The following is a 56,117-nucleotide window of genomic DNA, read 5'->3' as shown; positions in this document are numbered from 1 at the left end:
CAGGCCTCGCTATTCGCCGCCCTCACGCGTGGACCGGGGGCTGGAAGGCCAGGTCGCGCTTGGCGCCCTCTTCGGTGACGCCTTCGTTGGCATCGACGAGACTCTGGGCCGGCTGCGGGACCGGAGTGACAGCATGCTCGAGCGCATCGTCGCACGTGACCCCCACCGCCGATGGTTCACCGGCCTCGCCAGGCCAAGAGCACTGGTCCGTGTCGTGCTCCTCACGGCCGGGTTGGCCATCCTTCTGGCCGTCGCCGACGCGCGCTTGCGCCCGCGACCGCTGCCCGGTACGGATCTGGGCACCCTCGCGGGGTACGTCGTCGACGGCGTGCGAGATCTGCCTGGCGTCGATCTCACCCTCCTGCCCGCCGCGGTCGGCCGCGACCAGTCGCTGGTCGCTCAGTGCCTGTTCGCCTGCGTCCTGGCACTTGCTCTGGCCAGGAGCCTGAAGCAGGCCTGGGACCTCATGGTTGCGTACCGTGTCACCCGTGCCGACCGCATCGGCTTCGTCACGACCTGCGCCAGGCTGGAACGAGCACTGGTTCGTGTCGTGCTCCTCACGGCCGGGTTGGCCATCCTTCTGGCCGTCGCCGACGCGCGCTTGCGCCCGCGACCGCTGCCTGGGACGGACTTGGGCACCCTCACGGGGTACGTCGTCGACGGCGTGCGAGATCTGCCTGGTGTCGATCTCACCCTTCTATCCGCCGCGGTCGGCCGCGACCAGCTGCTGGTCGTTCAGTGCCTGCTCGCCTGCGTGCTTGCCGCCGTCCTGATCAGAGCGCTGGTGTACGCCTGCGAGCTGTGCGTGGCCCTCGTCATCGCCGGCGCGCTCACCCTGGTGTACCTCGCCCTCTTCGCTGTCGCCGTCGCCGTGTCGACCCCCGTGGTTCTAGTGGTGGCCGCCGTTCGGATGGTCGCCTATCGTCGGTGGGTCGTGCCCGTGGAGCGGTTCGGCGTCACCCTGGAACGCATGCCGGGACACCTGGTGGCGGTCGCGGCGGCGCTGTTGCCCGGCCCGTACCGGGAGCGCTACGCCGAGGAGTTCAGCGTCGAACTGCACGACCTGGCCCACGAAGGTGCCCGCTGGCGGCACCTGCTCTCCTACTCCCTGCGCATCCTCATCCGCGCCGGACGCCTGCACGCCGAACTGCGTTCCTCCAGCCGCGAGAAGGCCAGCTCATGACCAAGACCAAGACGGCAGGCGGACTGGCGGTCATCGCCACACTGGCTATGGTCAGCAGCTCAGTCCTGGCCGTCCTCCTCCTCACCGCGGTGGTGGCGATCGTCGCCCTGTGCTGGATCGTCGCCGATCGCCACCGCTCCTCCCACCTGGCCATGCTCATCCGCTCTCTGCGCATGTTCCGCAGCTAAGGGCTGTTTCTTGGGCGCGCCGGGCGGGACACTTGCTGGCAGTGTGGTGAGGATGAATCCGCGCGGTGGTGGTGTTGAACTGCGCAACATCATCGGTAGGCAACGATGGGATGGCCGTGATGCCTCTTGAGGGCGAGTACGTGCCGAGTCCGGCGCAGTGGGTGCGCGAACAGGTCGAGCTGTACGAGAGCTCGGACGGGACGCAGGGGGCGACGCTCTGGGACACGGGACTGCCCGTCGTCATTCTCACGACGCGCGGCGCGAAGAGCGGCAAGCTCCGCAAGATCCCGCTGATGCGCGTGGAGCACGAAGGACGGTACGCCGCCGTGGCCTCGAAGGGCGGCTTCCCGAGCCACCCGGTCTGGTACTTCAACCTCAAGGCTGACCCGCACGTGGAACTCCAGGACGGGTCCGTACGTCAGGACATGACGGTCCGTGAGATCACCGGGGACGAGAAGGCCGAGTGGTGGAAGCGCGCGGTCGCCGCGTATCCGCCGTACGCCGAATACCAGGAGAAGACCGATCGGGTGATCCCCGTCTTCGTGCTGGAGGCGGCGGCCGGGAACTGATCGGCTGAGAGGACGGGACCCAGCCGTACCTGTACCAGTGGGTGCATAACGGCGCCGAGGGTGCGGTGGAGTGCCGTATTAGGATCGACGGCCAGGTGGTGCGGGAGGCGAAGAGCAGCAGCCCGTACGCCGGCCGCGTGCCAGGTGACGGCCGACAAGCCCTGAGCAGCGCTGACCCACTGGGCGCAACCGGCGGGCAGAGCCCCGCCACGCCGATGGCGGCCCCCCGCCTAGCAAACCGTGAACCCGCGAGGGCCTTTAAGATCAGATGTCGAACTCGCCGTGAGCCGCTCCGTGCAGGAACGCCGCCCACTCATCACGCGTGAAGATCAAGGCAGGCCCGGTGGGGTTCTTGCTGTCGCGCACCGCTACGACGTTGGGCAGATTGGTTGCCACTTCAACGCATTGGCCGTTGTCACCGCTGGCGGTCGCCTTGCGCCACTCCGCCTTGCCAAGGTTCAGTTCGCCCATTTCTTTATCGCATCCTCTATGGCCTGTTGCGACACTGTATGTGGAAGTGCGTCCGCTCTGATGTTGTCATATCTCACCTTGAGCTGCGCGACTGCATCGTGATCGCCGGTGACTTGGCCAGACAGGACCGAGTCGGCTGAGACAACCTCAGAGCCGTCGCGTAGACGCGCCAGCGCGAACGCGCTCATCGTCCCAGCCACGCAGCCAGCAGTGGTAGGCACTAGCTGGACAGTAATTCGTGGATGCCGGGAGAGCTCTTGCAGATGGCGAAGCTGGTTCAAGAGGATCTCTGGCCCTCCGATCGGACGATGCAGCACGCTGTCTTCGATCAATGCCAGGAAGACTGGCGGGGTTGGACTGTCGAAGATCTGCATGCGTCGCGTACGAGCCTGAACCCGTTCCTCCGCCCGGTCGGGAGGGGACGTCGTGGAGAAGATCGCTCGCGCGTACTCCGGGGTCTGGAGTAGTCCGGGTACAAGGAGCGGATCCCATGACTGAAGGATGACCGCCTGCGGCTCTATCTCCTCCACCCAGCGTGCAAACCAACCGAGAGTGGGTGAATGGGTTATTTGCCTATAAAGCTTTGCGAAATGCCCGTCAAGGTCGAAAGCCTGATCGGCCGCTTCGGCGAACCCCAGTGTCGGCGTCCGGCGCCCTCGTTCGACATGGCTGATAAGAGAGGTATGACATCGCATCCGGACGCTTAGTGATATTTGAGAAAGCTTCGCCTTCTTCCGGTAGCGCTCCAGGTCGGAAGCGAAGCGCGCCCGCGGTGACATCTGATCGCTGTTGTCGGTATCCACCCTGCCCTCCGATCATCATGCCAGTCGCCCATGGAATATCCCGGGCTGCAGTAATAGAACGACAGGTGCGTGACAGATAATACAGGCTTTGCGCCTCCTTTTGTCATCCAGTTTCGTGAGGTGGAGGCTCTGCTGTTCGCCGATATTGCTCATGCTTGGGTTCCACGCAGCAACGAAAGACGGGGCTTCCGTCGCGTGCGGTGAACGGATTTCCAGTCCCATGCGGAGGTGGTCGGCGAGATGGACGCGCACTGCTCGGCTCGTAGAGAGGCCGCCAGGCTCGTACATCCGGAGCTTGATCGGCAGGCAGAAGGCGGTGCGGGCCATGAACGGGACATGCAGGTATCGCTGGCCTCAGCGAGTGCGGATTCGGTCGGCCGTCTTCGAGGACACGATATGAACAGGGAAGCAAAGAAGGGGGCGAATCTACACGACTGCATTGAGCTACCAGCTTTTCCGGTATCTGTGTCGATCGCGCGCAGGTATGTCGCGCTGGTGCTGGAGAGGTGGGGGTGCGAGAAGCTGATCGACGATGCCAGGCTCGTCGGCAGTGAGCTGGTGACCAATGGCATAAAAGCGGTCGAGCTAAGCGAAGTAGCTCGTGAAGCAGAAATCGAGATGTTCGGGATACTCGCCGGATGTGATCGACACGTGTGGATCGCCCTCCACCGCACAGCCGATGACGTGGTCATAGAGGTGTGGGATCCCAGTCTTAAGCCGCCGAGAATCGGCCATCCCAGCGCCTCGGAGGTGGGCGGACGAGGGCTGCAGGTGGTCGACAAGACAGCCGCGGAGTGGGGCTATCGATGGCTGAGCACGGGCGGGAAGATCGTCTGGGCCCGGCTGAAGATCAGGCAACAGCCTGGAGCGCTGGATGAGGTGCGTTGAGGCCATGACGGACGCGAAGCGAGCGGCTGGCGTCCTGGCCCCACCCACAGGGCTGGTGACGAAGGCATGGCCGTGCCCTGGACTTGCTCCGCACCCACCCCACCGGACAGACGGTCCGAAGACCCTTCTGGAGTGGACCACGGACAACCCGTCCCGCTGCCGGATCCTCGAATACACCTGCTCATGCAGCACCGTCGTTTACGAGCTCCTGGCTTGCGGCGGCAACTATCGAATCCGTCGTAAGGACCAGGGATCGTCTCCTCGCGAGTCATACGCCGGCCCGTGGCGCCGCCAGGTGGCCGAACGCATGTGGGCGTTGATCCTCTCGGGCGAGGCCAGCTTATGTTCGTGTCTCACCTCGGCCGCGACTGTTGAGCTCGTCGCAGGGGGATCATGACGGAGAGATCCGACGGTTTCGATCGCAGGCTGAGCACGTGTTATGAGTCAGTACAAATTGCGGTGGTACCTCAGATATTGCGGATCGATGTCGTGCCCGAGAGCGGTGCGCAACAGGCCCCTCGACTCGCCGGTGATCCGGTTGATCACCGTGAGGTCGTCCTTGACGATGATTGCGCCCTGGTCGAAGAGCACGTGGTCGTTGGGGCAGAGGCAGAGGAGATTGCCTGTCACGTCGTAGCCGTCGTGCGGACTGCCGAGCGGGCGGATATGCGCTCCCTCGGCGTATGGGCCGTTAGGGAGCAGCAGCCGGACTCCGCACATCTGGCAGGCGTGATCGTGCAGGGTCTTGATCAGCAGTGAGAGCGCGCTGTCCCGGACGATCCGCTTGACCGTGGTCGGGCGGCGTTCAGGTGCATGGACGTCGTCGTGCGGCGGGAGTGGCTCATTGTCGAGATCGCTCAGACCGACGCGTACGAGCAGCGCGTTCTGATCCTCGTCTGGGAAGTACGTGCTCAAGAGGTACGCGCTTGCTTGAGACCGTACCGCCTGGTCCTCCGTCACCAGGTCGTACACCCACTCGCGTAGACCGGAGACCGGCTGGTTTCGGCTCATCCACCCTAGAGGTGGGCTGCCGCTGGGGCGAGGCGGCTCCGGGTGGTCGGGCAGTGTCCATAGCCCGAAGTGCGTGAGCTTTAGGACCGGGTATTCAGGGGTGGGCCGGTCGCCCGGCAGGCCGAACTCTCTGATGAGTGCGCTGATCTCGGCTCGTGTGGCATTCCATGGAACAAGGCGTTCCGCTCGGTGTGCGGCGCGGCCGAGGGCCCACAGCAAGGTGAGCGGCTGGTGCCGTTTGGGGCGGCCGTTCGAGACGGCGGTGTCGAGGTTTCTCAGCTTTTCGAGGAATGCAGCGGCAGGCGACGCGTCTTGGCGCGAAGTGATGAGGAATCCGAGGTGGCCAAGGACCCTGCCGACCGTTGCGGCCCCTCCGGAGAACTCCGAAGCGCGAAGCGGATGCCCGTCGACATCGCGGTGTGCCACGCCGGCGATGGCCTTGGAGTCGTAGCGGCGGCCGTTGTGGATGATGAAGTAGTCGCGTGCTGCTCGGTAGCCGTACCGCTCCAGGAAGGCGTCGCGGCCTAGTTGGTCGTACTCCTCGATGGCCGCCAGGACCATCTCGCGATCGAGATCGGATAAAGCCATCGGATCACGATATGTCCGGGGGCCGACAGCCGTGTGGATGCTGGGCCTCCCTCTGGCCCTGGAGCACGGGCTGGACTGGCGGCCTACCTATTCGATGCGACATGCCCGTTCACTCCGGGTCGGAGTGATTCGGCAGGACGGGAGGCACTCGTTAACAGCCCATATGAGCCCTTGCGATCATCCGGTCACCTTGGTGTCCCAGTCGATCCGGTAGTCGAAGATCCAGGTCATCTTCTCGGGCTTGCCCAGTTTGCCGAAGATCCGGATCGCGTACGCGTTGACGACGCGACCGATCGGCCCCGCCGCCTTGCTGGCGTTCTTGCGGGCCGTCTCCTTGATGACCCGCTCGACCCGGGGACGGCGCTCGGCCTCATAGGCGGCGAACGCCTCGGCATAGGGGAGGTCGCGTAGGCAGCGGGCGAGCTGGATCGCGCTCTCGATCGACAGGGACGCGCCCTGCCCCGAACTGGACGACGGCGCGTGCACCGCGTCGCCGACCAGCACGATTCGGCCCCGGCTCCACGTGACGGTTGTGGGTAACATGTTCTCCATCGGGCCGACGATCACCACGTCCGACGGATCGGTCCGCTCGATCAGGTCCCGCGCCGGGGTGCCGTCGGCGGCGAACTTCTCCGCCAGGATCGGCAGCCACTTGGCGGCCGGGGCCGCCTGGACCTCGGCGGCGGTCATCGGCTCGGGGTGCGGGAGGTTCGCGAACCAGACGGCGTCGTCCGCGCCGAAGACCTGGTAGCCGAAGAACGCCTTCTTGCCGAAGGTCATCGGCATCTTGCCTCCGGTCGAGGGGATCCCCGGTGCCCGGACGCGGGCGCCGAAGCTGATCAGACCTGCGTACTGCGGTCCCGGTGCGGCCGGGTCGATGAGGGAGCGGACGGTCGAGCGGATGCCGTCGCAGCCGATGAGGATGTCGGCGGTGGCCTGGGTGCCGTCCGCGAAGTGCGCGGTCACCCCGTCGGCGGTCTCCTCGGCCCGGACGAGGCGCTTGCCGTGCTCGGTTCTGACACCGCGCCGCGCGGCCTCGTCGTGCAGCACCCGATAGAGCTCGTCGCGCCAGACGAACTGCATCGGCCGGATCCCGGGCGGGTTGCCGAACTCGGCGAGCGGACGACCCTTCCAGTCCTGGAGCACGATGCCGGTCATCGGCGCGCCGAGCGGGCGGATCAGGTCGGCGCAGTCGATCGCGTCCAGCGCGTCGACTCCGTTGGGGGCGAGGCTCATGCCACCACCGACCCCGTCGGCGGTCTTCTCGTACGCCTCGTAGACGGCGGCGTCGATGCCCGCCTTCTGCAGGGCCATCGCGGTGACCGGCCCGGCGATCCCGCCGCCGATGACGAGTGCTGTCTTCACGGTGTTCTGCTGCATGATTGCGATAGTTGCATTGAAACTAGTAGCACGTCAACTAGTAGTTTTCGGAGTAGTGTCGGTGACATGGGTACTGCGTTCCGAGGTTCGCCGCTGGCTCTCACCGTCCTGGCGCTGCTGCACTACAAGCCCCTGCATCCGTACGGGATCCAGCGGCTGATCAAGGACTGGGGGAAGGATCTGGTCGTCAACGTCGAGCAGCGGACGAGCCTCTACCGGACGATCGACCGGCTCGCGGAGGCCGGCCTGGTGGCGGTGCTGGACACCGAGCGGGACCACGCCTACCCCGAGCGGACCGTCTATGAGGTCACTGACGCCGGCCGTGAGGCTGCCCGTGAATGGCTGGTGGACCTGCTCACGGTTCCGAAGCGGGAGTTCCCGCAGTTTCCGGCGGCGCTGTCCCACCTGCTGCTGCTTTCGCCCGAGGAGATCCCCGACCTACTGGAGCGCCGGCGTACGGCCGTCACGGCGTCGGTGGCGGAACTGCAGACCGCGCTGACCGGTCAGGCCGAGGGGGGTCTGCACCGGGCCGGCCTGCTCGAACTCGAATATCTGCATGCGGTGGCCGTCGCCGAGGAGCGCTGGCTGGCCGGCCTGATCGACGACCTCCGCTCCGGCCGGCTGACCTGGTCCCCGGCCGACTTCGCCGATCCGCAAGCCGACCCGGAAGGACAGCGGTGAGCGGTAAAGGTCGAACAGTAGGGCCTGTGCCCAGCGGTTGGCTGTACCGGCCCACATGCCGGGGCCCGGCTCAGCTTCGGGTCGCGCCAGGTTGTTGATGTCGCACCGGAACGCGCTTGCCGGGTCGCCGCCCAGACGACGGCACAACTCGTTGCCGCCCATTCCCTCCGCCCACAACAGGTGGAAGCCCGAATACTCCTCGCTGTCGACTCCGAAGGAGACCAGCAGATCGTACAGGTCGGTCGGGTGAGCCATGAGGGCCTTTCGATGAACCGCGGAACAGATGCCCGGCACGGCCAGGTACTACATTCACCTCTATCCGGAAAGCACAACTCCGGCAGCGCGATCTGGATAGCGGAATGCCATGGGTAAACCTACTCTCATTCCTGAGATGGGCGGGCCTCTGCGCGATGATCACGGACTTTCGAACCTGTGCATCAGTGGCCAGCGCTTCCACAGTGGTACAACTTTATCCCTGAACCGAACCGATCAGCGAACCGCGTTCAGGAAGTCGATCAGACCAAGGAGGTAGAATGAACCGAAATGTTCGGACATTGCTCGCGAGTGCAGCGGTAATGGCGTCCATCGGACTGACGCCGGCAGCTGCGAGCGCCCAGGCGACCACAACCGGCGAGGCGTCGTTGGCAAATAGCGCTCAAGACACTCCGTGCGGCGAACACTGGAACCTCGACCAGTTGTATTACAACCACTGCGGAGAGACTAATGTCGTCATCCGCGTCGATCGGTGGAATATAGGCGGAATCAAAGACTACGATAAGTGTGTCGGCCCGGGGGATCATTATCTCGGCTGGTACCCCGACTACCTCGGAGCATGGTACACAGGCAGACTCTGCTAATTTCGGATGAGCAGTAGTGTCTGCTGCGCCGCCCTCTGTCGGCCGAGCTCTCGGCGGACAGAGGGCGGTTTCAGCGACAATAGAAACAATCGTCGCCTGGTACTACATTCAGAGATCTTGAGATTCGGGCCTGTAACGCCGTGTAGCTGGTCGATTGTCATGGGGTGACCTGTTTGCAAAATGGCCGCCTGTTCGATGCGGCATGCCCGTTCACTCCGGGTCGGGCCCGGCGCCCCGCCCCTCCGCCGTCGGGCGTCCGAGCAGCTTGTCGATGCTGCGGCGTTCGCGTTTGGTGGGACGGCCTGCGCCACGAGCCCGTACGGCCACTGTCACGGTCTCCTCGCGCGGCGGAGGCGGAGGGCTCTTGTCGACGTAGCACTCGGCGGCGACGGTGGCGCCGACGCGTTTGGTGATGATTCGGGAGACGACCGCGATGCGTTCGTGCCCATCGTGCCGGAGTCGGACCTCGTCACCGACCCGGACGGCGTGCGAGGGCTTGACCCGCACCCCGTTGACCCGGACGTGTCCGCCCCGGCAGGCGTCCGACGCGATCGAACGAGTTCTGGTCAGCCGCACCGACCAGATCCAGCTGTCCACCCGAGCGCTCAGCTGCTCACCTGCCACTCCCACACTGTACTGAGACCGTCGCGTCGCCGGCATCCAAGGGCTGACCTGTCGGCTGGCACGGGGTCGGGCACCGATCAGTGCAGGCCTGGCAGCCGGGTTGATGCGGTGCCGTTGGAAAACGACATAGGCGCCGGGTCAGGTGGTGCGGCGGGAGCGGGCCAGAGCCAGCCCACCGAGGACCATGGCGATCGGCCCGACCACCAGGTCCACGTAGCCCCCGACTATTCCGTAGCCGGTGCCGGGACCACCGTCGGCGGCGCCCACGACCAGCCCGCCGATGACCACGCCGGCCAGCCCCACAGCCAAGGCCACGATGGCTCCCCTCCTCCTGCCATTGCCGACACGACGGACGGAGCGGGCCAGAGCCAGCCCGCCGATGACGATGCCGGCCAGCCCCAGCAACGCGCCCACCACGGACCAAAGACGCCCGGTGGTCAGGGTGTAAGCACCGACGGGCTGGACCAGAACATGCGCGGCTGACGGTGTGGCGTGCCCCAAAATTCCCAGTAGGACGGCTTGCAGGTGAGGGACGGACATGAGGTTCCTTTCGGTCGGATGATGGGCGTCGGCAGCGTGTCCAGCGCGGTGGATCGCCTATGCCGGTCGAGGGGCCGGTGACGAGCGGGAGCGCCTGGGGGCGACGGAATCGATCAGCGCCGTCGATGCGACAGCGCGGATGGCAGCAGGACGGTCAAGCGGCAAGGCGCGGTGATGCCCGTTCAGTCGTGCGTGCCGGAAATGAAGGCCGAGTCGATGCTGCCATCGGTCAGCAGTTGTCGCAGCGCGCGCTGCATGGTTTCGGACTCGTTGAGGTGCGGGAACGGCTCGCCGGCGGGAGCGTCGACGCCCAGGAACCGGCACAGCGGCTCCCAGCCCTCGCGGACGTCGAACACCAGGAGGCGATCCGCGGGCAGGCTCTCCTGGACAACGGCCAGGTGACGGTGGAACGCCGCTACCGCGATCTCCTCATCGGGCATGCCCCGCTGCAAGTCCCAGGTGTCGCCGAAGGTGGACTCTCCGATGAGATCGAGAACCGGGCGGAGCCTCTCCATCGTCCTGAGTATCGCGGCCCCCGCTTCGGGCAGATCCGGCGGCACGTCCCGGCGGGTGGCGATCAGAGTCTGCATGCTGAGGTACCAGCGATGCGGATCGCGGACGGTCAGGATGACCTTGGCATCCGGGTAGACCTCCGCCTGCTCGCGCCAGAAGAAGCTGGCCGGCCAGTCCTGGGTGGATCGGTAGCCGTTGAGCACGCTGTCCCAGTCCAGCGGCAGACCGGAGGCGGCGGGCAGCCAGCGGTCGACGTGGCCGGGATTGCCCCCGATTTCGGCCATGTGGTAGCAGGGACCGAATCCGAGCCTTTCCAGCGCCGCCTTCATCGATCTGGTTCCGGTACGCGGGAATCCCGCGCCGATCACGTGTAACACGTCAGCCTCCTGCTGTAGCAGCTGCGGCGTTCACCTTTCGGCAGACGTTGACCGCGGCCATGGCGTAGGTGCCGGATTGGTAGGGCAGGGTGGGGGTCATCCCGTACGTACGTACAGGCGAACAGAAGCGGATCGAGCGTCTCGATCGCGGGCTTGTAATCGCTGGGGTCAGTCGCTCAGCTCGGGTTGGCGGGAGCGGGTCAGCGCCAGCCTGCCGAGGACCGCACCGGCCAGCCCCAGCACCAGGGCCACGGCCGCCCCGAACACTCCGTTGCCGGTGCCGAGACCGCCGTCGGCGACAGCCAGCTTCACCGCGCCGTTGAGCCCGCCGGTCAGCCCCACCACCAGGGCCACGATGGCTCCCCTCCTCCCGCCGTTGCCGGTAGGACGGACGGAGCGCAGCGCCAGCCAGCCGATGACCACGCCGCCCAGCGCCACCAGTGCGGCCACACTGGCCCAGATTCGCGCAGGGGTTCCGATGAAAGTATCCACACCCTGGGCCGCGCATTCTGCCTGCGTCGTACACACTGGCGAGGTCGCCTGTGCGGCAAGCACCAGCAGGACGGACATTGAGGTTCCTTTCGGTCGGATGACGGGCGCTCGCAGCGTGCGCAGCGCGGTGCCTCGGCCTTTGCCGGTCGACGTGCTGGTGACGAGCGCCTGGGAGGGGTGTCACGGACTCGATCGTCGCGCCGTCGAGGCAGGCGCGGCCTCCGCCGGCGGATGGCAGCCTCTACGCAGTTCTGCGTAGACGACTCGTGCCTCGGTACGCCCGTCGCCGTAGGCGGTCGCGCGTCTGGGCGGAGTGTTCTCGCAGGCGGGAACCGTAGGATCGCGGCATGGGACACCGCGTGGTGACGTTGCGCCTGCCGCCGTGGGCGCAGGACGTGTTACTCGCGCTCTTCATCACCGTGATGCAGGTTCAGGGCACGATAGTCCGCAACGCCGGCGAGGTGGTACAGCGTCCCCTCACCGACTTCGGAAACCTGGGATATGTCCTGCTGGTCGCCAGTGGTGTGGTCGTCGCCGTCCGCCGCCGGTGGCCGGTGCCGGTGTTCGTCACCGCCGCGCTCGCCAGCCTGGTGTACTACGGCCTCGACTTCCCGGACGGGCCCGGTTGGCTCGGGCTCTTCGTCGCCCTGTACACCGTCGCCGCCTACGGTGACGGTCGCCGGTCGCTGGTGATCGCCGGCGTGGGCACCTCGGTGCTGGCCATCGGCTGGCTGGTCGCCGCGGCCGACATCGAGCCACGCGCCGCCGTCGGCTGGGTGTACTTCCGGATCGGCGCGTCGGTCATGAGCGCGGCCCTCGGCGAGTCCGTCCGGTCCCGGCAGGTCATCGCGGCCGAAGCTCAGCAGCGCGCTGAGCTGGCCGAACGGACTCGTGAGGAGGAAGCGCGGGCGCGTGTGGACGCCGAACGGCTCCGGATCGCGCGCGAGGTCCACGACACCGTCGCGCACGCCATAGCGATCATCAACGTCCAGTCCGGCGTCACCGCGCACGTGCTCGACAAGAGGCCGGAAGTGGCGCGCGAGGCGCTGCGAGCCATCGAGCAGACCAGTTCTCGGGCGCTGCAGGAGATGCGGGCCATCCTCGGGGTACTGCGTGATGACGACGGTGACGACGACGGGCGGGTGCCGTACCCCGGGCTGGGGCAGATCGGCGAACTGGCCGCCAAGGCACGTGAGGCGGGACTCGATATCAAGTTCGAAGAGACCTCGCCCATGGCACCATTGCCCAGCGCGGTGGGAAGCGCCGCCTACCGAATCATTCAGGAATCGATCACCAACGTGGTCCGCCACGTCGGTCCGACTCGCGTGACGGTAGTGCTGAACCCCGGTATCGAGACCTTGGAGATCCGCGTGACCGACGAGGGCCACCGCGCCGCCCCAGGTCGTGACTCCGCGGACCCGCACCTACCGGCCCGGCATCCGAGCGGCACGGGCGGCTCGGCCGAGCCCGGCCGCGGGATCGTCGGCATGCGCGAGCGCTGCCGGCTGCTGGGCGGAGAACTCGACGCCGGGCCGCTTCCGGGCGGCGGGTTCGAAGTCAGGGCACGGCTGCCCCTCGCGCCGTCCGGGTCGCGCCTATGAACGCGGCGGCCGCCTCAGCGTCGACCAACACTCCGGTCAGGGTGCTGCTGGCCGATGACGAGGGTCTCGTACGATCCGGGTTCAAGGTCCTGCTCGACCTCGAGGACGACATCACGGTGGTGGGAGAGGCCACCAACGGCGCCGAAGCCGTCGAACGGGCCCGCGCCACCCGCCCCGACGTCGTCCTCATGGACATCCGCATGCCGAAGCTGGACGGGATTCAAGCCACCGCCCAGATCACCCGGATACACGGGTTGGAGCAGGTCCGCGTCCTCATCCTCACCACCTACGACACCGACGAGTACGTCTTCGACGCCCTGCAGGCCGGCGCCAGCGGCTTCCTGCTCAAAGACGCCGGACCGGCCGAGCTCCTGCATGCCATCCGGGTGATCGCGGCCGGAGACGCGTTGCTCGCGCCGCGGATCACCCGACGCCTCATCGGCCAGTTCACCGCGCGACGAACAGCTGTGCAGGCTGCGGAGGATCGGCTCGCGGTGCTGACCGAGCGCGAGCGCGAAGTGCTGGCCCTGGTGGGACAGGGCCTGAGCAACAACGAGATCGGTGCCGAGTTGTTTCTGAGCCCGGCCACCGCGCGTACCCATGTCAGCCACGCGATGGCGAAACTGGGCGCGCGCGACCGTGCGCAACTGGTCGTCATCGCTTACCAGACAGGACTGGTCAGCCCGGCGATGTAAGGCACGGAGCCGCTGCGCCCAACCATGTCGCGTCGATCTCCGCCCAGACGACGGCACAGCTCAGGGATCTTCCACCAGTACGCGCCCGTGAGGCTGGAGAGTTCTCATTCCCTGGCTCATTGCCAGGGAATTGCCAGAAAGGGCTGTCACGCTGCCGCGCGTGATCGCATCAAAGCCGGCCGCAGCCACAGGCCTCGTCACAACTACGACTCCGACGCTGCCGCTGTGTACGGGGTGCTGCCGTTCACGGCGCGGTCGGTGACGCGTCGCATCCCGCACGCTGCCATCACTTCTGCTCAACAGGCTCGGGGAGCTCTGCCATCGCGAGAAGGGATCGAAGCTTGTCACAGGAGAAAACGGAATTTAAGGCCGAAATACCGCGCGCGGCGGCGGAATGGTGGCGATGCGGGGAAGGAGGGCGGGCCCCCTCGCGGAGCAGCGGTCAGGCCGCCTCGGCCCACGACGACGGAGGCCGGTAAGTCGTGTCCTGGTCACTCGGGTTTCACATACTCGGCCCCCTTGAGGTCATCGCGAACCACGCCCGCTTCGCCATAACCGGGCTCCGCCAGCGGACTGTCCTGGCCGTGCTGCTGCTCACTCCCGACCGGGTCGTCTCGGTCGACCGGCTCGTCGAAGCCGTGTGGAGTGGTACGCCGCCGACCACGTGCCGCAACCAGGTCGCCATCTGTGTCGCCGGCCTCCGCAAGATTTTCCAGGAGGCGGGCTGCCACGAGAACGTGATCGTGACCGCGACTCCCGGCTACATGCTCGTGTCCGGCAGCCACCGCATCGACGCGGTCGAGTTCGCGGCCCGGGTGGAGTCCGCTCGGCATCTCGCCCAGGACCAGAGGACGGCTGAGGCTGCCTCTCTGCTCAGGGAAGCGCTCGGCCTGTGGCGGGGGACGCCGTTCGCTGACACCTCCAGCTCCCGGCTGCAGGAGGAGGCGAGCTTGCTGGAGCAGCAGTGGTTCAACGCGTACGAGCAGTACGCCGAGCTCCAGCTGGAGCTGGAGAGGTACAGCGAGATCGTGTCCGAGCTGTCCGGACTCGTCCAGGAGCAGCCGCTACGCGAGCACGCCCGAGCGATCCTGATGCTCGCCAACTACCGGCTCGGTCGCCGCTCCGAGGCCCTGGGACTGTTCCGCCAGGCTCGCCAGAGCTCCATCGACGAGCTGGGGCTGGAACCGGGCAAGGAGCTCCACGACCTGCACGCCGCCATGCTGCGCGAGGATCCCTCGCTCATGCCGACCTCTACGGTGTCGGTCGCTCTGCCCGCCGGCTCCGGCGAGGCGCGGCTGCCCGCGGATGTGCCGTCCTTCGTCTCCCGGAAGGAGGAGCTCGCGAGCCTGGACGCCCTGCTGGAGGGTGGCCCTGGCCTAAGGTCGGCCGCCGTCGGGCTCATCACGGGGGGATCGGGGACGGGCAAGAGTGCCTTGGCGGTCCGCTGGGCCCACCGAGTGGCGCTGTCGTTCCCCGACGGACGGCTTTTCGCGGACCTCACCAAGATGGGGGACGACGAGGAGTCCGTCTCGGCCATGCTCGCCCGTTTCCTGCGCGCCCTGAAGACCCCGGAGAACGAGATCCCAGCGGACCCGCGGGGGCGGGCCGAGCTGTTCCAGTGGTCGGTCGCCGGACGGCGGGTGCTGGTCGTGCTCAGGGGAGCGCGGGACCTGCGCCGCGTTCGGAGACTGATCCCCACGTCCGGGACCTGCGCCGTGCTCGCGACCAGCTCGCACAACCACTCAGGCCACGCCCAGGTACGCCTGCGGCTGGACGCGCTGGACACCCGCTCGGCCGTCGAACTCCTCGACACCCTCGTCGCCGACCAGCGCGTACGGTGGGAGCCCGCGGCCGCCAGGAAAGTGGTCAGGTACTGCGACAACCTGCCCCTGGCCGTGTCCGCGGCCGCGGCGCGGCTCACCGCGAAGGCGCACTGGAGCGTCTCCCATCTGCTGGCCAGGCTGCGCGACCCGCTGCACCGGCTCGACGAGCTGAGCCACGGCGGGCCGCCCGGGATCCGCGACAGCTTCGACCGCGGCTACAGCGGCCTGGAGCCGGATGCCGCCGCCCTGTATCGCCGGCTCTCGCTCTGGGACACCCCGGAGCTGGACGTCTGGAGTGGCGCGGCGCTCATGAACATCGACCTGTCGAGCGCGGAGAACCTCATGGAGCAGCTCGTGGACGCCGCGCTGCTCGAGACGTGGGGGCGGCGGCCGGACGGCCTGTTCCGCTACCGCCTGCCCAGCCTGCTCGCCTTGCACGCTCGGGAGTGCGCCGACTTCCATGACCTGTCGGCGGCGGGGTTCAAGCTGCCCTATCCGTCCGCGATCTAGGCGCCCAACGCCATTTGTTCTTCCGATTATCGCCGGAAATTTCCCTGAGTTTCGCCGCGATAACGAGATGAAATGCCGTTCGCCTAGTGTGGCTGCGCCGCCGGCGGCAGGAGGAGATTCATTGATCGGATCGTCCGCCGAAACTGTCAACGCGTTCGGCGGAGGCGGTGAGCCGATCCGCGATCGTCTCCGCCGCCCAGGACGAGCTGAACAACAGCAGCCGAGATCATGAGAGTCCCATGGGCAGCGGGTGCAACTACTACACCGGTGTCTTCCGTACGTGGAAGGACTCCGCCGGCTGCCCCAGCAGCGATGGCGTGCAGTGGCGCGACAGCAACTGGTGCGCGGACTTCGCCAAGTACGTCTGGCGCAAGGCCGGCGTGCCCCACGCCGACGTCCCCGAGTTAGAGGGTGGCGTGCTCACCGGCTGGGCCAGCTCGTTCAAGGACCACGGGACCAAGTACGGGACCTGGCACACCAGAGGCAGCGGCTACACCCCGCAGCCGGGCGACGCCGTCGTCTTCGACTGGGAGCAGAACGGTGACATCGACCACGTCGGCATCGTGAAGAGCGTCGACAGCGGCACGATCTACACTATCGAGGGCAACAGCGGCGACCGGACCAAGGCCAACTCGCACTCCCGGTCGAGCAGCGACATCGTCGGCTACAGCGCCCCGGTCGAGGCCAACGACGGTCCTTCGAACCAAGACGGTGGGGATTTCAACGCCGATGGGGTGGGGGACATCTTCTCGGCCGCTACCGGGACGTTGACCGTCTGGAGCGGTAAGGGGTCGAACAACTTCGGCTCCGCTACCGAGATCGGTCCCGGCTGGGGTGCTTTCAGCAAGCCCATCGCTGGTGACTTCAACGACGACGGCATCAGCGACCTGGCCGCGGTCAGGGATGGCAGCAAGCTGACCATCTGGAACGGTAAGGGCGACAACCACTTCTCCAGCGCGATCGAGATCGGTCCCGGCTGGGAGCCGTACGACAGCACTCTGGTGTCGCTGGGTGACGTCAATGGCGATGGTCATGCCGACATCGGCGCCGTCCGCGAGGGCACCGGCACCCTCTACATCTGGAACGGCAAGGGCAGCAACAACTTCAGCTCGGCAGTCGAGATCGGTCCCGGCTGGACGGCCTACAGCAAGCCGATCGGCGGTGACTTCAACGGCGACGGCATCGGCGACCTGGCGGCGGTCCGGGATGGCAGCAAGCTGACGATCTGGAACGGCAAGGGCTCCAACAACTTCAGCTCTGCCATTGAGATCGGTCCTGGCTGGGAGCCCTTCGACAGCACCCTGATGACGCTGGGCGACGTCAACAAGGACGGCAACACCGACATCGCTTCCGTCCGCGAGGGCACCGGCACTCTCTACATCTGGAACGGCAAGGGCTCCAACAACTTCAGCTCCGCCATCGAGATGGGCCCCGGCTGGACCCCGTACTTCTAACCCCCTCACCCCGCCGGGACGACCCGGCGGGGCAACATCGGTAGTCTGCGGCGGTGACCGCGTACCGGATCCTGGCTGTGGACGACGATCAGGCCATCCTGCGTTCGCTGCGGCGCGGGTTGCGGCTGGAAGGCTTCGTCGTGGACACCGCCGAGTCGGGGCGGCAGGCGTTGGAGCAGATGGCCGGGCAGCCCGATGCCATCGTCCTTGACGTGTCCATGCCGGAAATGTCGGGCATCGAGGTGTGTGGCCGATTACGGGAGGCCGGGTCGCAGGTGCCGGTGCTGATGTTGTCGGCGATGGACGAGGTGGCCGACCGCAGGGCGGGGCTGGCGGCGGGTGCCGACGACTACGTGATCAAGCCGTTCGACCTCGGTGAGCTGGTCTTGCGCCTGCGCGCCCTGCTCCGCCGTGCCGGGCGCGCCGCCACGGGCACGGCGGTACGCATCGGGCCGCTGGTCATCGAGCCGGAGGCCCGTGGGGTCACGTCGCGTGGCCGCCCGGTGGAGATGACGCGGCGGGAGTTCGATCTGCTGGAGGTGCTGGCCCGGAACGCCGGGATCGTACTGTCCCGAGCCGTGCTGCTGGAGCGGGTCTGGGGCTACGACTTCGAGGTCAGCGACAACGCGGTGGACACGTTCGTCGGCTACCTGCGGCGCAAGCTGGAGGCGGGCGGCGAGCCGCGCATGCTGCACACCGTACGCGGCGTCGGCTTCGTGCTGCGCGAGCCATAAAGCCATGAAGCCATGAGACCGCGCGAGCCATGAAACCGCGAGAGAGAGCCATGAAGCTGTCCACGCGTTTCGCGCTCTGTCTGGCCGTCGCCGTCCCGCTGCTGGTGGCGCTGGCCGGGCTGGTCGTGCTGATGCTGCTCTCGCAGGACTTGCGTGCCCAGCGGGATGATCAGCTCGCGGCGCGGTTGCGGGCGCTGGACCCGATCGCGACGGCGTACGCGTGGCGGACCGGTGCGCTGCGTGCCGTGCCGCCCGCATTCATGGAGCAGCAACTGCTGGCCGCGGCCACCGGCCCCGGCGGGGCGTGCGTGGTGGCGGGTGACGAGAAACTGCTGGTCATCGGGGACGTGCCCGGCACGCTCCCGGCCGGTGCCGGCCCCGGCGACTACGCCGAGGGGGATCGGCAGTGGCGCTTCGCAGCCACCGAGCTGGGGCGGCGGGGGAGGGCGCGGCTGATCCTGTTCGAGCCGGAGGAGCGTCTCGCCGGCCAGATCGCCGTCCTGCGCGACCGGCTGGGCTCGGTCACGTTGGTCGCGGTCGGCGTGGGCGTGGTCGCGGGGCTCGTACTCGGCAGGTTCGCGGTACGGCCGCTGTCGAGGCTGGGCGGGCAGGCACGGGCGATCGACGCGCCCTCCTCTACCGGGACGCGGTTGGCGACCACGGCCGGCGTCACGGAGATCGACGAGCTGGCCCGCCTCCTGAACGACCTCCTCGACCGGCGCGACGCGGCCGTGGCCCGTACCGGCGAGGCTCTGGAGACCGCGCGCGCGTTCGCGGCCACCGCCGCGCACGAGCTGCGCACCCCGCTCACCAGCATGGGCACCAACCTCACCCTGCTGGACCACCCCGAGCTGGATCCGGCCGATCGCGCCGAGACCGTCGCCGACCTGGCCGCCGAACACGGCCGCCTCCAGCGGCTCATCACGATGCTGCGCCAGCTCGCGCGCGGCGAGCTGCTCGACGCCTCCGCCTTCGCCGAGACCGACCTGACCGGCATCGTCAGCGACGCGATCGAGGACGCCCGGCGCCGCCACCCGCACGCCACGATCACCGCTCGCCTGCCGGACGCCGTCCGGGTGCGCGGCTGGGCGGAGGGCTTGCGGCTGGTCGCCGACAACCTCCTCGACAATGCCGCCGTGCACGGTACGGACGCGTCCGGCCGCACCGCGATCACGGTGACCCTGGAGCGTGGGGATGAGATCGTCCTTGCCGTTCAGGACACGGGTCCGGGGATAGCGCCCGAGTGCCGCGAGGCGGTGTTCGCCCGTTTCCACCGTCGTCCGGGCAGTCCGGGTTCGGGGCTCGGTCTCACGTTGGTCCGGCAGCAGACGGCCCTGCACGGGGGCACCGCCTGGCTGGGCGCCTCCCTTGACGGTCCAGGTACGCGAGCCGAAGTACGCCTGCCCGTAACTGAGCAGGAATCCCCGCGATCCGGACGGTCCTGGTTGGAATAGCCCGGCCCTTGCCAGAGAAATGCCAGAAAAGCACGTCACCATCCGTCCGAACTAACCCTTCGGAGGAGATGACATGCGCATCACCCATTACGTGGTCGCGGTCGCGGTTGCGGTCACGCTGTCCATGCCGGCAGCGGCCTTAGCCGAGACCGCTGACGTCATGCAGCCATCGACACACCCGGTCAAGCTGCGGACCGCCCTCAGAGAACTCTCGGTGACCTACACCTACCAGGGCCAAGAGCACACCTTGGACGACTTCCTCACCCGTACGAAGACCAACGGCTTCCTCGTCCTGGACGGCCAGAACATCGTCGCGGAGCGCTACACCGGCGCGAGCCGTGACACCCGCTTCCAGTCCTGGTCGATGGCCAAGTCGTTCACCGCGACCGCCGTCGGCATCGCGCTCAAAGACAAGCACATCCGATCGATCGACGACTCCGTGGACAAATATCTGCCCGAGCTGAAGGACTCCGGCTACGCCGGGGTGTCCATTCGCGAGCTGCTGCACATGTCGTCCGGCATCGACTGGGACGAGGCCACCGACGCGCCACGCCTGATGGCCGCGGCCAACAAGGGCTACTCGATCAGCAAGATGGCCGCCCTCCAGAAGCGCGGCTGGGAGCCGGGCAGCCGGTTCGAGTACACCAGCATGAACTCCTTCGTCCTGGCCCGGCTGGTCACCAAGACCACCGGAATGCCGTACCACGACTACGTCGAGCGCAAGATCTGGCAGCCCGCCGGCATGGAGTCCACGGCGACCGTCGGCAACGACTCGCACGGCGACAGCCTGGGCTACTGCTGCTACTACGCCACCGACCGCGACTTCGCCCGCTTCGGCCTGCTCTACCTGCACGGCGGCAAGGCGAAGGGCCATCAGGTCGTCCCGGCCTCCTGGGTCAAGGCGTCCACCACACCGTCCTCGGTGAACCCGAACTATGGCCTGCACTGGTGGCTCGGCGGCCAGGGGACGGATTTCATGGCGGTCGGGCTCGGCGGCCAGTACATCTATGTCTCACCCGAGCAGGGCGTCGTCATCGTCAAGTCGTCCATCGCCGGCGGCGCTCCTGACCAGGAAGAGGCCGTCGTCGCGTTCCGCTCCGTGGCGGCCGAGGTGGCCAGGACCCGCCGATGAGGATGACGCGAATGGGCTTGGTGCGAAGCCGACAGCCGGTCAAGGCTTTCGAGTACGAGTGGGGGGCCGCGTGACTTTCCGGCTTCTGCGCTTCCTCGTCGCCGCCGGCGTGCTGACGCTCGCGATCGGGCTGGGCAAGCTCGTGGACGGTGACGTACGGGCGGGACTTCCGCTGTTCGTCGTGGGACTCGTTCTCGCCGGCGTGCCGACGGGCCTGCTGGTCCGTCATGTGATGGCGAACTGGACGACGACGGATTTCCGGCGCTCACCGGCGATGGCGGATCCGGCGATACGCCGCAATTTCCGCAGCGTCGCCGTGCTCGTCATGGCCTACAGCGTGCTGTGGTTCCTCGCGGCTCTCGCGATTCTCGTCTTCGCCTATCGGATCCAGCACGACAACGGCAGCAGCGCCGGATCGATCGTCACCGTGATGGTCATCGGCTGCGTCATCGCCGGGATCCCCGCGCTGCTCGGCAGCCAGTTCCTCCGGTGCGGGCGACTGGTGCGGCACGGAGACACCGAGGGCATCGCAGCCGGGCTGCGGCTCGGCTGGATCGTCGTCGTCATCGGCGGGCTCGCCACCGTGGGTTCGCTGACTCATGACCGCCCCGGTTACGGCACGGTCGGACTCGTGGCCGGCTGCCTGGTCGCCGTCACGCTGGTCAACATCCTCCGATTGCGCATGCTGGGCGCTCGGGTCGTCGCGTACGAGCGGCAGGCGCGGGCGCCGAAGCCGACGACGTCAGAGACGTAGGCACCTCCTCGCCCGGCTTCGCGACCACCTCACCCCATGGAGGGGAGGGTGACGACGAACTCGCTGCCCGTGCCCTGGGCGGGGCTGCGTAGTTCGATGGTCCCCTGGTGTGCCTCGGCGATCGCGCGGGCGATGGAGAGGCCGAGCCCGCTGCCCTGGCGGCGTACCGGATCGCCCTGAGAGAACCGCTCGAAGAGGTGAGGGCGCAGGCCGGGGTCGATGCCCGCGCCCTCGACGGCCACCACGAGGGACACCACACCGTCCTTGGCCGGCGCGAACAGCGTGACGCGGACCGCGGTGCCGGGCGGGGTGTGCTGGAGCGCGTTGCCGAGCAGGTTGCGGACGAGCCGGCGCAACCGCTCGGCGTCGCCGGTGATGACCAGCGGATCGCCGGACGGCGCCGACAGGGTGATGGGGCGGTCAGGGTCGATCAGCCGGGCGTCGTCGACGATGGCCTCGACCAGTTCCACCAGGCGGAGGGGCGCCGTCTCCAGAGGCCGTTGCCGGTCGAGGCGGGCCAGGAGGAGCAGCTCCTCCACCAGGTTGCGCATGCCCGCGGCTTCCTCGGCGATGCGGCTCATCGCGGTCGTCACGGTCGGCTCGGGCAGATCGTTGTGGAAGTACAGCTCGGCCCAGCCGTTGATGGTCGTCAGGGGCGTACGCAATTCGTGGGAGACGTCCGCGACGAAACGGCGCAGCCGCTCCTCGGCCTGATGCTGCTCGTCGAACGCGCGGTTCAGCGCGGTCGCGAGCCGGCCGGTCTCGGTGTGCGGGACACCGGCGGGGATCCGCCGGGTCCGGTCGCCCTGGGCGATGGCGGTCGCGGTGGCGGCCATGGTCTCCAGCGGCCTGAGCCCCACATGGAGCACGGCGAGGGCCAGGCCGACCAGGGCGAGCAGGGCGACCGAGGTCACGATCGCCTCGCTGCGGGCCAGCCGGTCAAGGGCGTCCTCATCGTTGTGCAGGGGGAGGGCGACGATGACACCTTCGACCGGAAGTGCGCCCTCGGTGTCGACCGTGGCGTTCAGGCGGTGGTAGCGGGCGCGGTAGGGAGTTCCCGCGGCTTCCAGCCGCATGATCTTCCCTGGGGCGCCGCGCAGCCGGGCGATCGTCGCGGCGTCCAGCACGCGGACGAAGGCGTCCCGGCTCCGGAGTACGACGACGTTCCCGCCGGTGTCCACCACGTCGGCGGTGTCGAAGAAGTTGATGCTTGGCCGGGTCGACGATGGTCACGTGCTTGTGGGGCCCGACTCCTTGATCTCCCCGGCCAGTTCCAAGCCGACCGGCCCGGCGCCGAGGATCAGCACTCGCTCGGCACCCGCCAGCTCCTTGTGGGTCCGGAGCAGGTCGTCCAGGACCTCTTCTGTGGAGTCAGAGGTGGGCTTGGCGGGGTAGGCGTAGCTGGAGCCGGTGGCCAGGACCAGGTAGCCGGCCTCGACCCGCCGGCCGGCGGCCAGGGTGACACCGCCGGGGTCCACCGAGACCGCGCGCTCCCGCACCACCGTGCCGCGCCTGAGCCACTGGTCATAGGGGAAGAACATGTTGCCCGCCCAGTCGGGCTGGGTCAGCGCCCGCAGCGAGCCGGCCGAGTTGATGAACGCGTCCCGAGGGTCGATGAGGACGACGTCGGCCTCCGAGTCCAGCGCCTTGGCGAGCGCCAGGCCATTACGCTCGCTGCGGTCCACCAGGCCGGTCAGGCTCGACATGGCCAGGCCGAGCTTGCCCAGGGTGACAAAATTCGTGGGACGAACTACTGCTTCCGGGCGCGGCCGAGTAGGGGTCGCGCAAGGCGGGATCCGAGTGCAGGGGATCGGCTTGCACCACAGGAGCACGATGCGCGGCCGTTGCCCGCGGGGTCAAGCCCATGAGTGCCTGAGAAGCCCCGCTGGAACGGCTGTCGCGGATCACGCGGGACGTGATCCCGAACAGTCATCGGCGGCTCGTGCGCATCTGAGCTGGAAGCGGGCGGGAGATGCCGATCTCAGCTCTGCCGGGGGGAGCGGATCAGTAGGGTGGCCAGGGCTTCGTCCGGGCCGACGGCGCAGTAGACGTGTGGGACGTCGGCCGGCCAGGACATGTGCTCGCCTGCCGCCGCCAGCTGGGGCGCGTCGGCCGGTCCGGCGCGCAGCACCCCCGCGTAGACCGTTACGTGCTCGGTCACGCCGGGAGCGTGGGCCGGCGAGTGTTGCACGACGCCGGGGCGGACGCGCATGCGCAGCAACTCGAACGTCGCGGTCGGCTCCTCGAAGACCTCCAGCAGTGTGGCCGTTACGGCCGCGCCGGGCACGTGGACGGCCTCCGCGGGCGGCGCGCCGGGCTCCAGAACCAGGGTCGTCAACGGTACGCCCAAGGCTCCCGCCACCGCGTAGAGCGTCTCCAGCGTTGGGTTGCGGGTGCCCAGTTCCAGCCCGGACAGGGTGGCCTTGCCGATGCCGGCGCTGCGGGCCAGCGCCGACAGGGAGATGCCGCGGGCCTCCCGCAATCGCCGCAGCCGGCTCCCGATCTCCGTGTCATGGCCGTCCATCCGGCAATCCTTGCAGTCCGCCGCCGGACTTGTCCCACGGTGGCCACCTGGCTATGGTTCGTTCCGTAAACGGAACGATCGAGGGGGATGGGCGTGCGGGTGCAGGCCGTCGTTGCGGGGCTGGTCAGTGCGGTGGTCGGCTACGCCAGTTCGTTCACCGTCGTGCTCGCCGGACTGCGTGCCGTCGGGGCGACGCCAGGGCAGGCCGCGTCCGGGCTGCTCGCCCTGTGCTGCGGCGTCGGGGCGGTGGCGATCTTCCTTGGGCTGCGCTACCGCATGCCGATCAGCATCGCCTGGTCCACCCCCGGCGCGGCGCTGCTGGTGGCGACCGGTCCCGTGCCCGGCGGCTTCCCGGCCGCGGTCGGCGCGTTCATCGTCTGCGCCGGGCTCATCGTCCTGGCCGGCCTGTCGCCCTGGCCGGCCCGGGCGATCGCCGCCATCCCGCGTCCGATCGCCGGTGCCATGTTGGCGGGCGTCATCTTCAGCCTGTGCACCGCGCCGGTCCGTGCCGTCGTCGACATTCCGCTGTTGGCCGTGCCCGTCGTCCTGACCTGGGCGGTGTTACAGCGGTACCTGCGGCAGTGGGCCGTTCCGGGCGCGCTCGTCGTGGCGGTCATCGCCATCGCGGTGCACGGGCCCGGCAATGGCCTGTCCAGTGCGCCGCTGCTGCCCGCGGTCGAACTGACCATCCCGACGCTGAACCCGTCCGTAGTGGTGAGCATCGCCATTCCGCTGTTCCTCGTCACCATGGCCGCGCAGAACGTCCCCGGCATGGCGGTCATGGCGACCTACGGGTACACGCCGCCCCTGCGCCCGGTCCTTGTCGCGACCGGCCTGGCGAGCGCGGCGGCGGCGCCGTTCGGCGGGCACGCCGTCAACCTGGCCGCGATCACCGCGGCGCTGACCGCCGGCCCGGACACCCACCCCGACCCCGGACGCCGATGGATCGCGACGGTGGCCCTCGGCGCCGGTCAGCTGACGCTCGGCCTCGGCGCCGGCCTGGCCATGGCTCTGGTGCTGCTGTCCCCACCCGTACTGGTCATCGCGGTGGCCGGCCTCGCGTTGCTGCCAGCGCTCGGCTCGTCGCTGGCCGGCGCGGTGACGGAGCCGGAGGGACGGGAGGCCGCGGTGGTCACTTTCGTGGTCACCGCATCGGGGATGACGATCCTGAGCATCGGCGCGGCGTTCTGGGGCTTGGTCGCGGGCGGACTGACCGCACTCCTCCTGCACAGGCGCACATCCATCCCGGAAACCGAGGCGGAACGTCCCATGAGCCGGGTGGCTGGTCGTGGTGGAACGGGAAGATCATGAACGCTCGCTCGTCAGTACCCCATCATGGGCCCGTCCCTTGATGGATCCAGTGCGGTGAGCGGTGCGGCCAGCCTGCTTGTCAGGTCGGCGATCACCAGCTCGGTGAGGGTGCCGGGGAAGGTGTGCCGGTCGAATTCGACATCCCAGACCATCGTCCACCGGTCGGGGTCGGGATCGCTGGTGTCCCACCAGATGGTGTCGCGTCCTTCAGTGTTCGCGCACCACAGCAGCCCTTGCGGCGTGGGATGCACATTCACCGCTTGGTCTTCCTCCAGGTCGAGATATCCGACTTGCTCCTCGTGCTGCTGCTGGAGATCCTCCGGGTGCCCGATCATGATGCCGTTGATGCCGATCGTCCCGTACGCCTCGAACAACCGCTTGTAGTCGCTCGGCAGCCGCAACCCGAGAGCCCCCTCGATCGCCGGCCAGTCATAGGTGTGGCCACCGGTCCGCGGCTCACCGATGATCGTCGCCAACTGCGCCAGCCTGTCTCGCTCCACAGTCGTGGCGGACGCGCCGGGGTCGACGCCTGGCGGGAACACGACGCGCGGACGCGGCACCGCCCGCAGCGACAGCACGGGCAGGTCCAGCCGCCCGTCCAGCCACCGGTCGAGGAGCCCCGACGCGCCGTACGGCAGCCGCTGCCACCCCAGCCCGTCGGCATCCAGCAGCACCACCGGCCACTCGTCCGGCTCACCGCTGACGGGAAGCCACCAGCACGTCTCACCTCCGTCGAACACCCCCCACAACCGCAGCCCGCCCGGCTCGGGCGCGATCGGCGACGGGACCACCCGCTCGCCCGCCGCCCGCCGCGAACGCAACCGCTCGCTCACCACGGCCTCCTCCGCATCCACGTCGAAGCCCTCCGGCGCCCCGGGAGCGAGCAGCCGCAGCACGCCGGCCAGCCTCCCCACGCCGTGCTCGCCGACTAGCGCGGCATAGTCCTCGGGCACGCCCGTGGCCGCCTCGACCCTCGCCGCCGGGCCGGCGACCTCGAGAGCGAGCGGCACTCCCGGGAAGGAGACACTCTCCGGCACGTCCTCAAGTACGAGCGGGGCGAACTTCCAGGCGTATGGAGGCGACACCGCGGGCAGGGCCTCTCCCAGATCCAGACTGCCGCTCACTCGCGCGGCGAGCACCTCCGTCATGGGTGCGTCCACCAGCCGCCACGTCTCATCCGGCCAATGCTGGGTGAAGATCCTGGTCGGCCAGTCGTTCGGGTCGGTGGAGACCGAGGTGTCCCAGAAGTAGTACTCGCTTCCGCGCGACTCGCCCCACACCAGGAGCCCGCCCGCTTCGGGATGAAAGGTGTACGGGTGAGCCGGCGGGTCGGCGGCACGGATGCCGCGTTGCAGCCCTTGCCGCTGGTCGAGTTGTCGGAAATAGCCGCCGCGGCCGGAGCGATGGGGCACCACGACCCAGATCCACTCCCCGGCCAGCACAGGCCCGTACCTCTGGGCGAACTCTTTGTAGTCCTCGGGAAGCCGGAGACCGAGCCACCGTTCAACGCCGGGCCAGTCGACGGGAAAGGCGGCAGCGGGCGGCGGGCCGATGACGCCGGCCAGGGTGGCAAGATCCATGCCTGGATTGTGCTGCATTGCACCCTGCCGCTGTTTCGCTGAGATCGCCTCTGATCAGACGCACGTGACACCCGGCTTCCTGTCACGGATAGCCCGAGCTATCCGGTCAATCGTGTGTAGCGCCCCGACTCGTCGCCGAGGCCCCTTTCCCCCGTGGACATCCTTGGCCTGCGCGCTTGGGCAGTCACACCCGCTGCGGCAGGCGTGTGAGCACGGGGAAGGGGCGAGGGGCGTGCTGGGCGGGGTCATCGGCGGCCGGCCCAGCGGCCCGAACGACGGCCAGTGCGGCGGCCGGTGATCAGGTTGTAGGCGAGCAGCAGGACTGCCGCGCCGACGATGGCGCAGATCCAGGTGGACAGGTTGAAGAAGCCCTGGATGCCCGAGACGTGGAACACCTTGGTGGCCACGAAACCGCCGAGCAGCGCGCCGGCGACGCCGAGTACGAGGGTGATGATCAAGCCTTGCTGGTCTTTGCCGGGGACCAGCATTCTGGCCAGCAGTCCGGCGACCAGTCCGAGGATGATCCAAGCGATGATGCCCATGACCGAACTCCCTGTGGTGGTGCGTCGATGTCTGCGCGGGATCGGTCTTCCGGACCGGTCGAAGCAGGAGGCCGGTCACCGCATGCTTGGCGGCACCGACCGTCGAACTTGTTCACTTCCAGCCAACACCCTGCGTAAGAGACAGAAACTGGCGATCTGTGAAGGATCCATCTCCAGGACCGATCACCAGGGAGAAAAGGATGGTGCGGCGCGACCAGCGTTGAGCCCGGCGCGTCACAACGGATCATCGCTGCGGCGGCTGGTTGCTGCCGGAACACCTTCGCCGGACGCCGGCTCGGCGGCCGCGGCGACGGGCTCCAGCCAGTCGAGCCGTTCGGCCAGCCGCCGGGCGATGTCGATGACGATGGCGATGTGCGGGGAAGGGTTGGCGTCGTGCCACAGCAGCGACCAGGGGTAGTGCGTCGCGGGGTCGGCCAGAGGCCGCCAGGTGGTGCCCGGCCGGTTGGAGGAGCGGAACGAGGAAGGGACACAGTGCACGCAGCGATGCTGGAGTACGAGGTCGGCGGCGGCCCGGGAGCTTTCGACGGTGCCCTCGTAGAGGGTGGGCGCCAACCCGGCCGAGCGGCACAGCGCGAGGACGAACTGATTGAGCTCCGGCGTCTGCGATTCCTCGCCGAGCAGTAGCAGCTCGTCGGCGAGAGCGGCTACGGGCACGCCGTCGAGGTCGGCGAAGCGGTGGTCGTCGGGTACCAGCACGCCGAGCGGATCGAGCCTGATGAGCTTGGAGGTCACCTCGGCCGGGGTCTGGGAGGCGTGTCCGATGGCGATGTCCAGGCGGCCGTCGGCCAGTTGCCGGTACTGCTCTGGGGTGCCTGCCTCGACCTGGTGGATCGTGATGCCGGGATGGTTGCGCTGGAGCTCGCGCAGGATCTGCGGCATGGTGTCGTAGCCGGCGTCGATGATGCCGACGCGCAGCGTGGGCGCCGAGGCGGCGGCGGTGCGCGCGACCTGCGCGGCTCGGCTGACGTGATCGAGGATCTGGCGCGCTTCGACGAGGAACGCCGCACCGGCCGGGGTCAGGTCGACGTGGTGGGTGCTGCGGTCCAGTAGTCGCACGTCCAGCTCGCGTTCGAGCCGCTGAATCTGCTGACTCAGTGCCGACTGCACGATGTGCTCGCGGGCGGCCGCGCGGCCGAAATGCAGCTCTTCGGCCAGCGTCACGAAATAGCGCAGCTGCCGTAATTCCATGCTCGCCACCCTCTCTGCCCAGGCGGCGCCGATGCGGACTGTCGTCTCCCACTCTAGGTTCCTCGTGGGCGTGTGAACTTCTGGAGGCGAGCCGGGCCGGGCCCTACTTGCTGGCCTGCGGCGACGGCGCCGACGATCAGCCAAAGGATCAGCGCTCCTGATGCGACGCGCATCGGTCCTACCTCCATCTTCGTGCTTGCACGGGGGTGGACGGGGTCATCGCGGAGCTCGCCGGCGTCCGACCTCGACTCCGTAGCCGCCGAGCGGTTGTCGAAGCGGAGGGTCAGCGTTTGAAGGCGTCCCAGATCTTTCCGCCGGCCTGCTTCAGATTGCCTGCGACCTGATCGCTCTTGCCCGCGATCTGCTGGCGCCGGTCGCCGGTGAGGCGGCCGAAGAGTTGCCTGACCCAGCCCTTGAGGACCTGGACCTTGTTGCTGATTTCCCAACGCAGACTCATCGTGATGTTCCTTCACTGCTGTGCCGCGGTCAGGCGGCTTGGAATCCCAGTGTCCGTCCCGGCCTGATGGGGGGAAACGAGCAATGGCGGCGCCGGTTATCACCGGAACCGATGAGCGCTGGGCGTATCCGAGATCGTGATCATGGAATGTCCTGTTTGTCTATGTCACGGGCTGTGCGGGCGGTTGGATGCCGGATGCCGGGCCGTCCGGGTCTTGCCTCTCACGCCGGGGCGCTGCCAGGCCGGCGATCGTGGTCGTGGCCAGAACGGTGAGGATCACGGTAAGGGAGAGCCACACGAGGATCTGCGGCAGCGGAATTGACGGGGAATCGGTCAGTCTCCGGCCGGTGAGAGCGGGCCGGTACGGCGGTGCCGGAGGCGTTCGGGGTCGGGCCAGTGCACGTCGCTTGCCCAGCCCAGTCGCTCGAACAGGCGGATCACCCCGCTGGACAGGTCGATCTGGCCCCGGTCGAGACCGTGACGGGCGCAGGTCGGCTCGCTGTGATGGCCGTTGTGCCAGCTCTCGCCGAACGACAGCAGGGCCAGCGGCCACAGGTTCGTCGCCCGGTCGTGGTTGCGGGTCTTGAACGGCCGGCTGCCGATGAGGTGGCACAGCGAGTTGACGCTCCAGGTGACGTGCTGCAGCAACGCGATGCGGATCAGCCCGGCCCACAGGAAGGCGGTCAGGCCGCCGTACAGGGTGCCGGTGATCGCCCACCCGGCCAGGAACGGCAGTGTCAGCGACACCACGCACAGCGCGGGGAAGGCGCGGGCCACCCGGGTCATGGCAGGATCGGCCAGCAGGTCCGGGGCGTAACGCTCGGCCGGAGTCTGATCGTCGGCGAACAGCCAGCCCAGATGGGCGTGGGCAAGCCCCCGAAGCTGCCCGCGCAGGCCGGTCCCGTACCGGTAGGGCGAATGGGGATCGCCCGGTCGGTCGGTGAAGGCGTGATGGCGGCGGTGCACCGCCACCCAGTCGATCACGTTGCCCTGGAAGCCCATCGACCCCGCGACCGCCAGCGTCACGCGAAGCCATGGCCGGGCGGCGAACGAGCCGTGGGTGAGCAGCCGGTGGAAGCCGACCGTCACCCCGAGCCCGGTCACCACGTAGAAGCCCGCGGCCAGAAGCAGGTCGGTGAGCGCGACCCCCTGCCCCCACGCCAGGTAGATCACCGCGCCGAGCGCGGCGAACGGCGCGATCACGATCGACGAGGTCAGCGCCGTCTGCGCCCGCCCGGCCGGCACGTGCTCTCCGGCCCCGGGGAACGGCGAGGTGCCGTCGTAGTCCTGCCGACGTTTCACCGGTCGTTCGGAAACCGCTCGTTCGGAAACCGGTCGTTCGGAAACAGTCATGAAGTAGCTTTCTCCTCATCTATACCGTCCGCCAGTGCACATAGCACCAGCGCCAGGTCGACCTGGGCCCCAGAGTGGCGGCCACCGGATGGTCGGTCTCCTGATAGTGGGCCTTGGCGTGACCGCCCTGCGAATCGTCGGAACAGGCCACCCAGCCGCAGGTCAGGCACACCAGCAGGCGTGTCCAGGTCTGGCCGAGGGCCAGGCATTCCTTGCATTCGGGCGGTCCATACCGCACGGTGGGAAGCTGGTCGATGTGATCGCAGCGGGGCGCCTGACCGTTCAGGCCTGCACGGTCGGTCGCGTCCATGCCCTGTGCGTCCAGGGTCATCGCGACCCCCTCACGGTGACAGCGACGCAAGGTGCGCCAGCTGGTCACTCACCAGTCAAGGTGCTCAGCCGTCCGGCGGAAACACGCAATCCCAGCTCGCCTCATCAGCTGCGGCGATAGCCACCTGCGAGCACGTCGGCCGCGCCATGTCTGCCCTGCCAGGGGCGGAGAGATCTTTCAAGAGGCCACCGGATCGGCTTGACCTGCCGGATCGCGACTTCGAGGCCCGCCGGACAGCGAAATCGGCCGGAGAATTCAGCGGTGCGAAACCTCCTGCCATCTTATGCCGAGAGTGGAATTCGCTCAGTTGTGCGAAATTTCCCTTGCTATTTATTGCGGATGGGTATTGAATGAGGAATGCAAGCCAAAGAAAAGGGAGGCTCTTATGAGCTTCGTACAGATTCTAGAATTCGATACCAAGCGTGCCGGCGAAGTCGAGTCGCTCATGAACGAGTGGCGGACGCAGGCCAAGGGCAAGCACTATGTAAAGCGCGAGGTCGTGGCGAAGCACCGCGATCGACTCGATCACTACGTGGCCATCGTGGAGTTCTCCTCCTACGAGGAGGCCCAGAACAACAGCAAGCTGCCGGAAACCGACCGGTTCAACGCGCACATGGCCAAACTGTGCGAGGGCCCGATCGAGTTCTCCAACTACGATGTGATTCGCGACAAGAGCTGATCATCAACTGAACATCGCGGAAAGCTCAGCCTGTGCTGTGGCGTGCGAGAATATTCTCGCGTCATGGCGCGGGCATTTTTTATGCCGGCCTTCGAATATCGAGCGGGCGGCAAAGGAGCTGCCGGCGTCCCGGGCACCCGGGATTCACATCCCGCATGACCGAAGGCCCGGAAGGGGGCCTGGCGGCGTTGACCGCCTGGCCGGCCGCTCCGGTGAGCGCCCGCTTGGCGTGCCGGATGAGTGACGTAGATTCGAGGTATCCGGAAACGACGACATCCCGCCGCATTAGAGGTGCCTGACAGGCCGGCTCACCGAAAGGGTTGTCATGGACATCCTGCACCGCTTCCGCACCAGATCCGGGCCATCTGCTGAGACGGCTGAAGCCGATGTGCCTCAAGGCGAGAGCTTACCGGCGCCGGCCGAGCGCCCCGCGGGCCCGGGCTCAAGCGCCGAGAACTCCAGGCCGGTGCCCGTCACCCGTACCAGCGTGGCCTGGGCGGGTGTGTGGGTCGCCACGCTCGTGTCCGTCGCCTTCATCGTGTTCATGCTGCAGAACACCACCGCCACGCAGGTGTCCTTCCTCGGCCTGCACGGCACGCTGCCGCTCGCGGTCGCGATGCTGATCGCCATGCTCAGCGGGATCCTGCTCACTCTCGTGCTCGGCACCGCTCGCATCACCCAACTCCGGCGTCTGGCCAGCCGGCGACGCCGTCAGAACCGCTGACCGGCGAACACTTTCCCCGCCCCGGCGACCACGCCTCCTGATCACACGTCTTGGCGGGACACTGCCCGAGCGCTACGGGTTCCTCCTGGCGAGCGCCTGCTCGGTTGCGGCGCTCAGCAACCGGGCGGCGGCGGCCACCTCGGCGAGCCGACCAGGCGTCATCGTCTCCAGACAGGCGGCCAGCCGCTGCCGGTCACCACGACAGGCCATGCGCATCGCGTGCTGAAAGGCGAGGGCGCGCGAAGCGGTACCGATCGCCATCAAGACGTCGGTCAGAGCCTGATCCACGCCGTCATTCTGATCCGGCGGCAGCGGAGGTTGAGCAGTCAACGCCATTCACCATGCCGTCCTTTAGCTCCGACCGCGATCCGCCCCGATGATCACGGCTGATGATAAGCCTTGTGCGGATTGCCGCTTTCCACCTGGTCGAGCCCGCCAGATGATCAGACCATCGCACCAGACGGCTCCGCTCACGCCGCCCCTCCGCAACGTGTTCATGACCGCCTCACACCCGCGGCCACCTTATCCCGCACTCCCCGCCCGTAGGAGCCAGCATGAACACCGCGGACACACTCGGCGCACGCACCCCCGACACGCTCGCCGATCGGCTCTTGCACATCACGCCGCTGGTCGATCCCGCGGGCCTGCGGATCGAAGGTGAGCTCGACCACGCCACCCTACCGGCCCTGACCGGGGCACTGGCCGCGCTGGCAGGCGGCGGCGGCTTCTGCGTCGACCTGAGCGGCCTGGTGTTCTGCGACGTCGGCGGACTGCGCGCCCTGGTCGCCGCCGCCGCCGGTATGCGCGACGGCCATGCTCTGACGTTGCGCTCGCCCTCCCCGCAGCTGCGACGCCTGTTCCAGCTCACCGGCTGGCACCAGACGGCCGGTCTTCGCCTACAGGATCGGAGCACCTAATGACGGCCCTCCATCCCCGCATCGGGACAGGTCTGTGGCTCGTCCCCGCCACCGCCACCGTTGTCCGCCTGTGCGACGAGTTGGACATCGGCACCGGCGAGGCGGTGCGCGAACGCCTGCTGCGCGCGTTGTGGCACAGCACCAGCCTGCTCGTTCTCGACCTGTCCGGGGTGTCGTTCTGCGACGCCGCCGGGCTGGGCGTCGTGGTCGGTGTCCAGCGCCGGGCCAGATCCCTGGGCATCGTCCTCGGCCTGGCCGCCCCCCGCCCGCACCTGGCCAGATCATCGACGCCGGCGAGGATCCCAGATCCCAGGCGGTCTACCTTATCTCGCCCCTCAACCAGCCAGGCAGCCTCAACCTCCACCTCCACGGCAGGCCAGGCGCCGACATCTCCCTGAGGTGGAGCCTGCGGATCCTGGACCACGTGCTGGCCGGGTTGCAGGCCGCCGCCCTGAGCGACATCATCCACCTCGACATCAAGCCGCAGAACATCGTCCTGGACAGCCCCGCCACCATCAAGATCATCGACTGGGGAATGTCACAACTGCACCAGGCCGGCAAAAGCGTGTCGACGGTCATGCCCGGCGGCACCAAATGGTTCGCCAGCCCCGAGCAACTCGGCGTCACCGACGCCGCCCCCAGCAGTCTGTCCGATCTGTACGGCGTCGGTGCCCTGGCCTACTGGCTGCTGACCGGCCTGGCCCCGCTGCGACGCGAAACCGACGCCGGCACCGATCCGCCGCAGGTGCACCACCTGAGGCGGGCCGGAACCCGGCCCGAACCCGTTGACCGCTACAACCCGCTCGTACCCGAGTGCCTGAGCCGGCTCATTGAGCAGAGGAAGACCTTAAGAAACTCGTAAGCCGGTTCCGCGAGGCTGCAGGCACATCGAAAAGCCCTATCAGGAGGAACATCATGAGGACGATCGCCGCAAGCCTCTTCATCTCCCTCGACGGCGTCGTCGAGGAGCCGGCGGAGTGGCACTTCCCGTACTTCAACGACGAGATGGGCGCGGCCGTGGGCGGCCAGATGGCCGACACCCTGCTCCTGGGCCGCAAGACCTATGACAGCTTCGCCGGCGCGTGGCCGGAGCGGGAGGCGGCGGGTGGCGAAGACGCCGGCTACGCCAAGACGCTGGGCGAGGCGCGGAAGATCGTGGTGTCGCGCCAGCCCTTGGAGTTCACGTGGCGCAACTCCGAACTGCTCCAGGGCGACCTGGTCGAGGCCGTGACCGCGCTGAAGAACGAGGAGGGCGGCCGGATCGCGATGAGCGGCTCGATCTCGGTGATCCGTCAGCTGCTGCAGGCGAGGTTGCTGGACGAGCTGCACCTGCTGGTGCACCCGATCGCGGTTCGCAAGGGCGAGCGCCTGTTCGACGAGGGGGACACCACTGTCCCGCTGGAGTTGATCAAGTCCGAGACGTTCGCGACGGGCGTGCTGTACCTGGTCTACCGGCCTGCTCCGGCCACCGCCGACGGCTCGTACGACGACGCCAAGACGCACCTGCCCCAGGACGAGCAGTAGAAGTCGGTGCCGGCCCGTTCACCGCTCCTCTAAACCCGGCACGCCGCCGTGTCACGGGGTCCAGAAGGGACCCCGTGACGAGCTGTGGCCGCCGCCGGGGATCGGGGGCCGTCATCTGCTAGTGCGGTATTCCAGAGTTCGCGAGGGCAGCAGCGTGGCCAATGCCCAGCGTCCGGGCCCGAAGACGGCGATGATCAGGAACGACCAGCAGAAGAGGGCGGCCTGTTCGCCGCCGTTCTGGATCGGGAACAGCGCCTGGGGCTGGTGAACCACGAAGTAGGCGTACGCCATGGCGCCGGAGCAGACGATGGCGGCGACGCGGGTGCCCAGCCCGAGCAGGACGAAGATCCCGCCGACCAGTTCGATGACCGCGGCCCACCACCCGGGCCACTGCCCGAAGCCGGGTGCCTGGCCGTGCGGGCCGCCCAGCACGTTGAAGAGGGTCGCGGCGCCGTGGCAGGCGAACAGCAGACCCACCACGAACCGGTACAAGGCCAGGAACAGCCCCTGATTCCTGGCCAGAAGCTCCATGGTGTCTTCTTCAGAAAGAGATCGAGAAGCGGTGACGGCGACCTGGTTCATGGCGGCCAGCCTGCGATGCCGAGCTGTGGCGTGGCCTCCCTGGAAGGGCGTTGGGAGCGTTCCCAATGTCTGTGAGCTGATCGTGAGCTGTCAATCTCGGTCCCCGGAAAAAGGCGTCCCGAACCGTCGGGTATGGACCCTTGGAGATCTTTTGGGTAATAGCAGTGATTTGAGAGAGATGGCCGCCTTTACCGCTATTGGCCGCTCCCTTGTCCGTGCCCGTCACATCTGTGTTGCAGCTTGACTTCTCTTGCCCGCCACAGACGCCTGCCGGAAAATACTTCTCTACATGACCAGCCGGGAGCAGATCTTCGACGACTTCGCCAAAGCCGTCTTCAAAAAGGTGCTTCGCCGCAGGAAGTGGCGGAGCAGCCTGCTCATAGGAATTCATGAGGGAGCCGCGGGCGGTCCGGCCACTTTGGCGCCCACGGTACTCATCGACGCCTTGACAAACCGGCTGCGGCTCGGCAGGACGCCGCTGGTGCCGCACGCGGTGGTGGATGAGCGGGCTCGGGTGGCGCAGCAGATCGCGATGGGGCTGACAGCTCCGAGAGGGTGGGGCACGTTTCACTTCCCCCAATACAACGTCTTCAGGGCACTCGAGTCGGATGCCTTCGCCGGAATGGATCCGCAGGATTGTGCCTTCAGAAAGATCCACCCTTTCCTGTGCCGGTTCATCCAACTTCCGGGCGCGCCTGATCCGGTCTTTTGGTGGATCCGGTTGGTCGGCTTCGTCATCGTGTTCGCGGGCTGGTTTGAACAGCTGCGGTTCGGCGGGGCATGGCGACGCCGCATGCGCCGCAACTGGTTCGCCAAATTCGCGGGAGGAAGCCACGGGGATTTTTTCGAGCAGGCCGCGACCATCATGCGCGGCAGCGACGAACAGAAGAAGGAAGCCGTACTTCTCCGCGCGCTCCTGTGCGATCTGGACACGGCGTTCACCCCGCGTCTGTCCCCTTGGCGGCGACGCCGGCAGAGCGGTTTCCTGCTGTTCATCAAGAACGGCGACGAGCTCGCTGACCTCGTTCGGAAAGCGATAGAGGACACCAAAGCGCGACACATCACCGTGATTTACGCTCGATCCGGTCAGGCCGCGGGAGCTCCGAATCTCGCCGAGGCCACGCTCCGTCTCATCCTGCACGGAGACACCGAGCTTCGGGTGACGACGAGGGACATGGCGGCGGATGCCACCGCGGAGCAGCTCGCCGGCGCGTACAAGATCCCTGTGAGGCTGGGCAGCTCCGCCATGGTTGCTGTCGTCGCCGTCCTGCAGATCGTGATCCCCACCGTTGGTGGCTATTTCGGCGCCGCGCGGCTTTTCCAATTTTGGCCCTGGTCCAGGGATGAGACCTGTCTCGGCGAGACCGCTGGTCATGTAGCGACGGCCAGCACGCCGCTCGGCCTGCTCTCATCTCAGGAGGCGACCCGTCTCTACAACGCCGACAAGCAGGCGATCGACGACGAGAACACGCGAGTAAGGGGCCTGGCAAGTAAGAACCCCGACATGAGATACACGATCAAGAGGATCGTCTATCTGGGCTCCGGTGTCGCGGGCGCCTTCGACGCCGGAGTCGCCTACAACGGCGTGCTCCCCGAACTGCACGGCATCCGGCTGGCGCAACGGAAGATGAACGAGCTCGCCGAGGACAATCCGCGAACGAAGGATCGGCTCTCGGGCAACGTCTTCGTCGTAGTCGACATCCGGGAGGCCGGCAAGGGCTATGCCCAAGCGCCTCAGATCGCTCAGCAGGTGGTGCGGCAGTCAACCGAGACCGTCCTCGGTGTCATCGGGCTTGGCGAGAGCAGACAGCAGACACTCGAGGCCGTCAAGACCCTCGGCGACGGCGGGCTGCCCATCCTCGGCATGGGCGCTACCTCCGAGGATATGCAGGCCCATCCGCTCTACCATCAGATCTCCTTCGACAACCCGTACCAGGCGCGCATGTTCGCGGCGTTCGCTCGACAGGCGAACGTCATCCAGACGGGTGAATCCGGTCGCTGTGTCCCTGCTGACAAGGCACTGGTCATCGGCGACCCCACTGACAACTACAGCCTCCGGCTCGGGGAGGACCTCGTGACCGAGTTCCCCGTGGACAATGCTCACGTCATCTGGTTCCCGCCGCCGGGGTCGGCGACGTCTGTCCATCCCGCGGGCACATTCGTGACCAGCGACTCGGAGTTGCTCGAAAAGGCGTGCGCGCAACTGACTCAAAATGCCGACGACCGCACCGTGGTCTTCTGGTCCGGCAGGGCGGAGCGCCTGCGGGACTTTCTCGTCGCGGCCAAGGACAGCGCCGCCTGCCCCGCGTCGTTCACTGTGATCAGCGGTGGCGACCTCTCGACCACGGCCGTCCTCAAAGAGCGATTTCCCACCGACTTCGCCGGCGTGACGCTCTTCTACGCCGCGCATGCGCTGCCGAGCAGCCCGCCCAACAGCTCCGGGGATGACTACACCCACCGTTACCTGGACCTGTACAAGACCACAAATGATCCCTGGTACGACCACTGGCGAGGGCCGGTTGCCTATGACGGCCTCGTCACCATGGTGACGGGAATCAATACCGTGTGCCGGGAGAACGGGCCGGCCGGCTGCGGGAGGGGATCAGTGGCCAGCCATTTCCGCTACCGCATCGGAGGAGAGTCCGGGCTTCGGGGCGCGACGGGGATCATCCGTTTCGTCAAGGATCCGTGGGCGACCGCGATGCCCGCTCCTCTCCAGAAGCGGTTCCTGATGCTCCGCGCGACGCCTATGGGGCCCTCCATCGTCATGGAGTGCGGGCAGCGCGACACCAACGACCTCAGGACCACCTGGGGGCCCAAGAGCGCGTTCGACTGCCCGAGCACATAGAGGTCTCATGCGCGGCCGAGGGCGCCCTACGTTCGCCGGCAAGCGGCGCCGGCAGAAACTCGCGGGTTCTACGGCTGCGGGGTCGGCGGTCCATCCGGCAGGCCGCGCGGGACCAGGGCGTTCATCACACGTGCCGCGACGAACAGCAGCAGCCAGAACAACTTCGCGGCGGTGACGTCGACGAAGGCCACCGGGATGGACAGGAGGAAGATGGCGGTCGCGGTGATCGTGCCGAGAGTAAAGGAGCGGACCCATCGGGGGGTGGCCCGCTCCTGGTCGAACAGGCCGTGGCGGGCGCAGTGGTGGACCATCAGGGCCAGCACGAAGGAGATCCCGGCGATGAGGACAGAGTACAAAATCGTGCCGAACCGGAGATCGGTGGCGCCGAGGACGCGGGTCGCGAACGGCAGCAGCACGATCATGAGCAGCCAGCTCAGGTTGAGCACGGTCAGGCGGGCGTCGACCCGGTGAACGTACCGGAAGAACTGCTGGTGGCTGTACCAGAGGCGAGCAGCCACCACGAAACTGATCACGAAGATCAGATAGTCGGGCGACAGGAGGTCCAGGAAGGAGTGCCAAATCTCGCTCTCGGTCCGGCCCTCGGGCACCGGCAGCTCCAGCGCGAGCAGGGTGAGCGCGATCGCGATCACCGCGTCCGAGAAGAAGATCACACGGTCCCGCACGTGTCGTCGGTCCTCGTCGCCGGTGCTGGCAACCACGGTGGTCGCCGCGAGACGTTCCGGGGGCCTTTCGCTGTCCCTGCTGTCCTGATTTGGCACGGATCCCAGTGTGTCACGCGTGTACTGCTCCTCCTCGCGCATCAGGACCGGCCCTCCAGGGCGCTCCGAGGACTCCCAAAAGGAAAAGCCATGGCGCGCTGCCGCAGGGGGCGACGGCTTGGATCACGAGGGCGTCGTACCCCGGCTGAGGGACCGGAGCGTTTCGGCCCGGCGGACGCGTTCGGCCAGGGTGTGGTCCAAGGATGGCACCGTACGGGCCGGGCAGGGCTCGTCCCGCAGTTCGGCGGCGAGGATGCGGTCGAGGCGGAAGCCCCGCCCAGCTCGGCGGCTGCGGCACCAGCCGATCAGATACCACGAGCCCGAGGCGGTGAGCAGGCCGCCCGGCTCCACCTCGCGCTCGCTTTCCCGCCCCGCCGAGTCGGCGTATCGGATCCAGACAACCCGCCGGCGGGCCACCGCCTGCTCGACCACCGGGAGTACGCCTGAGGCAGTGCGGGCGGGCAGCACATGGATGCGTTCGGTCAGGGCGCGCACTTCCTCCACGGCGGACTCGCTCAGGGCGGCCGCCAGCTTGCGCATGGCGGCCGGCCCCGCGGCCGAGAACGGCGTCGTCTGCTCGGCCCCGGCCAGCGCCGCGGCCACCGCCAGTGCCTCCGCGGCGGTGAGGTTGATCGGCGGCAGAGCGGTGTCGCGGTCGATGAACCAGCCCCCGCGCGGTCCGGCCTCCGCACGCACCGGCACCCTGGCCTCCATCAGCGCCTGTAGATCCCGCTGGATGGTACGCCGCGACACCCCGAACCGGTCCGCCAGCCAGCCCACGGTGCGCGGCCGGGGCGCGGTCGCGCGCAGCTCGTCTACCAGGGCATAGAGGCGTTCGGTACGGTTCATCGCGTCATCGGGGTACAGGCACGGACGCGTACCAGGTTAGGCCAGACATCTGCGAAGGAACTCCTCCTGGGCCGCCAACTCCCGCTGGGCCAGCGCCGTGGGATGCAAGGTGAACCCGTGCCAGCCCTCCTCCGCCACCACCAGCTCGGCCATGTTGCCGGCCGCCGCCCAGCGGGCCGCCATGAACAGCGTGTCGTCGAGCACGGGGTCGGCTGTTCCCACCGTGAACCGCGCGAGAGGCAGACCACGCAGGTCGCCATAGAGGGGCGAGATGTCAGGATCGAGTCGTTTGTCGGGCGACATTCCCGGAAACTGCTTGCTCCAGAACCATTCCTGGATCGGCCGGTTGATCAGCCGGTTTCGATCGCCCGACGCGCGGCTGCTGGGTGTGCCATGGCCCACGTCGTAACCGCCGAAGGAGAGCTGCGCGGCCAGGAACGCCTCGGCGGGTGCCACGGCGTGCCGGTCACGCAGCCGCAGAAGCGTGGTGACGGCCAGCCGCGCGCCGCCCGACTCGCCGCCGATGAGCAGCCGTTGCGTGCCGAACTCGGCGGCGGCGTTCGCCACCAGCCAGAGCGCCGCCTGCTCGGCGTCGTCGTTGCCCGCGGGGTAAGGATGCTCCGGGGCCAGCCGGTACTCGACGCTGAGCACCGCCACACCGCAGTTGGCGGCCACATCGCGAAGGCGCGGATCCTGCCCGTCCGCCGAGCCGATCACCCCGCCACCGCCGTGGAAGTGCAGGAACACGCCCTCCGGTGTACGCCCGTCCGACGGGAGAAAGGCCCGGAGCCGGAGCCGGCCGCCGTCGGGGGTGGTCACGGTCCGCCAACTCGCTTCGGGAACCGTCGCGAGGGTGGGGAACCCGCCTCCGCCCGCGCGCTGAAACTCACGAGCCGCCACGGGATCGTCCTGGACATGCAGCGGCACCTGGCCGTCGAGCAGCTTCTCCATGCGGTCATTGACGGCACGGGTCTCAGCCAGCTCGTCGAGATCCAGGCCGAGCAGATGAATGGTGGGTACGTTCATGCAGCCAACCGTGCCGCCACGCCGCGACACCCTTATGTCACGGTCTACGCGTGATGTCGCTCACAGTCGACAAGCATGACCGCGTTCCGGGTGCGGGGCGGGGCGGGTCCTTCATGGCATCGCACCCGCCTCGTGAACCGGGGTCAGAATGTGGCGATCGGGTTGATTGGGCTGCCGGACGTACCGGCGAAGCGGACCGGCGCGACTGCGAGGTGGAAGTCCCACTGGCCGAGCTCGGCAGCCGTCGCCGCGCACGCCTCCAGGTCGCAGTTGTCGAGCATCCACAGGCCCATGGCGACGAGGCTCACGGCGTGAACCGGCATCAACACGTCTTCGTACCCGGACGGCTGAACGTCCTGGGGGGTGTCAGCGCCGATCAGCGCCACTCCCCGTTCATGCAGCCACGGCAGGCAGGACGCGTGCCAGCCGGCCTGCGTGAAACCGCCGGCCTCACCGGCCTCGTGCCGGACGCGGCCATAGCCGGTCCGCAGGAGTACCGCATCGCCGGATCGCACCCGCACACCCTGGCGACGCTCGGCCTCCTCGAGATCGTCGGGGTACACACCCTGCCCCGGTTCCAACCACGGCACATCGCGGGCCCCAGCAATGTCCAGCAGGACACCACGCGTGATGATCCCGTTGGCCGCCGCCGTGACGGCCGCCCACGCCGATCCCGTTGCGGCGTCGACCAGCGAGTGCGACCGCCCGTTGTACATCGTGCCGTCCCAGAAGATGTGGCACGGCGAGTCGAGGTGGGTGACGGTGTTGCCGTGGAACATGATGCCGAGCCGCTCGTTCGAATAGCCCCAGTGCCGGTCGTTGCGGAATCCGGGCAGCGGCATGTTCTCGGCACCTGGCATGTCGGCGGCGCACGGGCACGTCGTCGTCGACCGCTCCATGTCGTCCGGTACGGCAACCTCCCACGCGCACGACACACTCCTGCCGTGGCGCACGGCCCGAGCCGCCGCCAGCCGGACGTCGTCGGTGATGTGGTTCAGAGTGCCGAGCTCGTCGTCGTCGCCCCACCGTCCCCAGTTCGACAGCGTGTCGAAGTACCCGAGCACGTCGTCCTGTGTGGGCATCGGTCGCCCTGCCGTCATCCCAGCATCAGCTCCTCCGGTCACGCGGTTCGAGGCACCGCGGGCAGCGTATCCCGCCCTCTCCGCGACCTGCCGCGCGAACCGCCCGACACGCGAGTATTGCCGCGCTTCAGGATGATTCTGAAGATATTCTCACAGCGCGTTTGGTGCGGCGGGAGGTCTGCTGGTGAGCGTGGTGGCCGAGGACGTGAGATTCGGCGTTCTCGGGCCGCTCCGGGCCGAGGTCGGCGGTCGCCCGGCAGGGCTTGGCGGACCTCGCCAGCGGGCCGTGCTGGCACTGCTGCTGATCGCGCGGGGCAGGAGCGTCTCGGCGGAGCGGATCCTGTCCGAAGTGTGGGAGGGCTCGCGACCTCCCTCCCTGACGACACTCCATGGATACGTCGCCGATCTGCGCAGGACGCTGGAGCCGGAAAGAGCGCCCGGCGCCCCGGCCCGGTTGCTGGTGCGTGAGGGGCCCGGATACGCCCTTCGGGCAGTACCCGCCGCGGTTGACGCCGAGCGCTTCACCGATCTGGCCGCTCGTGGCCGGCGCGCGTTGGACGGCGGCGAACCGAGACTCGCCGCGGACCTGCTCGGACAGGCGCTCGCGCTGTGGCGGGGCCCGGCCTATGCCGACTTCGGCGGAGCCGCCTTCGCGGTGCCCGACGCGACCCGGCTGGAGGATCTGCGGGCCACCATCCGCGAGGACCGGCTCGCGGCCGTCATCGCGTCGGGGGAGCACGCCGCTGCCGTAGGCGAGCTGGAGGCGGTGATCGCCGAGCAACCGCTGCGGGAGCGCGGCTGGGAGCTGCTCGTCCTCGCCTTGTACCGGTCAGGACGGCAGGCGGACGCGCTCGCCACCCTTCGAGCGGTACGCAGAAGGCTGGCCGACGAGCTGGGCATCGACCCGGGACGCGGCCTGCGCGACCTGGAGGCGGCCGTACTCGCCCAGGACCTGCGGCTGGCGCCGGTGCCGGCTGAGCCCACCCGCGTGTCATACCCTCCGGCCGCCGCTCCGGCGCAGCCCTCGGGCAATCTGCCGTTCGCGCTGTCCAGCTTCGTCGGCCGCGGCGGCGACCTCACGGCCGTCGCGTCCCTGCTGGACGGGCGCCGGCTGGTCACGCTCACCGGCCCGGGCGGGGTCGGCAAGACCCGTCTGGCCTTGGAGGTCGCCCGCGCCCGTACCGACGCCGACGGGCCCTGGCTCGTGGAACTGGCAGGTCTGCACGCACCCGAACTGCTCAGCGGAACCATGGCCGCCGCCCTGGGGCTGCCCACCGCGGCGTCCTCCGATCAGCTGGCCGGGATGATCGCCGACCGTGACATGCTGATCGTCCTGGACAACTGCGAGCATCTGCTGGTCACCGCCGCCATGCTGGTCCACACCCTGCTGACCCGCTGCGGCACCGTACGGATGCTGTGCACCAGCCGCGAACCCCTGGGCATCTCGGGTGAGACGGTCTACGAAGTACCGCCCCTGGATGCCGCCACGGAAGCCGCGGACCTGTTCCTGCGCCGTGCGGCAGCCGGCTCGCCCGGCTGGGCGGCCGAGCCGGGCGACAGGGAAAGGATCGCCGCCCTGTGCGTACGGCTCGACGGCATCCCGCTGGCCATCGAACTCGCCGCCGCGCAGAGCCGGGCGCTGTCCGTGGCCCAGATAGCCGATGCCGTAGCGGACCGCTTCACCTTGCTGGTGGACGGATCAGCCGGACGCCCGGACCGTCATCGCACGCTCCTGGACACGGTCGCCTGGAGCGATCAACTGCTGCAGCCGGCCGAACGCCGCCTCTTCCACCGGCTCGGCGTGTTCGAAGCCGGCTTCGACCTGGAGGCGGCCGCCGCGGTGGGAGGAGTCGATCCCGTCCTGGCGCCGCTGCTGGCGTTGGTCCGCAAATCGCTGGTCACCGCGGAAACCGGCACGGCACCACGCCGCTACCGGATACTGGAGACCTTGCGCCAGTACGCCATGGCCTCGCTCTCCACCGACGAGCTGGCCCGGGCGCGGGAACGCCACCGCGCCTGGGCCCTGGCCCGGGCCGAGAACGCCGAACGTCATCTCCGCGGCCCGCAGGGAGCGGCGTTGCTGAACGGGTTGAGCCGCGATCAGGCGGAGTTCCGGGCCGCGTTCGCCTCGTCACTGGCAGCAGGTGACGGCGAGTACGCGCTACGGCTGGGCGGCGCGCTGTTCTGGTTCTGGTTCCGCATGGGTCATGTCGCGGAGGGTCTGGCCTGGCTGTCCGAGGCGTTCGCGGCGGCCCCGCAAGCCGGCGCGGATGTCCGGGCGCGTGCCCGGTTCGCGGTAGTGGGACTGCACTACCTGGCCGGACAGCCGCCACAGGCGTACCAGGCGGCCCGTTCGGCGATGGAGGAGGCCCGTCAGGCAGGCGACCCGGTGACGGAGGCGGTCGCGACCGCGTACGCCGCCTACCTGGGGCTGCTGACCGGGGCGGCGCTCGACGCCGAGGCTCTCGCCCGCGAGGCCGTCGAGGTGGCCCGGCGCAGCGCCCTGGACTGGCTGGAAGCGGAAACGCTCATGATCCAGGGCATGGTCCTGCGGGTGCTGGGGGATCTGCCGGGCGCCGACGGCGTCTTCCAGGAGGCCATCGGCGCCGCCCGCGCCAGTGGCCACGACTGGGCGGCGGACGGGGCGGCCTGGTGCGAGATGAAGACGGCCTCGGACCGCGGGGACGGCGCTCGGGCACTGGCCATCGCGGCGGACATCCTGGCCACGATGGATCGTTACGGAGACATCTCCTTCTGGCTGGTGACGGTGCACAGCGCGGCCCGTGCCCTCGCGCTGACCGGGCAGGCCGAGAACGCGGCCGTGCTCATGGGGGCCGTGGAGGCCATCGGCAAGCGAGCCGGCGTCTCCCCGGAGCTGATGGACCCCTTGGACGGGCCGCGCGAGGCCGCCGCCGTACGCGGGGCACTTTCGCCGGAGGAGTACGAACGTCATGCGGCCCGCGGGCGCGCGATGTCCCGGCGGGATGCGAGCGCCCTGCTCACCTCGTTGATCGCTGGACGATGATCCGCTGATCGGGGCCTTCCACGCCTTAAGCCTTGGAAGCCTTGGGCGGCTTGGAAGCCTTGGAAGCCTTGGAAATCGCTGGGAAAGCCGGTTCCCACCGACCTCGAAGCAGGCCGGCCCACTCTCGTTGTTGTGAACGCGGCGCCGCCTGGTCCGGGCGGCCGGACAACGAGGTGAATCATGATCAAGCGGATGATCCATACCGGACACGCCGTCGTCGCGGGAGCGGGGATCGGCGGGCTCCTGGCGGCCCGGGTGCTGCGCGAGACGTTCGACCGGGTCACGGTGATCGACCGCGACGCGTTGCCCGCCCAGGGTGTCCCCCGGCGGGGTGTGCCGCAGGGGCATCACGCGCACGGCCTGCTGTCCCGGGGTTGCGAGATCCTCGAGGAGCTGTTCCCCCGGCTGACCGCGGACCTGGTCGCGGCGGGCGCCACCACCTGCGACATCCAGGACGACGTCCGCTGGTACAACGACGGCCGACTGCTGCACCCCGCGCCTTCGCGGCTGCGCGGCCTGACGGTGAGCCGGCCGGAACTCGAACGGTACCTGCGGTCCCGCGTCGCGGATCTTCCCGGCGTGGTGATCCACGAACGCTGCGAGGTGGTCGAGCCGATCGCCGGCAGGGACGGCGCGGTCACCGGAGTACGTCTACAGCGTTCGGGGCACCGGCCCGAGGACATGGCGGCCGATCTCGTGGTGAACGCCGTGGGCCGGGGAAACCGGGGCGCGGAGTGGCTGCGCCGGCTGGGATACGAGCCCGCGCCGGAGGAACGCATCGACTCCCGGCTGCAGTACGTCTCGCGTGAGTACCGCCGGCGGCCGGGCGACGCCGACTTCATCGCCATGGTGGTGGGACACAGCGCGTCGATCCCCAGAGGCGGGGTCGCACTCAGCGGCGAGGGAGACCGCTGGCTCGTCACCCTGTTCGGCATGGGCGACGACGTCCCACCCGTCGACCCGGACGGGTACCACGGGTTCGCCGCCCGGCTTCCGGTCCCGGACCTGCACCGGCTCCTGGAGCGCCTGGAACCGCTGGGGGAGCCGCGGCGGATGCGCATTCCCGTGAGCATCCGGCGCCGCTACGAACGGATGGGCCGTTTCCCCGAGGGCTATGTGGTGTTCGGCGATGCCCTGTGCCAGTTCAATCCCAGCTACGGGCAGGGCATGACGGTGGCCGCCTGCGAGGCCGTCGCCCTGCGTGAGTGCTTGGCGGACGGCCGGCGCGACGGCCTGGCCCGCCGCTTCTTCGAGCGGGCGGCGCGGATCATCGACGTGCCCTGGGACCTGTCGGTCGGTGGTGATCTGCGGTTCCCGTCCGTCGAGGCACCACGCCCGCTGCGCGTGAAGCTGCTCAACCGCTACATCGCCCGCCTCCACGTGGCCGCGGAAGCGGACCCGGTGGTCGGGCAGGCCTTCCTGAGCGTCGCCAACCTGCAGGCCCCTCCACAGCTCCTGTTGTCGCCCGGCGTCCTGGCCCGTGTGCTCCGGCCGCGTCTCAGCGGCGGCCCGGCCCACCTCCGACTTCCGGCCCGGGAGCAGATCCCGGCCGGTCAATGACGTCGCGGCTCATCCCGAGCCTCGGCATCCGAACCCGAAAGGACATCATCATGTTCAAGAACATCACCGCGGGCATCATCCTGGCGACCGCCATGGCCGGTGGGCTGACGGCCATCGCGGCTCCGGCCTCGGCGGCGACGGCCGGCGCGGGCAACGCGGTCTGGGTCGAGCCCGGCGCCACCAAATCCTTCCTGGTCATGTGCCCTTCGTACGCCCCCACGATGCTGACCGACACGATCAAGATCAACGCCGCCACCGGAGTGTCGGTCTCGACCAGCCTGGACACGGACTCCGACGCCTTCAGCCGCGACATGCTCACGGTGACGGCCACGAACGGAGGCGCCCTCCGCCGGTACGTCTCGGTCACGGCCACCTGCTCGAGCTGACCGTCTCCACCGCCGCACCAGGCACCCGTTCCCGCCCCTTCCTGGGCCGCAACCCTTCGGTTACTCTCGCAGGAGATCTTCCTAAAGTGCGAGAGGGAGGCCGATGGGTGGGGTCGCTCCCGATGTTGTGCGGTTCGGGGTGCTCGGCCCTCTCCGGGCTGAGCTGGCGGGACGGGCGGTCGGCCTGGGAGGTCTGCGGCAGCGGGCGATCCTTGCCGTCCTGCTGATCGCCGGGGGCAGGATGGTCTCCGCCGAGCGGATCACGTCCCAGGTGTGGGAAGGCTCGCCACCCTCCTCACCGACGACCCTCCACGCGTACATCTCCCAGCTGCGCCGGGCCCTGGAGCCGGAACGCCCGGCCGGCGCTCTGCCCCGGCTGCTGGTCCGTGAGGGGACGGGATACGCACTGCGGACGGATCCGTCCGCGGTGGACGCCGAGCGCTTCGCCGACCTCGCCGTGGCGGGGCGGCGGGCTTTGGACGGCGGCAGGGCGGGCCCCGCCGTGGAAGTGCTCACCGAGGCGCTGGAGCTGTGGCGTGGTCCCGCCTACGCGGACTTCGACGGGGCCGGTTTCGCCTTCACGGAAGCGGCCCGGCTGGAGGACCTACGTGCGGCCGCGTACGAGGACCGGCTGGCCGCCACCATCGACCTGGGCAGGCACGCCGCGGCGGTCGGCGAGCTGGAGGCCCTGGTGGCCGAGCAACCGCTGCGCGAACGCGGCTGGGAGCTGCTCGTCCTCGCCCTGTACCGGTCCGGGCGGCAGGCTGACGCGATAGCGGCGCTGCGCACGGCACGGCGACGGCTCGCTGACGAGCTGGGCATCGACCCCGGACCCGCGTTATGCGACCTGGAGTCCGCGGTACTCGCCCAGGACCCCCGGCTCGACCCACCGCCCGCCCGCTCCGCCGACGCTCACGTGGGCAACGCCACTACCAGGCCCGGCACCGCCCCGCCCGTCGGTAACCTGCCGTTCGCCTTGACCAGCCTGCTCGGACGTACGGACGACATCGCCGCCGTCGAGCGTCTGCTGGCCGAGTACCGGCTGGTCACCCTCACCGGCCCGGGCGGAGTGGGCAAGACCCGCCTCGCGCTGGAGACGGCCAGAGCCCGCACCGACGGCACCGACGGATCGTGGCTGGTCGAACTGGCCGGCCTCACCTCACCCGAACTGCTGCCCGCCACGATCGGCACCGCCGTCGGCATCCCCGGGGCATCCTCGGATGAAGACCTGTCGGCCGTGCTCGCCGGACGGCGACTGCTGCTGGTCCTCGACAACTGCGAACACCTGCTGGACGAGGTCACCACCCTGACCGGTGTGCTGCTGAGCCGCTGCGGCGGCCTGCGGGTGCTGGCCACCAGCCGCGAAGCGCTGGGCGTCGAGGGCGAGGCGGTCTACGAGGTACGGCCGCTCGACCCTGATGGCGATGGCGCCGAACTCTTCCGGGAACGGGCTGCCGCGCTGTCCACATGGTCCCCCGACGTGGACGACCTCGACCGGATCCCCGGGCTCTGCGCCGGCCTCGACGGCATTCCGCTCGCCATCGAACTGGCCGCCGCGCAATGCCGGATGCTCTCCGTCGGCCAGATCGCCGACGCCTTGGAAAACCGCTTCGGCGTCCTGGTCGGCGGCCCTCTCGACCTGCCCGCCCGGCATCGTGCGCTGGAGTCCACGATCGCCTGGAGCCACCGGCTGCTCGAACCCGAGGAACGGCGGCTCTTCCACCGGCTGAGCGTGTTCGCCGCCGGGTTCGACCTCGACGCCGCGGGCGTGGTCGGAGGCCAGACTTCCGTGCTGCCTCCCCTGTCGGCCCTGGTCCGCAAGTCGCTGGTCGGTGTCGAGCCCGGGACCGCTCCACGCCGCTACCGGCTGCTGGAGACGCTGCGTCAGTACGCGCTGCGCGAACTCGACCTGGACGACCTCGCGCGGACCCAGCAACGGCACCGCGCCTGGGTCCTGGCCCAGGCGGAGAGCGCCGAGCGCCGGCTCCACGGCCCTCAGGCGGCCGTGCTGCTGGGCCGGCTGACCCGGGAGCAGCCGGAGTTCCGCGCCGCCTTCGCTTCCGCGCTGGCCGCCGGTGATGGCGACTACGCGCTGCGATTGGGCGGAGCCCTGTACTGGTTCTGGTACCGCATGGGCCACATCGCCGAAGGCCTGTCCTGGATGTCGAAGGCTTTCGCCGCGGCGCCGCACGCCGAGCCGGCGGTCCGGGGGAGGGCCCGGCTCGCCGTCAGCGGGCTCAGCTACCTGGCCGGGAAGCCGGCGCAGGCGTACGAGTCCGTCGTGCTGGCGGAGCAGGAGGCGCGAGAGGCCGGTGACCTGGTGGTCGAGGCTTCCGCGCGGGTCTACCAGACGCACTTCGGCGTACTCGCCGGAATACCCGTCGACGCTCCGGCGCTCGCCCGCAGCGCGGTCGAACTCGCCCGGCGGGCCGGCGAGGACTGGCTGGTGGCCGAGGCGCTGATGGTTCAGGGCACGCTCGCCCGCGTTCTAGGAGATCTTCCGACCGCCGCCGCGGTCCTGGCCGAAGCCGTCGCGACCGCCGACTCCTGCGGCCACGACTGGGCGGCCGGCTCCGCCGCGTGGGCCGCCATGAAGACCGCGTGCGATCGTGGCGACGGCCGGCGTGCCCTGGAGATCGCCGCCGGCATTCTGAACGCGCTCGACCGTCACCAGGACGTCACCTCCAGGCTTGTGCTCATCCACACCGCCGCCCACGCGCTCGTGCTGACCGGACAGGCCGAGCAGGCAGCCGTGCTGATGGGCGGCGTGGAGGCGGTCGGCCGCCGGGTGGGCTTTTCCCCCGAGTTGATGGACCCGAGGGACGGCCCCCGCGAGGCCGCCGCCGTACGCGAAGCCCTCCCGCAGGACGAGTACGAACGCCTGACGGCCCGGGGACGCGAACTGTCCCTGGCGGAACTGACCACCCTCCTGGTGAGCCTGCTCACGATCCGCTCATAGGTGGGCCGGCGGCATATCCAGCGGCCGCGGGGCTGAGGGCTGAGAGCCACCCCGCGGGTCAGGGCAACTGTGCCGGCAGGCCGCGCGGGTTGACCTTCGCCACGATCAGCGCCGGGGCCCTGGATGTCTTCACGGTGGCGAGCGCCTGGTCGAGCTCCGCCGCGGTGTCGACGGAGTGGGTGGACCGGACGCCGAGGCCGTTGGCCAGCTTGACGAAGTCCCATGGGTTGAGCAGGACGTAGGGCTTCGGCGGCATGCTGGGATCGCTGAAGTAGTGCGAGTCGATGAGGTACTGCTCCAGGCCGTAGATGCCGTTGTCGATGACCACGACGACGGGGTCGCGGCCGTAGTGTACGAACGTGGACAGTGCCTGGGCGGTCATGTGGAAGCCGCCGTCCCCGCAGATGACCAGGGGGCGCCGGCTCGACCCGAAGGACGCGCCGACCGCGGCGGCCACGGAATGACCGATGGAGGCCCACACAGCGCCGCACAGGAACCCGTCGCGGCCCTTGACCGGCACGACCGGCTTGATGTTGTGCGCGCCTACGGCGTCGAACAGCGGCGCACAGTACGTGGCGGGCACGCCGAACAGAGTGTCGACCTGCTGCTGGCTGAGCCGCTTGAGGATGTAATCGGCAACGGTGAAGGGCACGATGACGCTCCTGGAAACGCCCGCCGTACGGCAGCTCAGTCGGATGGGGACAGGCGCGGATCGTCCGGCCGCTTGGGATGCTTACCCGGAGTCGCGGCGGAGCGAACGCGCGGGCTCCAAGCTTGACCTTGGTGTGTTTCGCAGGGGCGGATCGCCGCGCGACATGACCGGGACGTCGCGGGGGCGCTTCGAAAACAGTCGCCATGAGGCCGGTCAAGCGTTGGAGCCCCGGGGAAAGTCCGGCCTGCTGCGCGGGTAGGCATACCGCACAGGGCAGTACTCATCGGAGGTCGGAAATGTTGCTGGACGAGCGTGGCGTGAGCACACTCCCCAACCTGCCCACCCCGGATTTCACCTTCGATCCCCATCAACCGGGCGCGTGCGTCGCAGGTCTGAGGCCCTACCGCAAGGGGTCCTATCGGCTCGACAAGGAGGTGCTGGGAGACAAGTTCGTCGTCCACAACTATGGCCATGGCGGCGGAGGCATCACGCTGAGCTGGGGCTGTGCCGCCAAGGTGCGCGACATGGTCCTCCGGCGCCAGACCGAGACCGGGACGGTCGAAAGGGAGATAGCGGTGCTCGGCGCCGGCGTCATGGGGATGACCGCCGCCACGCTGCTGCTCGACCTCGGCCTCAACGTCACCATCTATTCCGACCGCAAGCCGGTCGACACCACGTCGTACAAGGCCGGCGGCCAATGGGCCGTGTCCATCTTGGAGTATTCCAAGGAATTCACGAAGGTCCAGGAGCTCCAATCCATCATCAGAACCGCCTACACCATGTTCAAGGCCTGCATCGGCAAGGGCTTCGGCGTCTCCGAGTGTGACAACTACAGCGTCAACGCCACCTCAGGTATCGAGGTGGTGCACGACCTCGTGCCAGGGCTGTTGCCGCAGCGCGAATACCTGCAGCGTCTGCCGTTCGAGGGGCACAACACCTCCGGATACAGGTACCGGACGTTGCTCGTCGAACCGCCGATCTTCATACCCAGGCTGGAACGCGACCTGAGGGCGCGCGGCGTCACGTTCGTGAATCGGAGACTCATCAACAGCGCGGACGTGCTCACGTCCTTGACGCAGAAGGTGATCATCAACTGCACCGGGCTCGGCGCGAAGGAGCTGTGGAACGACTCCGAAATGCTCCCACTCAGGGGACAGCTCGCGATGTTGCGGCCGCAGGTCAACCTTGGATACCTGTACGGCCAGAACGGGTACCTGTTCCCGCGCAACGACCACGTCGTCATCGGGGGCACCGTCGAGGATACCGATGAAGAGGTGTTCGATCCGGAGAGGTGCAGGGGACTGGTGCGGTATATGGCTGGGGCGTTCGGCCAGCTGCCGGCGGTGCCGATGCCGGACTTCCACATCCACCACCCGCGCAACGAGCGCCTGGTCGATCCGAGGTTGTCGATCTCCACCTGACACGGAGCGGAGGGCGTGGCCGGGGTGGACCGTCACCGTCGCCGGCGTGTCCGCACTTGCGGGATCAGGTCCTGCTTCGACGGTTCGGGGCGTTCGATGCGGGTGGGGTTGCCGCGTACGAGCTCATCGTGGATACATTCCGGTCCATGAGGCGGCGAACGCCTCGGAGTCGTCTCCTGCGATCCGGATGAGGACCGATCGGTAGGTTCCGGGCCGGTCACCGGGAGCAATATGGGCCTGGTGAGTCTCCAGATTCTGCTGGGTAGCGTCGGTTTCCAGGTGGTGCAGCAGCCGGGCCAGTGCCCAGGCACACTCCTGCGGGCCGCGCCCGGCCGACAGGAGCAGGTGGACGCTCACGGCCAGGTGCATGCTCACGGCCGCCCCCGCTTGCGGCGCTGGTCCCGGTGGTCCCTCCGTGACGCCGGCCCGAGGTCAGGCGTCTTGTAGGTGACCAGAGGGATCGTGGTGGCCACGGGCGTGGCCAGGTCGTGCTCGACGAGGTCGGCGATCACTTGCTCTATGCGCTTGTACGCTGTCGGCGCCTCCTCGAAGAGCAACTGGCGGTCGCCGCACACCACCAGAGATCCCATCGGTGTACGGCGCAGTTCTTCGACCGTGTGCTTGGCCCGCCCGCGGCGCAGGGCGTCGGCACGGGACATCTTGCGACCCGCGCCGTGCGCCACGGAATGGCCGGCGTCCGGCCCGGCGTGGGCGGCCACAAGGTAGGAAGGGGTGCCGCGCGTACCGGCGATGAGCACGTCGCGGCCGTCACCCGGCGCCGCTCCCTTGCGGTGCAGGTAGATCCCGTCGCGGACTTCGACCAGGTTGTGGCACTGGTCGATGATCGGCTCGGTGGGCTCGGTCCCCAGGGCATGGGCGACCCGGGCGGCCAGCAGCCGCCGGTTGAGTGATCCCCAGCGTACGGCGTCGTCATGCATTGCCAGGTAGGTCTCGGGATCAGGGGCGGGGCCCGCGCCGTGGACCTCGGTGTGCGCGCGCAGGATCCGTTCGCCCAGCCCTCGGGAACCGCTGTGGACGACGAGAACCAGGTCATCGGTGGCGAGTCCGAGTCGGCTCGCGTGGTCCGGCTCGAAGACGGTCCCGATTCGCGCCAGCTCGACGAAGTGGTTACCTCGGCCGACCGTCCCGAGACCTTCGACGTGACCTGCGGGGATGTCATCCTTGATCACGTTCCAGGCGGGATCGTGCACGGGGTCGACAGCGCGGTCGAGGTCGGGGAAGCGGGCGGCGAGCTTCTCGGGGACGGCGCGCTTGAGCTTGATGGGGAACACGGCGATGCCGCAACCGATGTCGGAGCCCACCAGGAACGGGTACAAGATGGTCGACGCCATGGCGGCGCCGATGGGGGCGCCCTTGCCGGGGTGCAGGTCTGGCATGGCGGCGACGTGCATCATGCCGTCGAGGGCGGCCACCTGATGGCATTGCGCGACGGCATCGGACTCGATCCAGCTGGTGGGGGAGGCGAACACGGTGACCGTGGCCGTGGGGAAAGGGTGCTGAGACAAGGACGCTCTCTTCGCTGAACAGGGGTATGGGCGTGCGGCATCACGGCGGCGAGTGAGCGCCGTGGCATCTCGAAAGAGGGGGTGCTGTCCGTCAGAGCCTCATGGACACCACATTCCCCCGAGCCCGCCAAGCGGGGCAAACGGTTTTCGGCCGTACGGGCTTGCATGCCTGGTAATCAACGACGTGCGGGTGCGCCGCGGTCGACGTGCTGAGGCCATGGCGGATGAGCGCACCCTTACTGGGCCGATGTTCACCTGGCCTGAGCCGCGCGGTCTTTCCCGCCGAGGTCTGGGCGGAGAGCGTGGCGCGGCGCAAGGGGGCGCACCTGTACATCATGGCCTCCGAGGTGCTGGACGCTCCCTATCGGCCGGACCTGTTCCGCGTCCCCGTCTGCTGGAAGTTCTTCAGACGGGGCTCCTTCGCGGAGATCTGCCTCGAGGAGCGCATGGTCGATGCCGCTACCTCAGTGGGGACGGCGGAACGAGCCCATGGAACGGTATGGCACCCGGGTGGAACGCCTATGAGGGTGTCGACAAATCAGGTTCAAGGAGTGATGAAGGAGACGTTCGTGTCATCCGTATTCATGAGAGCGCGTGCTGCCGTCCTGGCCGCCGCGCTGCTCTGCGTCCCTGCTCTGGCCCCGTCCCAGGCCGCTGCGGACCCGGTGTTGCCACCCTCCGGCGGCGTGCTCTACGTCACCAACGCGGTCTCCGGTGATGTCTCGTCCCTGGCGATCGGCCCGGGGGCACCCTGTCGCCACTGGGCACGCCCGTATCCACCGGCGGTTGCACCCTGGAGGGCACAGGCCCCGGCTGCACCCCGCGGGGCATAGCCCTCACCCCGAATGGGGCCACCGCGTACGTCGTCAACAGCGACTCGAGCACGCTGGCGGTGTTCCGAGTGGGAGCGCGGGGCGCGCTCCAGCCGCATCCGCTGCTCGTCGACACCGGGAAGGAGCCGTGGGGGGCGACGGTCGCGCCCAACGGCCGCACCCTGTACGTCACCGATACCGCCGACCGGACCATTTCGGCGTACCGCATCGGAGTCGATGGCACGCCCAGCCGGTTCGCCGTATTCCGCACCACCTCGGACCACCCGAAGCAGACGGTGCTGTCCCCCGACGGGCGCTTCCTCTACCTCTCGTACGCGGACGCGGACGAGACCGAAGACAGCCCGGCGCGGCCCATCACCAGATACGCCGTGCTGCCGGACGGCTCGCTCGGACCCCCGCAGGACGTGGCGAAGGCCGGGCCGGCCAACTACGGGATCACGATGAGCCCGGACGGCGGCCTGTTGTACGTGACCTCGAACGTCGCGCAGAACGTGCAGGGGTTCAGGGTCGGTAAGGATGGCTCGCTGAAACCCGTGCCCGGGTTGCCGGTCTCCGTGCCGTTCCCGGTCGGTCTCAAGGTCACGCCCGATGGGCAGCACCTGTACGTCTGCGCCAACCTCGACACCGGCTCGCCCCCCGGCGGTCTGCTCGGCTTCACGATCCACGCGGACGGCTCGCTCACGCCGACCGCCGACTCGCCCGCCCCCACTCCTGGCACCGCGGCGGTCGCGATCACACCGGACGGCCGGGACGTCTTCGCCAACATCCAGGACACGAGCCAGGTGGTCGCGTTCGCGATCGGATCCGGCGGCACGCTGAAGCAGGCTCCCGGATCGCCGTTCAGCACCGGTGGGAAGCGCCCGCTGAGCCAGTCGCTCGCCGTACGCCCGGTTCCCGCAACCACCCCGCAGTAGGGATCAGGCCGACCGTGATGCGCAGAACGCCGCTACCGGCGATCTGCGCATCACGGTCGGCACTCACCAGTACTTTTGTGCTCAGCGCTCGCTTGACCACTTCCGTCGCCTCGAACAGCGTTGACCCTGCCCGCTGGATGGTCACGTTCGCGGGCTGATGAGCCGGATCGGGCACCGGTTCGGCCGTATCGAGCCCCGCCATACCGCCTGCGCCTACATCCGTGACTTACTGGTCGACATCGACCGCAGGAATTGCTGGAACCTGACCGAACCATGCCAGGGCTGGTCGAGGCTGCGCGAACTTCAGATGGCACAGGTCCCGCCGGCGGCGTTCGCCTGGCGGGACCCGTAGGTCATGGCCGTTCGGCCCCTCATCGCATCGACCGCGCCTGCGGCCGGAACGGTACAGGGCCAGCATGAGCTGTGCCGTGAGCCGCTCGTTGAGCGGGTCCCTGCGGGTCAGAGTCTCCAGGTCGGCGAGCATCTCGCCGTGCCGGCCGGCCTCCAGCGAGGCGTCCACGACGGTCGCCCTCAGCCGCTCCAGTCGCGCCGACTCGCAGCGCAGCGGCGCGGGCAGGGGTAGTTCTTCGAGGACGGACTCGCCGCGCCACAGGCAAGGGGCCCGGGTCAGCCGTTCGAGCGCGATGTCATGGCGTCCGGCGGACAGCGCCTGCTGCCCTGCGCGGCGAGGTCCTCGAACAACGTGACGTCGAGTTCGCCGGGCGTGACACGCAGCAAGTATCCGTAGGAGCCGGTCTCGATGCGGGAGGGGGAACCGAGCACCTTGCGCAGTGCGGAGATGTAGGTGTAGAGGTTCGACTCCGCGGTGGCGGGTGCGCGCTCGCCCCACAGCCAGTCGAGTATGCGCCGGCTGGGGATCGCCTTGCCTGTGTTGAGCAGCAGGGCGGCCAGCAGCACCCGCTGTTTTCGGCGTCCGAGTGCTAACGGCCTCCCAAGCGAGGTACGAACCTCGATCGGCCCGAGGATCTTGAATTCCATACGACCACCCTGCAGTGCGCGGCTTTCACCAACAGGAGCCGTGCGATCGCACACGGATCTTGATTTGCCGCGACCCATGATCGGGGAAAACGACCTTGAAACGGTACTTCCTGGAACGGGATAAGAAGATTACGCGTTCCGCATAGCCGAAGGCCAGTGTGGTAGGAGCGGTTCCACGCCTGCTGAAATTTATTTTCAAATCG

At 68.5% G+C, this 56,117-nt stretch carries 56 protein-coding genes; 28 read left to right on the top strand and 28 right to left on the bottom strand.

The window, feature by feature from the left end; all coding sequences use genetic code 11:
• Positions 1-133 precede the first annotated feature (133 nt).
• From LDL49_RS46230 to LDL49_RS46220, 3 genes are all read left to right on the top strand, one after another.
• Complete coding sequence (locus LDL49_RS46230) at positions 134-1,183, top strand: hypothetical protein (protein ID WP_225301304.1); 1,050 nt, start codon at positions 134-136, stop codon at positions 1,181-1,183.
• Complete coding sequence (locus LDL49_RS46225; protein ID WP_225301303.1) at positions 1,180-1,371, top strand: hypothetical protein; 192 nt, start codon at positions 1,180-1,182, stop codon at positions 1,369-1,371. Before LDL49_RS46230 ends, LDL49_RS46225 begins: the two co-directional genes overlap by 4 nt.
• Positions 1,372-1,490: 119 nt before the next feature.
• Positions 1,491-1,940 (top strand): nitroreductase family deazaflavin-dependent oxidoreductase, encoded by a 450-nt coding sequence (locus tag LDL49_RS46220; RefSeq protein WP_225301302.1) that lies wholly within the window; start codon positions 1,491-1,493, stop codon positions 1,938-1,940.
• Positions 1,941-2,204: 264 nt separating this feature from the next.
• Here the strand turns inward: LDL49_RS46220 and LDL49_RS46215 are convergent, their stop codons facing one another.
• Positions 2,205-2,411: a DUF397 domain-containing protein gene (locus LDL49_RS46215; RefSeq protein WP_225301301.1), complete on the bottom strand. Its 207-nt coding sequence runs from the start codon at positions 2,409-2,411 to the stop codon at positions 2,205-2,207.
• Complete coding sequence (locus LDL49_RS46210; protein WP_225301300.1) at positions 2,399-3,214, bottom strand: helix-turn-helix domain-containing protein; 816 nt, start codon at positions 3,212-3,214, stop codon at positions 2,399-2,401. Before LDL49_RS46210 ends, LDL49_RS46215 begins: the two co-directional genes overlap by 13 nt.
• 228 nt (positions 3,215-3,442) lie before the next feature.
• On the opposite strand from LDL49_RS46210, the gene LDL49_RS46205 reads away from it, so the two are divergent.
• Positions 3,443-4,102, top strand: a complete 660-nt coding sequence (locus LDL49_RS46205; RefSeq protein WP_225301299.1) for an ATP-binding protein — start codon at positions 3,443-3,445, stop codon at positions 4,100-4,102.
• Positions 4,103-4,546: 444 nt separating this feature from the next.
• On the opposite strand, the gene LDL49_RS46200 is transcribed toward LDL49_RS46205, so the two are convergent.
• Together LDL49_RS46200 and LDL49_RS46195 are read right to left on the bottom strand one after the other, a co-directional pair.
• Positions 4,547-5,701, bottom strand: a complete 1,155-nt coding sequence (locus LDL49_RS46200) for an HNH endonuclease (RefSeq protein WP_225301298.1) — start codon at positions 5,699-5,701, stop codon at positions 4,547-4,549.
• A gap of 177 nt (positions 5,702-5,878) precedes the next feature.
• A complete protein-coding gene (locus tag LDL49_RS46195) occupies positions 5,879-7,081 on the bottom strand; it encodes an FAD-dependent oxidoreductase (protein ID WP_225301297.1) in 1,203 nt (400 codons plus the stop codon).
• A 66-nt stretch (positions 7,082-7,147) separates the two neighbouring features.
• Here LDL49_RS46195 and LDL49_RS46190 point away from each other — a divergent pair, with 66 nt between their 5' ends.
• Both LDL49_RS46190 and LDL49_RS59470 read left to right on the top strand, forming a co-directional pair.
• Positions 7,148-7,762, top strand: coding sequence for a PadR family transcriptional regulator (locus tag LDL49_RS46190; protein WP_225301296.1), 615 nt, complete (start codon positions 7,148-7,150; stop codon positions 7,760-7,762).
• Positions 7,763-8,295: 533 nt separating this feature from the next.
• Positions 8,296-8,619 carry a DUF6355 family natural product biosynthesis protein gene (locus tag LDL49_RS59470; protein WP_372470667.1) on the top strand — a complete coding sequence of 108 codons (324 nt, stop codon included), beginning with the start codon at positions 8,296-8,298 and terminating at the stop codon, positions 8,617-8,619.
• 210 nt (positions 8,620-8,829) lie between these two features.
• Here LDL49_RS59470 and LDL49_RS46180 read toward each other — a convergent pair whose 3' ends face one another.
• The 4 genes from LDL49_RS46180 to LDL49_RS46165 all read right to left on the bottom strand — a co-directional run bounded on the left by LDL49_RS46180 (position 8,830) and on the right by LDL49_RS46165 (position 11,243).
• Positions 8,830-9,243, bottom strand: a complete 414-nt coding sequence (locus LDL49_RS46180) for an RNA-binding S4 domain-containing protein (protein ID WP_225301295.1) — start codon at positions 9,241-9,243, stop codon at positions 8,830-8,832.
• A 138-nt stretch (positions 9,244-9,381) separates the two neighbouring features.
• Complete coding sequence (locus LDL49_RS46175) at positions 9,382-9,783, bottom strand: DUF6223 family protein (RefSeq protein WP_225301294.1); 402 nt, start codon at positions 9,781-9,783, stop codon at positions 9,382-9,384.
• 182 nt (positions 9,784-9,965) lie between these two features.
• Positions 9,966-10,673, bottom strand: coding sequence for a sulfotransferase family protein (locus LDL49_RS46170; protein ID WP_225301293.1), 708 nt, complete (start codon positions 10,671-10,673; stop codon positions 9,966-9,968).
• A gap of 168 nt (positions 10,674-10,841) precedes the next feature.
• Positions 10,842-11,243 (bottom strand): DUF6223 family protein, encoded by a 402-nt coding sequence (locus LDL49_RS46165; protein ID WP_225301292.1) that lies wholly within the window; start codon positions 11,241-11,243, stop codon positions 10,842-10,844.
• Positions 11,244-11,512: 269 nt separating this feature from the next.
• Here LDL49_RS46165 and LDL49_RS46160 point away from each other — a divergent pair, with 269 nt between their 5' ends.
• The 8 genes from LDL49_RS46160 to LDL49_RS46125 all read left to right on the top strand — a co-directional run bounded on the left by LDL49_RS46160 (position 11,513) and on the right by LDL49_RS46125 (position 21,322).
• Positions 11,513-12,766: a sensor histidine kinase gene (locus LDL49_RS46160; protein WP_225301291.1), complete on the top strand. Its 1,254-nt coding sequence runs from the start codon at positions 11,513-11,515 to the stop codon at positions 12,764-12,766.
• On the top strand, positions 12,763-13,461 hold the full coding sequence (locus tag LDL49_RS46155; RefSeq protein ID WP_225301290.1) for a response regulator: 699 nt from the start codon (positions 12,763-12,765) through the stop codon (positions 13,459-13,461). The genes LDL49_RS46160 and LDL49_RS46155 overlap by 4 nt, the downstream gene beginning before the upstream one ends.
• 482 nt (positions 13,462-13,943) lie before the next feature.
• Entirely contained in the window at positions 13,944-15,794 is a 1,851-nt protein-coding gene (locus LDL49_RS46150; RefSeq protein WP_225301289.1) for an AfsR/SARP family transcriptional regulator, read from the top strand.
• A 167-nt stretch (positions 15,795-15,961) separates the two neighbouring features.
• On the top strand, positions 15,962-17,248 hold the full coding sequence (locus LDL49_RS46145; protein ID WP_225301288.1) for an FG-GAP-like repeat-containing protein: 1,287 nt from the start codon (positions 15,962-15,964) through the stop codon (positions 17,246-17,248).
• 53 nt (positions 17,249-17,301) lie between these two features.
• Positions 17,302-17,982 (top strand): response regulator transcription factor, encoded by a 681-nt coding sequence (locus tag LDL49_RS46140; protein ID WP_225301287.1) that lies wholly within the window; start codon positions 17,302-17,304, stop codon positions 17,980-17,982.
• Positions 17,983-18,032: 50 nt separating this feature from the next.
• The gene (locus tag LDL49_RS46135) at positions 18,033-19,436 is read left to right on the top strand and encodes a sensor histidine kinase (RefSeq protein ID WP_225301286.1); all 1,404 of its coding nucleotides are present in this window, start codon (positions 18,033-18,035) and stop codon (positions 19,434-19,436) included.
• A 73-nt stretch (positions 19,437-19,509) separates the two neighbouring features.
• Positions 19,510-20,568 (top strand): serine hydrolase domain-containing protein, encoded by a 1,059-nt coding sequence (locus LDL49_RS46130; protein WP_225301285.1) that lies wholly within the window; start codon positions 19,510-19,512, stop codon positions 20,566-20,568.
• Between the two features lie 70 nt (positions 20,569-20,638).
• Complete coding sequence (locus LDL49_RS46125) at positions 20,639-21,322, top strand: hypothetical protein (RefSeq protein WP_225301284.1); 684 nt, start codon at positions 20,639-20,641, stop codon at positions 21,320-21,322.
• Positions 21,323-21,351: 29 nt separating this feature from the next.
• On the opposite strand, the gene LDL49_RS46120 is transcribed toward LDL49_RS46125, so the two are convergent.
• The 3 genes from LDL49_RS46120 to LDL49_RS46110 all read right to left on the bottom strand — a co-directional run bounded on the left by LDL49_RS46120 (position 21,352) and on the right by LDL49_RS46110 (position 23,846).
• Positions 21,352-22,506 carry a sensor histidine kinase gene (locus tag LDL49_RS46120; RefSeq protein ID WP_225301283.1) on the bottom strand — a complete coding sequence of 385 codons (1,155 nt, stop codon included), beginning with the start codon at positions 22,504-22,506 and terminating at the stop codon, positions 21,352-21,354.
• Positions 22,507-22,551: 45 nt separating this feature from the next.
• Positions 22,552-23,028 carry an FAD-dependent oxidoreductase gene (locus LDL49_RS46115; protein WP_225301282.1) on the bottom strand — a complete coding sequence of 159 codons (477 nt, stop codon included), beginning with the start codon at positions 23,026-23,028 and terminating at the stop codon, positions 22,552-22,554.
• 275 nt (positions 23,029-23,303) lie between these two features.
• Positions 23,304-23,846: a helix-turn-helix domain-containing protein gene (locus tag LDL49_RS46110; protein ID WP_225301281.1), complete on the bottom strand. Its 543-nt coding sequence runs from the start codon at positions 23,844-23,846 to the stop codon at positions 23,304-23,306.
• Between the two features lie 87 nt (positions 23,847-23,933).
• Between LDL49_RS46110 and LDL49_RS46105 the strand changes: the two genes are divergently transcribed.
• Complete coding sequence (locus LDL49_RS46105; RefSeq protein ID WP_225301280.1) at positions 23,934-25,157, top strand: benzoate/H(+) symporter BenE family transporter; 1,224 nt, start codon at positions 23,934-23,936, stop codon at positions 25,155-25,157.
• A gap of 11 nt (positions 25,158-25,168) precedes the next feature.
• Here the strand turns inward: LDL49_RS46105 and LDL49_RS46100 are convergent, their stop codons facing one another.
• The 6 genes from LDL49_RS46100 to LDL49_RS46075 all read right to left on the bottom strand — a co-directional run bounded on the left by LDL49_RS46100 (position 25,169) and on the right by LDL49_RS46075 (position 30,629).
• Positions 25,169-26,737 carry an SMI1/KNR4 family protein gene (locus tag LDL49_RS46100; protein ID WP_225301279.1) on the bottom strand — a complete coding sequence of 523 codons (1,569 nt, stop codon included), beginning with the start codon at positions 26,735-26,737 and terminating at the stop codon, positions 25,169-25,171.
• A gap of 245 nt (positions 26,738-26,982) precedes the next feature.
• On the bottom strand, positions 26,983-27,279 hold the full coding sequence (locus LDL49_RS46095; RefSeq protein WP_225301278.1) for a GlsB/YeaQ/YmgE family stress response membrane protein: 297 nt from the start codon (positions 27,277-27,279) through the stop codon (positions 26,983-26,985).
• 234 nt (positions 27,280-27,513) lie between these two features.
• A complete protein-coding gene (locus tag LDL49_RS46090) occupies positions 27,514-28,488 on the bottom strand; it encodes a LysR family transcriptional regulator (RefSeq protein WP_225301277.1) in 975 nt (324 codons plus the stop codon).
• A gap of 283 nt (positions 28,489-28,771) precedes the next feature.
• Positions 28,772-28,945 carry a CsbD family protein gene (locus LDL49_RS46085; RefSeq protein ID WP_225301276.1) on the bottom strand — a complete coding sequence of 58 codons (174 nt, stop codon included), beginning with the start codon at positions 28,943-28,945 and terminating at the stop codon, positions 28,772-28,774.
• A gap of 333 nt (positions 28,946-29,278) precedes the next feature.
• Entirely contained in the window at positions 29,279-30,247 is a 969-nt protein-coding gene (locus tag LDL49_RS46080; RefSeq protein WP_225301275.1) for an acyl-CoA desaturase, read from the bottom strand.
• 70 nt (positions 30,248-30,317) lie between these two features.
• The gene (locus tag LDL49_RS46075) at positions 30,318-30,629 is read right to left on the bottom strand and encodes a UBP-type zinc finger domain-containing protein (protein ID WP_225301274.1); all 312 of its coding nucleotides are present in this window, start codon (positions 30,627-30,629) and stop codon (positions 30,318-30,320) included.
• 385 nt (positions 30,630-31,014) lie between these two features.
• On the opposite strand from LDL49_RS46075, the gene LDL49_RS46070 reads away from it, so the two are divergent.
• Positions 31,015-31,308, top strand: a complete 294-nt coding sequence (locus LDL49_RS46070; protein ID WP_225301273.1) for a hypothetical protein — start codon at positions 31,015-31,017, stop codon at positions 31,306-31,308.
• Positions 31,309-31,774: 466 nt separating this feature from the next.
• On the top strand, positions 31,775-32,032 hold the full coding sequence (locus LDL49_RS46065; protein ID WP_225301272.1) for a lipopolysaccharide assembly protein LapA domain-containing protein: 258 nt from the start codon (positions 31,775-31,777) through the stop codon (positions 32,030-32,032).
• A gap of 72 nt (positions 32,033-32,104) precedes the next feature.
• Here LDL49_RS46065 and LDL49_RS46060 read toward each other — a convergent pair whose 3' ends face one another.
• Positions 32,105-32,320, bottom strand: a complete 216-nt coding sequence (locus tag LDL49_RS46060) for a hypothetical protein (RefSeq protein WP_225301271.1) — start codon at positions 32,318-32,320, stop codon at positions 32,105-32,107.
• A 266-nt stretch (positions 32,321-32,586) separates the two neighbouring features.
• Here LDL49_RS46060 and LDL49_RS46055 point away from each other — a divergent pair, with 266 nt between their 5' ends.
• Genes LDL49_RS46055 through LDL49_RS46040 form a run of 4 tightly spaced genes read left to right on the top strand, consistent with a single transcriptional unit; the run spans position 32,587 to position 34,473 of the window.
• Entirely contained in the window at positions 32,587-32,949 is a 363-nt protein-coding gene (locus LDL49_RS46055; protein ID WP_225301270.1) for an STAS domain-containing protein, read from the top strand.
• Positions 32,949-33,347, top strand: a complete 399-nt coding sequence (locus LDL49_RS46050; protein WP_225301269.1) for an STAS domain-containing protein — start codon at positions 32,949-32,951, stop codon at positions 33,345-33,347. Before LDL49_RS46055 ends, LDL49_RS46050 begins: the two co-directional genes overlap by 1 nt.
• Positions 33,230-33,811, top strand: a complete 582-nt coding sequence (locus LDL49_RS46045) for a protein kinase domain-containing protein (protein ID WP_225301314.1) — start codon at positions 33,230-33,232, stop codon at positions 33,809-33,811. Before LDL49_RS46050 ends, LDL49_RS46045 begins: the two co-directional genes overlap by 118 nt.
• Before the next feature lie 53 nt (positions 33,812-33,864).
• Positions 33,865-34,473, top strand: a complete 609-nt coding sequence (locus LDL49_RS46040) for a dihydrofolate reductase family protein (protein WP_225301268.1) — start codon at positions 33,865-33,867, stop codon at positions 34,471-34,473.
• Between the two features lie 111 nt (positions 34,474-34,584).
• Here LDL49_RS46040 and LDL49_RS46035 read toward each other — a convergent pair whose 3' ends face one another.
• The gene (locus LDL49_RS46035; protein ID WP_225301267.1) at positions 34,585-35,004 is read right to left on the bottom strand and encodes a DoxX family protein; all 420 of its coding nucleotides are present in this window, start codon (positions 35,002-35,004) and stop codon (positions 34,585-34,587) included.
• A 340-nt stretch (positions 35,005-35,344) separates the two neighbouring features.
• On the opposite strand from LDL49_RS46035, the gene LDL49_RS46030 reads away from it, so the two are divergent.
• Positions 35,345-37,903, top strand: coding sequence for a type 1 periplasmic-binding domain-containing protein (locus LDL49_RS46030; RefSeq protein ID WP_225301266.1), 2,559 nt, complete (start codon positions 35,345-35,347; stop codon positions 37,901-37,903).
• Between the two features lie 68 nt (positions 37,904-37,971).
• Here LDL49_RS46030 and LDL49_RS46025 read toward each other — a convergent pair whose 3' ends face one another.
• From LDL49_RS46025 to LDL49_RS46010, 4 genes are all read right to left on the bottom strand, one after another.
• The gene (locus tag LDL49_RS46025; RefSeq protein WP_225301265.1) at positions 37,972-38,586 is read right to left on the bottom strand and encodes a TMEM175 family protein; all 615 of its coding nucleotides are present in this window, start codon (positions 38,584-38,586) and stop codon (positions 37,972-37,974) included.
• Between the two features lie 219 nt (positions 38,587-38,805).
• A complete protein-coding gene (locus LDL49_RS46020; protein WP_225301264.1) occupies positions 38,806-39,531 on the bottom strand; it encodes a helix-turn-helix transcriptional regulator in 726 nt (241 codons plus the stop codon).
• Between the two features lie 36 nt (positions 39,532-39,567).
• Positions 39,568-40,557, bottom strand: coding sequence for an alpha/beta hydrolase (locus LDL49_RS46015; RefSeq protein WP_225301263.1), 990 nt, complete (start codon positions 40,555-40,557; stop codon positions 39,568-39,570).
• 143 nt (positions 40,558-40,700) lie between these two features.
• Entirely contained in the window at positions 40,701-41,657 is a 957-nt protein-coding gene (locus tag LDL49_RS46010) for a cyclase family protein (protein ID WP_225301262.1), read from the bottom strand.
• A 166-nt stretch (positions 41,658-41,823) separates the two neighbouring features.
• Between LDL49_RS46010 and LDL49_RS46005 the strand changes: the two genes are divergently transcribed.
• From LDL49_RS46005 to LDL49_RS45990, 4 genes are all read left to right on the top strand, one after another.
• Positions 41,824-44,664 (top strand): AfsR/SARP family transcriptional regulator, encoded by a 2,841-nt coding sequence (locus LDL49_RS46005; RefSeq protein WP_225301261.1) that lies wholly within the window; start codon positions 41,824-41,826, stop codon positions 44,662-44,664.
• 180 nt (positions 44,665-44,844) lie between these two features.
• Complete coding sequence (locus LDL49_RS46000) at positions 44,845-46,224, top strand: NAD(P)/FAD-dependent oxidoreductase (RefSeq protein ID WP_225301260.1); 1,380 nt, start codon at positions 44,845-44,847, stop codon at positions 46,222-46,224.
• Positions 46,225-46,274: 50 nt separating this feature from the next.
• The gene (locus LDL49_RS45995; RefSeq protein ID WP_225301259.1) at positions 46,275-46,610 is read left to right on the top strand and encodes a hypothetical protein; all 336 of its coding nucleotides are present in this window, start codon (positions 46,275-46,277) and stop codon (positions 46,608-46,610) included.
• Positions 46,611-46,713: 103 nt separating this feature from the next.
• On the top strand, positions 46,714-49,569 hold the full coding sequence (locus LDL49_RS45990) for an AfsR/SARP family transcriptional regulator (RefSeq protein ID WP_225301258.1): 2,856 nt from the start codon (positions 46,714-46,716) through the stop codon (positions 49,567-49,569).
• A 58-nt stretch (positions 49,570-49,627) separates the two neighbouring features.
• Here the strand turns inward: LDL49_RS45990 and LDL49_RS45985 are convergent, their stop codons facing one another.
• A complete protein-coding gene (locus LDL49_RS45985; protein ID WP_225301257.1) occupies positions 49,628-50,221 on the bottom strand; it encodes a thiamine pyrophosphate-dependent enzyme in 594 nt (197 codons plus the stop codon).
• Between the two features lie 203 nt (positions 50,222-50,424).
• Here LDL49_RS45985 and LDL49_RS45980 point away from each other — a divergent pair, with 203 nt between their 5' ends.
• Positions 50,425-51,642: an FAD-dependent oxidoreductase gene (locus LDL49_RS45980; RefSeq protein ID WP_225301256.1), complete on the top strand. Its 1,218-nt coding sequence runs from the start codon at positions 50,425-50,427 to the stop codon at positions 51,640-51,642.
• Positions 51,643-51,765: 123 nt separating this feature from the next.
• On the opposite strand, the gene LDL49_RS45975 is transcribed toward LDL49_RS45980, so the two are convergent.
• A complete protein-coding gene (locus LDL49_RS45975) occupies positions 51,766-52,017 on the bottom strand; it encodes a hypothetical protein (protein ID WP_225301255.1) in 252 nt (83 codons plus the stop codon).
• Entirely contained in the window at positions 52,014-53,168 is a 1,155-nt protein-coding gene (locus LDL49_RS45970; protein ID WP_225301254.1) for an RNA ligase RtcB family protein, read from the bottom strand. The genes LDL49_RS45975 and LDL49_RS45970 overlap by 4 nt, the downstream gene beginning before the upstream one ends.
• Positions 53,169-53,919: 751 nt before the next feature.
• On the opposite strand from LDL49_RS45970, the gene LDL49_RS45965 reads away from it, so the two are divergent.
• Entirely contained in the window at positions 53,920-54,915 is a 996-nt protein-coding gene (locus LDL49_RS45965; protein ID WP_308016276.1) for a lactonase family protein, read from the top strand.
• Between the two features lie 226 nt (positions 54,916-55,141).
• Here LDL49_RS45965 and LDL49_RS45960 read toward each other — a convergent pair whose 3' ends face one another.
• On the bottom strand, positions 55,142-55,546 hold the full coding sequence (locus tag LDL49_RS45960) for a BTAD domain-containing putative transcriptional regulator (RefSeq protein ID WP_263656386.1): 405 nt from the start codon (positions 55,544-55,546) through the stop codon (positions 55,142-55,144).
• Positions 55,543-55,914, bottom strand: a complete 372-nt coding sequence (locus LDL49_RS45955) for an AfsR/SARP family transcriptional regulator (protein ID WP_225301253.1) — start codon at positions 55,912-55,914, stop codon at positions 55,543-55,545. The genes LDL49_RS45960 and LDL49_RS45955 overlap by 4 nt, the downstream gene beginning before the upstream one ends.
• Positions 55,915-56,117 lie beyond the last annotated feature (203 nt).

This window comes from Nonomuraea aurantiaca (genome assembly GCF_020215705.1).
In the GTDB taxonomy this organism is placed as follows: Bacteria; Actinomycetota; Actinomycetes; order Streptosporangiales; family Streptosporangiaceae; genus Nonomuraea; species Nonomuraea aurantiaca.
Note: the sequence above shows the minus strand (reverse complement) of the source record. Positions and strands in the feature narration are given on the sequence as shown.

Excerpts from the sequence above, each read along its gene's own strand:
- LDL49_RS46230 (WP_225301304.1), top strand. The coding sequence starts at position 134 with ATGCTCGAGCGCATCGTCGCACGTGACCCCCACCGCCGATGGTTCACC.
- LDL49_RS46225 (WP_225301303.1), top strand. The coding sequence starts at position 1,180 with ATGACCAAGACCAAGACGGCAGGCGGACTGGCGGTCATCGCCACACTG.
- LDL49_RS46220 (WP_225301302.1), top strand. The coding sequence starts at position 1,491 with ATGCCTCTTGAGGGCGAGTACGTGCCGAGTCCGGCGCAGTGGGTGCGC.
- LDL49_RS46215 (WP_225301301.1), bottom strand. The coding sequence starts at position 2,411 with ATGGGCGAACTGAACCTTGGCAAGGCGGAGTGGCGCAAGGCGACCGCC.
- LDL49_RS46200 (WP_225301298.1), bottom strand. The coding sequence starts at position 5,701 with ATGGCTTTATCCGATCTCGATCGCGAGATGGTCCTGGCGGCCATCGAG.
- LDL49_RS46195 (WP_225301297.1), bottom strand. The coding sequence starts at position 7,081 with ATGCAGCAGAACACCGTGAAGACAGCACTCGTCATCGGCGGCGGGATC.
- LDL49_RS46190 (WP_225301296.1), top strand. The coding sequence starts at position 7,148 with ATGGGTACTGCGTTCCGAGGTTCGCCGCTGGCTCTCACCGTCCTGGCG.
- LDL49_RS59470 (WP_372470667.1), top strand. The coding sequence starts at position 8,296 with ATGAACCGAAATGTTCGGACATTGCTCGCGAGTGCAGCGGTAATGGCG.
- LDL49_RS46175 (WP_225301294.1), bottom strand. The coding sequence starts at position 9,783 with ATGTCCGTCCCTCACCTGCAAGCCGTCCTACTGGGAATTTTGGGGCAC.
- LDL49_RS46165 (WP_225301292.1), bottom strand. The coding sequence starts at position 11,243 with ATGTCCGTCCTGCTGGTGCTTGCCGCACAGGCGACCTCGCCAGTGTGT.
- LDL49_RS46160 (WP_225301291.1), top strand. The coding sequence starts at position 11,513 with ATGGGACACCGCGTGGTGACGTTGCGCCTGCCGCCGTGGGCGCAGGAC.
- LDL49_RS46155 (WP_225301290.1), top strand. The coding sequence starts at position 12,763 with ATGAACGCGGCGGCCGCCTCAGCGTCGACCAACACTCCGGTCAGGGTG.
- LDL49_RS46135 (WP_225301286.1), top strand. The coding sequence starts at position 18,033 with ATGAAGCTGTCCACGCGTTTCGCGCTCTGTCTGGCCGTCGCCGTCCCG.
- LDL49_RS46130 (WP_225301285.1), top strand. The coding sequence starts at position 19,510 with ATGCGCATCACCCATTACGTGGTCGCGGTCGCGGTTGCGGTCACGCTG.
- LDL49_RS46115 (WP_225301282.1), bottom strand. The coding sequence starts at position 23,028 with ATGTCGAGCCTGACCGGCCTGGTGGACCGCAGCGAGCGTAATGGCCTG.
- LDL49_RS46110 (WP_225301281.1), bottom strand. The coding sequence starts at position 23,846 with ATGGACGGCCATGACACGGAGATCGGGAGCCGGCTGCGGCGATTGCGG.
- LDL49_RS46105 (WP_225301280.1), top strand. The coding sequence starts at position 23,934 with ATGGGCGTGCGGGTGCAGGCCGTCGTTGCGGGGCTGGTCAGTGCGGTG.
- LDL49_RS46100 (WP_225301279.1), bottom strand. The coding sequence starts at position 26,737 with ATGGATCTTGCCACCCTGGCCGGCGTCATCGGCCCGCCGCCCGCTGCC.
- LDL49_RS46095 (WP_225301278.1), bottom strand. The coding sequence starts at position 27,279 with ATGGGCATCATCGCTTGGATCATCCTCGGACTGGTCGCCGGACTGCTG.
- LDL49_RS46090 (WP_225301277.1), bottom strand. The coding sequence starts at position 28,488 with ATGGAATTACGGCAGCTGCGCTATTTCGTGACGCTGGCCGAAGAGCTG.
- LDL49_RS46085 (WP_225301276.1), bottom strand. The coding sequence starts at position 28,945 with ATGAGTCTGCGTTGGGAAATCAGCAACAAGGTCCAGGTCCTCAAGGGC.
- LDL49_RS46075 (WP_225301274.1), bottom strand. The coding sequence starts at position 30,629 with ATGACCCTGGACGCACAGGGCATGGACGCGACCGACCGTGCAGGCCTG.
- LDL49_RS46070 (WP_225301273.1), top strand. The coding sequence starts at position 31,015 with ATGAGCTTCGTACAGATTCTAGAATTCGATACCAAGCGTGCCGGCGAA.
- LDL49_RS46055 (WP_225301270.1), top strand. The coding sequence starts at position 32,587 with ATGAACACCGCGGACACACTCGGCGCACGCACCCCCGACACGCTCGCC.
- LDL49_RS46050 (WP_225301269.1), top strand. The coding sequence starts at position 32,949 with ATGACGGCCCTCCATCCCCGCATCGGGACAGGTCTGTGGCTCGTCCCC.
- LDL49_RS46040 (WP_225301268.1), top strand. The coding sequence starts at position 33,865 with ATGAGGACGATCGCCGCAAGCCTCTTCATCTCCCTCGACGGCGTCGTC.
- LDL49_RS46035 (WP_225301267.1), bottom strand. The coding sequence starts at position 35,004 with ATGGAGCTTCTGGCCAGGAATCAGGGGCTGTTCCTGGCCTTGTACCGG.
- LDL49_RS46030 (WP_225301266.1), top strand. The coding sequence starts at position 35,345 with ATGACCAGCCGGGAGCAGATCTTCGACGACTTCGCCAAAGCCGTCTTC.
- LDL49_RS46020 (WP_225301264.1), bottom strand. The coding sequence starts at position 39,531 with ATGAACCGTACCGAACGCCTCTATGCCCTGGTAGACGAGCTGCGCGCG.
- LDL49_RS46015 (WP_225301263.1), bottom strand. The coding sequence starts at position 40,557 with ATGAACGTACCCACCATTCATCTGCTCGGCCTGGATCTCGACGAGCTG.
- LDL49_RS46010 (WP_225301262.1), bottom strand. The coding sequence starts at position 41,657 with ATGACGGCAGGGCGACCGATGCCCACACAGGACGACGTGCTCGGGTAC.
- LDL49_RS46000 (WP_225301260.1), top strand. The coding sequence starts at position 44,845 with ATGATCAAGCGGATGATCCATACCGGACACGCCGTCGTCGCGGGAGCG.
- LDL49_RS45995 (WP_225301259.1), top strand. The coding sequence starts at position 46,275 with ATGTTCAAGAACATCACCGCGGGCATCATCCTGGCGACCGCCATGGCC.
- LDL49_RS45990 (WP_225301258.1), top strand. The coding sequence starts at position 46,714 with ATGGGTGGGGTCGCTCCCGATGTTGTGCGGTTCGGGGTGCTCGGCCCT.
- LDL49_RS45980 (WP_225301256.1), top strand. The coding sequence starts at position 50,425 with ATGAGGCCGGTCAAGCGTTGGAGCCCCGGGGAAAGTCCGGCCTGCTGC.
- LDL49_RS45955 (WP_225301253.1), bottom strand. The coding sequence starts at position 55,914 with ATGGAATTCAAGATCCTCGGGCCGATCGAGGTTCGTACCTCGCTTGGG.